Here is a 57671-nt window from a genome sequence, read left to right as displayed (position 1 = left end):
ATACACAGGGAAAAATCACAGATTATCAAGCAGCAGCGTGGCTGATGGCGGTATATCTCAACGGAATGACAGCCGAAGAAACGACAGAACTTACGAAGGCGATGTCTCATTCCGGGGATGTCGTGGATTTGTCCTCTGTTTCCGGAATCAAAGTAGATAAACATAGTACCGGAGGCATTGCGGATACGACAACCCTTATTGTGGCACCTTTGGTTGCGGCAGCAGGTGTACCCGTAGCTAAAATGAGCGGGCGCGGCTTGGGCTTTACGGGAGGTACGATCGATAAACTGGAATCGATTCCCGGATTTCGCACGGAACTGACACAAACAGAGTTTCTGGAGCAAGTTCGACGGATCGGTATTTCCGTTATCGGCCAATCTGCAAAAATAGCACCGGCTGATAAACTTTTGTATGCATTGCGTGACGCAACAGGAACTGTTGCAAGTATTCCCCTTATTGCCAGTTCCATAATGAGCAAAAAAATAGCATCCGGAGCAGATGCTATCGTTCTGGATGTCAAATATGGTGATGGCGCATTCATGAAGACCTGTGAAGAAGCACGGAAACTGGCTCATACGATGGTACAGATAGGAAAACTGGCACACCGGCCTACGACCGCGGTTATTACCTCGATGGAAGCTCCTCTGGGAACTGCTATCGGCAACAGTCTTGAAGTAGATGAAGCAGTAGAAGCCTTGTCAGGACATGGCGGCAAGCGGCTCATGACAGTCGTGGAAGCGATTGGGACGCAGATGCTCGTCATGGGACAAAAAGCAAAAACAGAAGCAGAAGGACGTAAACGTATACAGCAGTTGGTAGCCTCCGGCGCCGGGCTTGCAAAATTTAAGCAGTTTGTAGGAGCACAGCACGGAAGCGTATCCTGGATCGGGAAGCGTCCACTGACAAAAGCGCCGAAGGTATTTACGGCAGTCTCCACGGAAAGCGGATATATTACGGCGATTCATGGCCGGGCACTGGGTGCTGTCGCGATGACCATGGGAGCCGGCCGTGCCCGCAAGGAGGACACCGTGGATCCCGTAGTAGGTATCCGGTTGTTCAAAGAAGTATATGATGAAATACACGCCGGAGAAGTCTTGTTTACCTTGTACGGCAATGCACGCGCCGATATGCAGACGCTGGCACAGCAATGTGCGGACCAGATTATTGTAGAAGCAACACCTTGCAGGGATCAGAAACCCGTTGTAAGTGAAATAATTACAGAGTAATGAGGATATATGTATGAAAATGAATCGTCAAGTTCCCGTAGAAAAAGGGAAAACCTATACAATAGAAATAAAAAGCCTTGGCTCTAATGGCGAAGGCATTGGAAGATATGAAGATTTTACAGTTTTTGTTCCGTTTGCTCTGCCGAAGGAAACGGTGGAAGCACGAATCGAATTTGTAAAAAAGCAATATGCCACAGGAACGCTGCTCAAAATTCTTGAACCAGCTAAGGACCGCGTTAAACCGTTATGTCCTGTCTATAATCGCTGCGGGGGCTGTCAGCTCCAGCATCTGAGCTATTCGGCAGAACTGATGGAAAAACAGCAGCAGGTCAAGGATGCATTGGAACGGATCGGGCACCTGAAGAATTTAACGGTGCTGCCGACGTTGGGGGGCGGCAGATCCATGGGCCTATCGCAATAAAATGCAATTTCCAGTATCCTCCAAAGCAAAAGGAAAGTTAGATATAGGCTGTTTTGCTGCTTCGACACATCGTGTTATCAATGTGGAAAATTGTGCCATACAAAAAGAACAAAACAATCAAATTGTCGCAGTAGTGCGGGAATGGATGAAACAATATAAAATTCCTGCCTATAATGAAGATAAAGAAACGGGTATTGTCCGTCATATTATGGGCCGCGTTGGCGTACATACGGGAGAAGTCATGGTATGCCTCGTGACAGCAGGCGATATGGTACCGCATATGAAGGAATTGGTACGCATGCTGAAAACGGCCATCCCAGGACTTGCCAGTGTCGTACAAAATATTAATAAACGTCATACGAATGTTATATTGGGCGAAAAAACAAAGAAAATTTATGGCAGTGAAACGATTCATGATTCCATTGGAACCCTGAAATTCAACATTTCTGCGCAGTCTTTCTTCCAGGTGAACAGTGAACAAGCACAAAAGCTATATGAAACAGCCTTGGAATTTGCCAACCTCTCAGGAAATGAAACCGTAGCTGATGTCTACTGTGGTACTGGTACGATCACCCTGTTTTTAGCCCAACGGGCAAAACAAGTATATGGGATAGAAATCGTAGCCCCGGCGATTCACGACGCCATAAAAAATGCCAGGGAAAATAAAATACACAATGCCGAATTCATTCTGGGGGATGCCGCCTATAAACTGCCGGAACTCATTGGAAGCGGCATCCATCCCGATGTCATTATTCTTGACCCGCCGAGAGCAGGCTGTGAAGAAAAAGTATTAGCAGCCATTGCAAGAGTAAAACCTAAACGAGTCGTCTATGTATCCTGTAATCCGGCAACCCTCGCACGAGATCTGGAATACCTGACGCAACACGGCTACACCGCAGTAAAAGCTCAACCCGTAGACCTGTTTAGTAGAACGCACCACGTCGAGTGTGTAGCGTTGATACAACGCCATACTATGTAGAAATCCTTAATTTCCGGTACTTTTACCGCCATTGCATCTTTGTAAAAAAAGATGGTTTTGAGCGCAAAAAAGTAGTTAAGGACTACATCAATGTCTCGGTAGTTATCAACCTAGTATGAGTAGACACAAGAAATTGCTTATTTCGTCAGTCAAGAGAATTTGATTCTACAATAAAATAATGAGTTTATTATTAGACGTTCAATATTCGTATTGGGCGTCTTTTTTATTTGCAAAAGGGAGGAAAAGAAATGTTGAGACAAGGCATGATTGAACGATTTAAAAAGGCTGCTCCAATCATCAGAGCGTTGGTTGATGATTTAGCATGGATTCAGAACGAATTCAATCCAGAAAAGGCAACAGAAGAAGAGAGAACCTATGTAAAGCATTTATTGGGGCTAGGTAGTAATGCATTCGATGAAAGTGACTGGCGTTTAAAGCGCATGTATGCGGCCATAAGCAGAACAGGGCGCTTAGTCCGAAATTCAGCCGGTAGGTTCGAAATGGAAGGCACAGACATTGAATTCACGTGTGGTAGTAGTTGTGAAGTTTATGCACCGTATTTCTCAGATGAAGAAGAATGGATGACCTGGCTTCCAACGTCTATCGAATATAGTGGCGACTATTATTTTACGGCACGTCCCGATATGAAGCTGGGTGGGACTTTGGTAAGGATCAAAGGAAGATGAAGTTGGGGTATGAAAAAAGCACTATCAGCGGCTAACTGATAGTGCTCCAGTGAAAATTTGCTGTAAACAAATTTCGTTTCTTAAGATTCATTATAGCAGATTTTCGCTTGATTTGTATAGAAAAGTTAAGCGAAAGGACTTGAAAATTTATGAAAACATTTTCGTTCATCAACAAAAAAGGCGGCGTTGGCAAAACAACGATTACCGTTAATATGGCGTATGCCATAGCAGAAAGCTGCGATTTAAGAGTATTGGTCATAGATAATGACGATCAGGGGAATGATTCACAGTTCTTTGATGCAGATCCAGAAAAATCATTAGCAGATATCTTGCTAGGTAAGGCAGAGATTCAGGATGTTATCCAGCCTACGCGCTATTCGAACATTGACATTGTTGCCAGCGGTGCTGCTTTACTAGATGCCAATGTGGCCGTCATAAAAGATGAGGAGATTGTGCAACAGACTATTTTAAAAGAATCATTGGAAAAGGTTGCTGCAAATTATGATGTATGTCTTATCGATAATCCTCCGACAATTAATGCCTCCGTTATCAATGCTTTGGTAGCCAGTGATGAAGTCATTATTGTGACAACACCGGATATTTATGGCATTCGCGGCGTTGCGCAGATGGCCGACTATATAGAAGCAATTAAAGAATATAATCCTGCCCTGCGGTTTCGTGGTTGCCTTCTCAATAAATTTTCTTCTACCCCGCATGGGTTCCGTTGCATTGAGCTATTAGGAAGTCAGTTTCCCTTATTTCGCACCAGAATTCGTTACACAAAAGATAAGCTGGAAGCATCGGCAGAAGAAAAAAAATCTATTTTTGAGTATTCGCCTAATTGTGGCTTTGCGCGGGATCTTGTACAGTTTTTCAAAGAACTTTTAGCGGGGGAATAAAATCATGAAAAAACAGTCAGCAAGCTTAATTGCCAAGCTTTTAAATAAAAATTCTCAGCCAGGACAGAGCAGCGGTAAGGAACTTAACACTACGGAAGAAATCATCATGCGAGACGTTCATGAATTGGTGCCGAATCCTAAAAATGAAAAGTATAGTTTGGATAATATTGAAGAACTGGCGATGATGATCCAGCTTACTCATAATATAGAGCCCATTATTTTAAAGACGATGGAGGATGGCCGATTTATGATTACCAGCGGCCATCGCCGCCGCTTGGCACAGCTGTATCGCTTGGAACAGGGACTGATAGATGATCCGATGGTTCCGACCATTACACGGGAAATCATCAATGATTTTGAGGATGCCATAACAGATGATGAAATGGAAACGTTGAATATCGTGTTTCCGAATAAAGGGCAGCGCAGAAATCTGACACCTTCGCAGGAAGCGGATGAAATTGCATTGATTAAACCCATTATCAAGAAACTTTATGATTATCAGAAAGCGGCTGGAAATATTGATGGTAAGTTTAGGCCTTATTTTGCCAATATCCTTGGCATTTCGGAGACTTCCTTGCAGCGTAAAGAAGCGATTCGGAAGGTTTCAGAGGAAGTTAAGGTGGAGATTGATTCAGGAAATATTACAGCCACGGCTGCAGCAGAACTCGCAAGCATGGATAAAGAAGAACAAAATTTAGTAATTGAGGCAATTAAGGATCGGGGCGAAGAAGTTACGGTACAGGCGGTAAAAGAGGAAAAGAAAAAAATCGTTGTGCCTAAAAATGACACTATTCCTGTTGTAAAAGAGAGCCCGACAGAATGTGAATTAGAGGATGAGGGGCAGACAAAACTGTTCGATCAAACGCGAAAAAATAATACAGATAAAAATATAAGCAATGACGGTGTTAATTCTACTGATGAGGTTGTACCACCTGTGCAAAAGCAAGAAGCGACAGATAAAGATACTGCTGCGAAAATGTGGTTTCAGAAAGAAATCGTTGAAAAATTAAAAGACGCCGAGCAACGGTTTTCCGTAGAAACTGCTGATAAAACAGAAGAAGAGTGTCAGGAGTGGCAGGCACGTATCAAGGTTATAAAAGATGTTTTGGCTTATTTAGATGAATCTCATTGCCCGGAACGATGCAAAGAATGTTGTGATGATTGTGATCGGCCCTGTGAGCATTCGAAAAACTTTCAAGTCGCAAATACCATGAAAAATTAATGATCTGCAGTTGGGAGAGCGAAGAAAATGAGTAAATTATTGATCAATGAGGTTCCTTTGATGTGCCTGCCCAGCCTTGCAGTAAAAATCGGCTTGAATGAAGCGCTTTTTATACAGCAACTGCATTATTGGGTGGACCGCAGTAAAAATATTATCGATGGTCGGCAATGGGTGTATAACACCATGGCGGACTGGTCAAAGCAATTTCCGTTTTGGTCACAGAAGACTTTATCGCGGACGATTTCCAACTTAGAGAAGCAAAAATTGGTTATTTCTGGCAACTACAATCAAAAAGGCTATGATCGCACAAAGTGGTACACGATTGATTATCTTGCGTTGGAAGGGCTAGAAAAGGAGGAGCCGGAAACGAAAAATCATGAAGAATCAGAGCCAGATGTATCAGGAGAAAATGATGCTGCCGTTAGTGACCAGTCCATAGGGACAAAATGTCCACATGAAGAAAATCAAGGGTTCGCAGGTACTATGGGCGATGCTGCTGTTAGTGACCAGTCCATAGGGACAAAATGTCCACATGAGGAAAATCAAGGGCTCGCGGATACTGTGGGAGATGCTTCCGTTGGTGACCAATCCATAGAGACAAATTGTCCTTATGAGGAAATTCAAGGCTTGTCGGGTCCTTTGGCGGAGAATGCCCAAAATGACCGTTTCATAGGGACAAGTTGTCCAAATCCATCCGGTCATTTTGTCCCTATGGAATCGAACAATCTGTCCTCACCAATACCAGAGAATAACAACAGAGAATTCTCAGAAAAAACAACAACAAACAGGAATGAGGAAACTGTTGTTGGAGATATGGTTAACATAAAAAATTCACTGGATCGCTTACTTTTTGTAATGCCAAGTTATGGTATTACGCTTGCTACTGCAAAGAAATTTATTGCTGAATACGGTCTTGAGGCAGTTGAACAGCAATGGGAACTTTTGAAAAAGGCATTGCAAAAGGGGAAGATAAATAATCCTGCAGGTTGGCTGCATATGGCGTTGCGGGAAGGATATGTTGATGCTCCAGCTGCGTTTAAACAGCTTCAGGAGGAAAAGAAAGCTGCTATGCGAGAAAAAATGGCGGAGATAGAACGGCAACAAATAGCTGCTCTGGAACGAGAAGCAGAAGAGGAAGCCAATCAATTTGAAATTCCTGAAAATAGTCCATTTCACGCTTTTCTTGCAAAATATAAAAAAGAGCAGGATGAAAAGAGTCCGGTGTGAATGTCTGGAATTTAAGGTGTCCATTATGGACACCTTGACTGACTGTAGGCAAATTTAATCTTGGGGTAGGTGGGGCCAGCATTGTCGTATAAAAACGACCGATTTTGCCCCTGCTTCTTAGGATACGTCGATTCGTTTGGGGGTCCATAATGGACACCCGATTCGGCTTGTAATAATTTTTTATGGGGAAAATCAATGTGCTGGTCAAGGATGTGGATTGAATGAGGGTGGAGTTTATTGAAAATGGGAGAAGAATTATATCGACCAATCGAGGCGTATTCAAGGATAACGAACTTATTTGGTATGATAATGCCTATGTTTTGAGTTTGAAATTTGATGAGGAAAAGGTCGAAATTGTAATAAAAAAGATACCAAAAGCAGGAGGTGAAGTGCGATGAAGGCGGAAAAATCGATGGAAGATTACGGAATGGAGCTAAATGAACAAGTGTTGACCGAGGAAGAGCAAGCAGAATTGGCGCAAGAATCCGATGAGGAAAACGCAAAACGTTAGGGGATGAGGATATGGCGTTACCAGAGCATGTGCAAGAGCAGCGGAATGCTCTTGTGGAAAAAGTAATAAAAGATATTGAGGCAGGAAAGCCATTCTTTTGGGATTCTGAACACTTTGGCAAACCAGCGCATAATATGGCCCTTGGTTCATCCTATCGAGGGCTCAATCGCATGCGCCTGATGATCGCAGCAGAGGACAAAGGTTATACAGATAGTCGCTGGTGCACGTATAAACAGGCGCAGGATAAAGGCTGGCAGGTCAAAAAAGGCGAAAAAGGGACACATATTGAATTTTGGTCGAAATCGGTCACGGTCAAAGAAGTAAATCAAGAAACCGGTGAAGAAGAGAAGAAATTGAAAGATTTAGATTGTCCCATAGTTAAATACTATACGGTATTTAATGCACAGCAAATGGAAGGGGTTCCTCCGGAATATTCTGTGACCATTGATGAGAATGAGAAGAATAAATACATGGAAAATATGCTAAAAAACAGTGAGGCAAAAATTTTATTTGACCAGAACAATCGGAATTTTTATAGTCCTACGACAGATGAAATCCATGTATTGCCGCGAGAAAAATTTAAGACACTGGATGGCTTTCATGCGACTTGTGCGCATGAAATCGCTCATAGTACAGGACATTCTACCCGGATGAACCGTGACATGTTCAATTTTGAAAAAAGTGAATATGCCAAAGAGGAATTACGGGCAGAGCTTGCTTCTACGTTTTTGCAGCAGCAATATGGGATTAAATTTGATGAAAAGCATTATGAGAATCATGCCGCATATCTACAGTCTTGGGCAAAGGTTTTAAAAGATGATCCCAATGAATTATATAGGGCAGCTTCTAAGGCACAAGAAATGGCCGATTACATTGAGAAGAACATGCTTTTGAAAGGCATTGAACAAGTAGCATCAAAAGCGGTGGAAAATGGCAAGGAAGTACTGCTTAGTAAAGAGGTCAAGAAATCGACAAAGGTATCGCCGTTTCAGGAGATTGCGGATCGGGCAATGGAGAAGAAAAAACGGCAGCAACGGAAACAAAAATTGCAAGTTTCGATAAAGGATAAATCAAAACAGGCAGAATTGGCACGATGATTAGGGGGTCCATAATGGACACCTTTTGGACTTGAAGGGAGAAAATTGTTATGGAAAAGGATTTGTGGCAGATGATTGATGAAGCTGATGCGCAGAATTATGGTAATCTTGCTACTCACCTAAAACAGGATATGGAAAAAAGCGTACAGGCTACGGTGGATAAATCCCCGGAACCCGTGCGCCGTGATATTGGTAAGGCCTCTGATACTTTGTATGAAAAGATGGATCAGTTTTCGCAGGCAGAACAGGAATATGCACCATCGCCGGAAACTTGGCTAGAATATGAGCCGAAACATGAGGTTATTAAGGAAAATCTCCAGAATTTACAGATCGTACAGGAGAAAACAAGCTCTGAGCAGGATATTATGACTGCCTCGGATAAAACAGTAGATTCCTTTCAGCAAGCCAGTATTTTTCTGCAAACGGAATATGAAAAACTCGTGGAGCGTGAGCGGCAAGTGCAGCGGGAAATGGAGCAAATCAAGCATATTATTGAGCGGATGCAGGAACAGACAAAAGGTAGTTCGCCAGAGAATCTGCGAGATTTAATGGCAAAAGGCAAAACGTTTATTTCTGATACAGAAAACCTTCGTGAAAGTATTCATTGGCAAAAGCCGGTTATCGCGGCTGCTCTGTGGAAAGAGGCACGTGAACAGGTAAAGCAGGTTTATACTGGTATTCAGGAAATGCCAGACAAAATAAAAACGGCAGTTCGGGATAAAGCCTATAGCATGATGGATCAGGCGATTCAAAAGACTTCATCCATTTTTGACAAGGGAATCCAATATCTTCAGTCGAAGAAAGAAGAAGTTTTAAATCTTTCACCATTAGAAAAGAGACGGCAGGCTGTAGAAAAGGAGCAGCAGGAAAAATTGCAGACCGCAGAACAACAGCAGTCGGCTGTTCAACGCATAAATGAGCCAGAGAAAGGAAGAACCGTGGCATCCGTCCAAGATAAGGTTTCTGATAATGAAAGTAATATTAAAAAGCCAAGGAAAGTACTTCTCCGTATTGAATCAAAGGGGAATGTGCGTAGTCAGGAACATGAACGGGAACGATCTTTGTGATGGATAGATATTTCAAATAAATGCAGAAAGAAGATCTGCCGCATATGACAGATCTTTTTATTTGCTTCAAAACTTTGGATTAAAACCTGAATCTGAGTTTTAAAAAGGTTAACCCATAACAAGCTGGCACTGCAGGTGTGGTTTAGTAATATTTTCTAAAAAATATTACTCGGCTGTTTTACCTTTGAAGGGGAAACTGTATATTTTGGTGATAGGGTATAATTTTCACCTATAAGTCTATTTTCATCGCAATGGTGAAAATAGACTTATAGGTGAAATTGTCTTGCAAAAAACAATTTCACTTGATATAATTATTTCACCGGAATGGTGAAAGGCGTGATTTGGATGAAAAATGAAATAAATAGATTAGATGGTATGCAAATTGAATTCTTAATTCAGGAAGAATTGCTCAGAGTGCTAGAGTGTGTACCTATTTTAAACGATGTACAAGTATTTACTAGCCAACATCAAGCTTATGATATTCAGGCTATTGCTAATGTTAATGACGTTAGAAGCTTAAGGATAATATGCGAAGTAAAAAGCAATGGAGAGCCTAAATATATTAGGAAGGCCGCAGCGCAATTACTTTCATTAAAGGAGCAAATGCAAGTAAATAATGAAGATGAAAAGCCTTATTATTTACTTGCAGCTCCCTATATTTCTCCAGCATCTAGTAAGATATGCGAGGAGTTTGGGATGGGCTTCATTGATCTATCTGGAAATTGTCTGATAATATATGATGGGATATATATTCGTGTAGAAGGAAAACCCAATAAATATAGAGAGAGTAAAGGGAAAAATACGTCAATTTTTGAAAGGCGAGCTGTAAAGTCGAGTGTAATTTTAAGACAGTTACTCCAGACGCCTAATAGAAGGTGGAAAATGAAGGAATTGTCAGATTATTCCAAGTCAAGTATTGGACAGGTTGCTAATATTAAAAGATATTTGGAAGAAAAAGAATATATAGCAAGCGATGAAGATGGTTTTTTTGTTGCTAAACCTAAAGAGATAATTACTGAGTGGGCACAAATTTATAATTCGAAACCTAATATGACTTATGAATACTATACTAAATACTCTGTTCAAGAATTTGAACAAAAGCTCATTCAGTTGAAAGAAAAGACGGGGATAGAGTATGCAGTTACAGGATTTTCTGGAGCGGTGAGATATTCTCCTACGGTCAGATATAATAAAGTTCATGTGTATATACCTTATCAGGATTTACAAGAAGCAGTTTTGTCATTGGATTGCAAGCAGGTCACTAGCGGTTCAAATGTTTCAATAATTGTGCCTTATGACCCATGTACAATGTTGAATGTGCGTAATATAAATCAACTTATAGTGGCATCACCAATTCAAGTTTGTTTGGATTTATTGGCCTTAAAAGGACGTGGGGAAGAAGCTGCAAATGCAATTATGGAGAGGGAGTTCTAAATTTGATTAAAGACGAAGATTTGCATTCACAAACTGATTATTCTGGTGGGCAAAGAGAGGCTGCACATAGGGTTCTTATTGAAATAATGAATATATTAAATGCCTATAAGGACGATATATTAGTTGTCGGTGGTTGGGTACCTGATTTATATTTTCCAGGGGAAGATCATATCGGAAGTATTGATGTAGATATACTTTTAAATCATTTAAATCTTGAAGAGGCTGCGTATTTTACAATCGAAAAGATTCTGATAGATAATGGCTATCGGAAAGATAAAGAAAAGTATTTTACTTTTGTTAAAAGTGTTGTAGTGGATGAGATTAAATATGACGTTGATTTAGATATTTTGGCGGGAAAGTACGGAGGTACTTCAGAACGAAAGCAGAGTCAACATATTCAAGGCCTTAAAGCACTAAAAGCTACTGGGGGTAATTTTGCGTTTGAAATACCTGCAGTAGAAATAACAATTGAAGCAAGGAGACCTGATGGGGCATTTGATACTGGACGAATAAAAGTTGTATCTATAGTTCCTTTTTTAGCTATGAAAGCTGCAGCGCTGGGACGGGGGAAAGCTAAGGATGCGTATGATATTTATTTTTGCATCAAACATTTTCCAGGCGGTGTCGAGGAATTGGTGAAAGACTTTTTACCATATAAAGATCATGGTTTAGTTAAAGAGATGATTAGGAAGCTCAAAGAAAAGTTCGCAACACCTAATCATGCAGGGCCTAAAGATGTTGCTGATTTTCAAGAGTTGGTTGATATGGAAGAAATAGAGATTGTTAAACGAGATGCATTTGAACAAATTGGCGAATTATTAGATCGATTGTTGTAAGATGTAATTGGTAAAAACTAAAAAGTCTATGATTTTTTGAAAGTTATAGGTTATAAACTCCATCCCTGATACATTTTTTCTTCAGCAATTTTTGTTTTGTCTTTAACTTCAGATTCATTATTCCAATGGGCGTCCAAATGGATGTCCTTTTCTTTTGAAATAAGCTTTTCAGCGAGTGAAGCAACATGAGATGAAATTGCCTGCTTCTGATCATTGCGGGCAGTCTGTAAAATAGGATGAGAATGCCTTACTAAATTATTTTGTAAAGTTGCATTTTGCTGCCGTGATTCATGAAGAGTATAGAGTCGGATAATTTCAGGTGTAGCATCATTTTTGATCGGAATAGAAGCACTATGGATTTTCCACTTATTGTTGTTGTTCGTCATCACCTGAATTTCATATTTTGGAACGGTGCCACGGCTTATATTATCACCAAGCTTTACGGCTGTCACTGTACAGCGATTATCTATGCTCTTATCTATATTTTCTTGAGCCCGAAGTTGTGCTAAAAGGGCATAAGAATCACCATTATAAACCAAGATTTTGAGCTTAGAAATAGGCTGGATACCGTCAATTTTACACTTGCGGTTTAGTGTTGCCGGGAGCCTATCGGTGAAAAGTACCATGTCCATGTTCTCCGTGCTTAGTTTTTTCGCAGCATCAGCATATCTATCGGTCTGTTTTTTCAAAGAAAGATATTCGGCATAAAGCCGGTTGTTCTGAAGCTGTTTTTCAGCATTTTCATGCTGTAACGTTTTAAAAATATCATTAATTTTTTCTTTGGCGTCGCCATCAATAGCGCGGCGATAAGCATTGAGTTGTTTACCAAGAACATTGCGTTCCTCGGTAAGCAGCTTTATTTTTTTGCTGCATTCGGCCAGTTCATGCGTTTTATCAGGAATGCCATAAAGGGAAGTAGCCAGCTCTTTTGTACGTTGCAATTCCTTAGCCGTTTTTGCATAGGCTTTGCGTGTTTTATCGTACTGATGATTCAAGGCCTTATCCTGTGTAGCAAGTCGCAATTGTTGATCGTTAAGAATATGTGGTTTCAAGGCTTTATAGGCAGCTAATTTATCATCAGCTAGTGTTTGGTAATTAGAGGCTTTTTCTTTGAGATAAGAATATACATCGCCAATGGTTATAATGAGCGGTTCTTCCATGATTTCTGCTGCTTCAATCTTTGCTATTTCTATATCCTGAGCCTTTTGCAGACGTAGGCGTTCTTGCTGTATTTGTCGGGCAACTTGGCGGAGCAAAGCATCATTGGCAAAAATTAAGACGTTTTGCTCTTTGGAAGAAAGAGCAGATATGTCTGTTTCTTCACTAGTTTCAGGGAAATCTGATTCGTGATCGATTTGCTCAATTTGATTCATAATTTTTTGCATCACAACTGGATTTCGGTAAGCACTGCCAAGGTGTGGGGCAGGAGTTCGGTTGAGAAGTTCTGCCTCCTCATTTCTTCCAGATAAAACCAGTTCTTCACGTTGGGTCTGTAAGGTCTTTTCACTGATAGAAGTGGAAAGGCCTTTTTCTTGAAACTTTTCATTAACCATTTCAGCCCAGCGTTTACGTAAATGAAGCGTCATTTCTTTGGTAATGAATTCTCTAGATGAGCGATAACCCTGCGTTGGTTCACCAGAGCGATTGACCGCATAATGATTGAAGAATTTGTCAGGTGGAAGTGGCCGGTCGCGTTCAATAATTTTTTCATTGAACATCAGATGGCAGTGAATGTTTCGATGCTCCTTGTCAAAGGTGGCAGTTTTATCATGGATGGCATAGGAATAGGCATGGCGATCCTTGATGCCGGTTTCTTTTAAAAGTTGCTCAATAATTTCCATGTTTTCAGCAAGGGTAAATTCTTCTTGCAGGGCAAATCGAAATTCCCGATAAGCGCGGCCATCAGGCTTGTCACGGTGGGCTTCTGCTTCTTCCCAAAACATCCCCGGATGATCGGCCCAGCTCGGCATATTCCCATAAGAAGTAAAAGCTAAATCTTCCTCGCGATTATCCATATGAGCATATTCGCTTTCGCGGAAGATATAGTCGTAATGGGTTTTGGTATTTAGTTTGGTGCCGTTTTTTCGCGTGCCATGAGGTGTATTTTCAAAATAGTAATGGGCCATAGTTCTTTCCTTTGGCAGCTCCGAATCTTTCAGGGCTGCTTTTTCTTTTTAAAATTTGTAAAAATTTTTCGGTTCGTTTTTCCGCAGGAAAACAAAGCACGGCAAAGCCGTCTGCCGGAGGCAGCAATCCGGTCCAGCTGGAGGGTGGCGCTACAAAGCTCGTTAGAGTTTTGTGTAAATGCGCATTATGGGTTTTAGCTCTCGCCGTTGATTCATTTTTCTACTTATATTATATGGTTTTTATTTGTGAATGTAAAATATATTTTATTTGAATTTAGGTTAAATTGTTACTACAAATGCTTTATTTACGACTATTTTGCACAAATATTATTATTTACTTTTTATTAAAATAATGATAATATTTCACCGTAAAGGAGGTGGAATATATGGAACCGCAAACTAAATTTTTCCCAAAAGGAGAACCAACAGAGGTATTTGACCGAAAAGCTGCAGGAACATTTCAGAGTGACTTATATAATTTGGCCTTAGATAAAGATGTGGCGAAAAAAAGGAACTTGCTGTATCTCGTGCTTTTGATCATCTGTGTGCTTTCCATTATTTTCATTGCGACAACAGCAAATTATAAGACGTATGTCGTTCGCGTGGACAATGCCACGGGGCAGGTAGAAACTGGCGGTCAATTAAAGGCAACCAACTATAAACCACAGGAGGCCGAAATCAAAACCTTTTTGGCGCAATTCATTGCTGACACAAGAACGATTCCGCTCGATCCGGTCCAATATAAAAACAATTGGAATCGCTCCCGGCATTTTATGACGCAGGAAGCGGCACAGAAAATAAATGCAATCGTATCAAAAGATAATCCGGTGGGGCTCCTTGGTCGCATGACGGTGCAGCCGCAGATCCGTTCGATTCAATTGCAGCCGGGATCAAATTCAACATATCAAGTTCGCTGGGTAGAAGAAGAATACGCCATTAGCGGCAATATAACGGGAAAAAAAGTCAGCTATGTCGCACTCTTTTCTGTTGCTATTGAACCGCAGAGCAAAGAAGAAGAATTACTCATTAATCCGTTGGGCCTGAAAATTAAGGATTTAGCCATAAGTAAAGAAAATGAAAGCAAGGAGTGATCGCTTTGAACCATCGTAAAATTTTTATCGCGGTAGCTGTAGCGGTTTCGATGTATTCATCCAGCCTGATTGCCCTTGCTGAGCAAAAAGCCTTTTACACAACAGAAGATGCCTATGTTTCTGCATCTAAACTGATGTATGACTATAACGAGGGCAGTGTGTATCAAGTATATGTACAGCTTGGACACGTGACGGATATTTCTTTGCATCCGAATGAAAAGTTAGTGGGGGTCTTAGCCGGAGATACAGAGCGCTGGAACATTGAGACGGCTAGTGTAGATAGTACCGTTCATGTTTATGTAAAACCAAAGTTTGCGGATATTGGCACAAATTTTATCATCAATACGGATAAGCGTTCTTATCGTTTAGCGGTATCATCAGCGGATACATATAATCCCGTCATTTCATGGGACTATCCAGAAGAAATGTATCGAAAACTGGCAAATGCGGAAGTTTATCAAAATCGCGAAGAAAAAGAATTTCTAGATATTTTCACAGAAAAAGTTGATGGGCGTTATGTAGCTAAAACAATGAACTATTCCTATGAAACCAAGGGCAGCAAAAAAGCGGATGCAGCTTTATTTCCACGCAAGGTTTTTGATGATGGAACACGGACCTATATTCGGATGCCAAAGTCCAATAAGTATGATCTGCCGGTCCTTTACAATATCGAAAGCACCGACAAAGAGAAACTGACCCTCGTAAATTACCGGATTCATGGGGCCTATTTCATTGCAGATCGTGTGTTTACGCATGCCAGACTGTATTATTCGGCCAATGTTTATGTAGATATTTATCCGAAAAAAGAAGAATCTAGTCTGCCAAAAATTTCAGCGGGTGGTGATGCACAGTGATTTTTGACAAGGTGAAAGGCCTGTTTCATAAAAAGCGGGATGAAGATTTTGAAGAAGAGGAAACTGAAACACTTGATGAAAAGGCAGAAAAAGAGATAGGGGAGAGTGGTGAAATAGATTTTTCGGATGACGATGATCCGGAAAGTCGGGCGAAAACCTTAAAGAAAAAAGCCATTATGGTCACGGGTGGAGCCGTCCTTCTTTGTGCGATCACGGCAGCTGCCAGCAATACGTTTTTCGGGACAAAAGAGAAAGCGGATAAACCGCTTTCTAGTCAAAGTGTTGCAACTGCCGCAACACCGGCAGAGCAGCTTCCAGATAAGTATTCAGAGATCGGTAAGTATCAGAAAAATAAAGGGAATGACCTGAATAGCAATGGGGGACAAGGTGGGCAGGTGACAAATTCACCAAATAGAGCGCAGAATTCATATCAACCAGCCAGTACAGCAACCAGTCGACCAGCCGCAGTAACATATGTTCCAACAACGCCTGTAGCAGCATCCTCGAATAGTAGTTACCGGGACAATGCAGCAGCGGAAGAGGAAAAAGCAGCAAAAGTACAACCGGCTATTAATAGCAGTGCATTGGCTTTCAAAATTGCAGCAGCTGTTTCGCAAGGGCAAACGCCAGAAGTTACACCAATTTCTACAGCAGTGGCAGGTACATCAAAAATACAAGCGATACCAACTGCGTACTCCTTTTCCGATGATGAACCGCAAGACACAGGAAGTTATGTTTTAAATGCCGGGGCAGTGATTCAGGCAACGCTTCTCACGGGTGTAACAAGTGATGTCCCAAATGGTGATGTTGTAGCGCAGGTTCGGCAAAATATTTACGACAGCCTTACTGGAACGCATTTATTGATTCCTCAGGGCAGTCGGATTATTGGGACAACGGGTGTTGCTGGCGGTCTTGGTAATCAGAGAATTAGTGTGGTTTTTAAACGTATTATTTTACCTAATGGTGCATCACTTACGCTTCCCAATCAACAGGCAATTGACGGTACCGGTTATCCGGGTTTGATGGATAAATACAATGAGCATCGAGGTAAGTTGTATCAAACTGCCTTTTTCAGTACACTCCTTAGCGCAGCAGCGCAAAGTTTAACAGGAAATACCTCCGGCAGTGATAGTCGAAGTCCTGGGCAAGAAGCTGTTTCCGGAGCGGTTGCATCTATCCTTCAAACAGGGCAAAAGCTGATGGATAAGGATGCCAATGTGAATCCGACAATTGAGATTGAACCGGGTTTTCAGTTTAGTGTTTTCGTCAATCAGGATTTAGCGATAGGAGCATACCGTGATTAGGGTATTTTTCTTTTTCATGCCAGCCTTTGCTGGTTTGTGGACAGCGACACAAAAACTGGCTGCACTGGTGCAGTATGATCCTCTACTCGGAACGCCATTTCAAATGAATGGGCAGTTTTACTATTATCCATGGAAATATTTCAGCTGGTTTCAACATTTCCATTCCTATATACCAGATTTATTCAAACAAACCTATGTATATATTTATGGGGGATTTCTTGTCGGGCTTCTATTCTTATTTGTTTTGCAGCCACCGCGACGCTTAGATTCTCATGGCAGTGCGTATTGGGGGGAGTACAAGGATATTTTAGGCATGGATCTGATTTCAGCTAGTGGCGTAGTCGTAGGGCTCTATGATAATGCACTTACGCGAAAGTTTACGGACCTTCTTCGTTCGGTAGAAAAAATTAAGCAGGAGAAAGTTTCTTTTGCTGAGATGGATTTTGATAAGCGATTAGATAAAAAGATGGATCGCATAAGCAATCAATTGGTTATCGTGCAGAGTGAATTGGAAGAAATACCGGGAGATGCAACTGTATCGAGGCAGCAGCTAGAAAAACGGCTGCGGGGCTTGCAACATAAGATCGAGCATCCACCGAAATATGAGCCACAAAAATATGACTTTTATACGGTATATCCTTGGGTATGCCTATACAAAAAACTGCTGCAGTTCTATATTTCCTGTCCGCATTTTTACCTGCGGGATAATTCCAATAAACACTTGGCGGTCATCGCGCCAACACGTTCTGGTAAGGGCGTAGGGCTGATTATTCCGACACTCCTTGGCGGTTGGAGGTCAAGTGTCATCGTCAATGACATTAAAAGTGAAAACTGGGGTGTTACAGCAGGGTATCGAAAGCGAATGGGGCATACGGTTATCAAGTTTGAACCAACAGCCCTGGACGGAAGCTCTGCCCGGTGGAATCCATTAGAGGAAATTCCGATTGGAACGGCAGCTGAAGTTCCGGCAGCACAGAACTTGGCGTATATCTTGGCAAATTACGAAGGAAAAGCAAGTCTTGATCATTGGGGAGCCAATGCTGCAACAGTGATCACAGTTGTTATTTTGCACTTGATGTATGCGCATTATGGTGATCCAGAGCATTATCCGCATGTGCCGAACCTTTATACGGTGGCCGCTTTTATGAAAGCGAATATCGTTCCAGAATTTGATCAAGACGGCAATCCGGTCATGGAAAATTTGGACGGGCAGTTGGTACAAAAAGTAAATGCAAAGGGATTTTTAGATACACTGAAAGCGCTGCAGACCTTTGATCATGTTCCGGATGAAGGCATTGAGCTGGTGGAGTGGGATAAAGGTAGTGAATCGTATGTGAAACGGCATTTTACGCCAGAAGATATGAAGGATCTTTATCCAGATGCAATGTCATTGGACTACATGCCAAACGTCCATCCAATCATTTACCAGAACTTTGTGGAGATCCTGTCAAAACCAGATAATGAGTGCGGCAGCATTGTTTCCACAGCAAATACAGCACTGAAGGAATATCTTGATCCGACACTTGCAAAGAACACATCGGTCAGCGATTTCTGTATCGATGACCTTATGAATTACAAAAATCCAGTATCCCTTTACTTGGTAACGCCACCTTCTGATCTTTTGAGGCTGGCCCCAATTTTCCGCTTGTTTTTTGAAATGATGGTAAAGCATCATGCCAAGAAAATCGGTACCTATGAAAACGGACAAGCCAAAACCTTGTATAAGCATAAATGCCTCTTTTTGATGGATGAATTCTCATCCTTGGGAAATTTGCAGTCCTTTGCCGCAACGCTTTCCTATATTGCCGGTTATGGTATGAAGGTATTTTTGATCAATCAGGGATTGCCACAGATTAACGGGATTTACGGGAAAGACAATCAGATTTTGATGAACTGTCATTTGCAGATTTTTTATGCACCAAATGATAACGATACCGGAAAATATACGGAGTCACTTCTTGGCAATAAAACTATTACCGTGGAAAGTGTTTCAAGTAGCGGCTGGTTTTCGAATAAGAATTATTCAAAGTCAGAAACGGCCAGAGCGCTTATGACGGCAGATGAAATTAAGCGTCTTGGGGATCGGGAAATCATTGTGGCAAGTGGTAGTCCGCCGGTGCTGACGGATAAGGTCAAGTATTATGAAAATGGTTTTTTCTTAAAAAAACTAGTAGCTGCTCCCGTAGCTAGTGATCTCATTAGGGATAATCCATATCCAGAGCGAGATCGTTTATTGGCAGCTACAGCCGAAGAAAAACGCCAAAAGGAAAAAGCCAAGGACTTTTCTTATGAATATCAAGAGCCATGAGCAGGAAGGAAGTGAAACATGGCAGGAACAAAAACCCTTCATCGTTTAGAGAAAAAGTTCAGTTTTCTGCAGCAAAAGCAAGAGCAGACGATGGCAAAAATTCGGCAGGAGATGAAGCGGACAAAAAAGGAGATTGAGGCACAGCGGCTGGATTTTATTGCACAGACCATCAAAAAAACAGGTTTTCCAGTAGATAAGACTGTTCTTTTGATTGGCGCTGTTTTAGATGCCAAAGACAAAATTGAAGGAACGGAAAGTACCTCTGCCATTAATCGCTATATTGAACTCTATAATGATTTTGCGACAAAGCATGGGATTCAAGAGTTTGAGGAAACCGAAGAAGAAAACACAGAGGTTATAGATGAACAGAATACGGAAGTGAATAGTTATGGTGGAGAATAAAAATCTAGATGTCATGCTAGGCGCTGCTGTGGTAGATCTGATGAAGCGGCCTGACATTACGGAAATTTATAACAATGACGATGGTTTTATTCGCTATCAGTCAAATGAGGAGGGAAAAGTAAAATCCAATATATTTTTGGAACCGGAAAAGATTCAGGCCATTATTGAACTAGTTGCCGGTCAGGTCGGCAAAATTGTCAATGAAGACATTCCCTCGATTTCTGCAGAAATTGCAGGTTATGGAGCAAGATTTCAAGGCGAAATTCCGCCAATTGTGCGCAACCCGCAGATGAATATCCGGAAAAAGGCCCTGAAAATCTTTTATCTGGAGGACTATGTTGTAAATAACGTGCTGTGCCAGAGTTATAAAAATTATATTGAAAAAGCCATCACCGGAAGAAAGAATATCTTAATTGTCGGTGGTACAGGAACCGGAAAGACAACCTTTCTTAATGCCATCTTAGCAGCCATTGCTCAAATATCCCCGTATCATCGGATTATTAGTCTGGAAGATTTACCAGAACTGCAATGCCCTGCAGACGATTATAGTCCGATGTTTACTAAACAAGATACCGGACAAGGCGGGATCAAATATAACATGACGCGCCTTTTAGCCGATTGCATGCGCCGCTCCCCAGACCGGATTGTTGTCGGAGAGGTTCGCGATGGTGCGGCCTATACCATGCTCAAAGCTTGGAATACGGGCCATGAAGGCGGTGTTTGTACTGTACATGCCAATGGTGCCGAAGAAGGGCTGACGCGCATTAAGTCATTAGCGCAGGAAGATTCGGATGCGGCAGGAGACATAAAAGAGCTCATTGGGGAAGCCATTGATGTAGTAATCTTCATTTCGCATGTGGAACTTGGTGACGGCAAGAAAAGCCGGGTAGTCCATGACATCATTGAAGTTAAGGCGTATGACAGTTTGAAAGATCAATATATTTTGCATCATGTAGAGAAGAATTGAGGAGGCGATTTCCTATGAATCTAAAGAAAAATCGTTTGTTTGAAAAAATCAGGAACAAAACATTGGAAAAGTCTATAGCTGCTACGTTATTTTTGAGCAGCCTATCCACCAAGGCCTTTGCCAGTACGGTCAGTGGTGATCGTGTCGAAGGTATTACTTGGCCTTGGATGAAATTTTTTAATTCGCTAGCGGATCAATTGACAGGACCTTTGCCGATGACTTTGGGAGCCATGGGAATTGCCGGAGCTGCTATAGCGCTTTTTTCTGGTCATGCCGGAGGCGGAACCCAGAAGTTTATTGTGCTTATTTTAGCAGTTTCTATTTGCCTGTTTGCACCAAACTTTATGACCTATCTGCAGACTTCGGCAGGTGGGCTTACTATTGCAGGAGTTACGCCATGAGTCAAAAAGAAGAATTGCCGGAAGGGTATGAAATTCCGATTCATCGCTCCTTGGTAAAGCCATTGTACTGGATGGGGGTACCCCGGAACTTGTTTATCGCAGAAATCTTGTTTGCTGTATTAGGCGGGATCTTCATGAAAACATGGACCGTACTTTTTGTGGCAGTAGCAGCCCATTATTTATTCCGCCATTTGGGGCAGCAGGACCCGCAGTTCCATCAGGTGTTTTGGCAGGGAAAAGGTCATAAATCTTATTATTATCGCTAAAGGAGGTGAAGCGTGTTGTTGTCATTTTTAAAGAAAAAAATCACAGCAAAATTTTCACAACAAGTCGGTGTTTTTCATGAAAAAGCACGGCTTCCCTATCTTTTGCCGTGGGCTTTTGTGGATGAGAAAACAGGAATCGTTCATGGAAAAGATCATTCCATGATGGCCGTTTATGAGTTTCGCGGACCAGATATGGACAGCTCTACACCGCTAGAGCTCATGCAGTATAACGCTGCTGTTAATAACGTTATCAAAACTCTGCCAACAGGCTATGTCCTATATTTTGAGGCCCAGCGTCATCTTGCCAGTAAGTATAATGCGGCAAAGATCGATATTCCCATTGTGCAAAAAATGGAGGATGAAAGAGCCGGTTATTATGCCGGTCAGAAGCACTTTGAAACCAGTTATTACTTCATCGTTTACTGTGAACCACCGCAACTTTTAAAGTCACGTATTACAGATGCGTTTATTGCCGATGCCAAAAACAAAGGACAGAATAAGGCCGATATGCGGGTGTATTGCGAAACCGTTGAAAAGTTTATCAGCAACGTAAATCTCATTGGAAATATGCTGCAGAATTGGTTCCCGGATATTAAGCCGCTCGATGCATCAGGAGCACTCAGCTATTTGCACTCTAATATTTCAGATAAACGGTTCCCGGTGAAAGTAAATCATGATAAATACATCACAGATTACATTTGTGATACGGATGTGCTTGGTGGCAGAGAAATGAAGCTTGGGGAAAAACACATTAAGCTTGTTAGCATCTTAGATTTTCCACCAATGTCTACACCGGGTGTTTTTGATGTATTCAACAACATGGACATTGAATATCGCTGGGTATCTCGCTATATTTGCTTATCCAAAATGGATGCTATGGAAGAACTGAAGAACTTCTTAATGCGCTGGAATCAGCAGATTAAGAGCTTTTGGACGCAGGTTCGGGAGGCGGTTTTAAAGGAAAAGCTCAATGATGCCATTGATGAAACAGCAGTTATGAATAAAGACGATGTCAGTGTTGCCATGCAGGAACTGGGGCAAGATGCTGTAAGTTACGGCTATTACACCATGACAATGATGGTTTCTGATACTAACAAAGATCGTTGTACAGATAAAGCAAACAGAATACTAGAAGCTGTAAATTCTCTAGGCTATTGCGGATATATCGAAACGGATAATAGCATGGAAGCATGGTGGGGCTCGATTCCGGGCTGCTACCGGGCGAATATCCGCCGTCCCATCGTCAACAGCTTAAATTTTTGTCACCTTGCCCCGGTCACATCGATATGGCCTGGAGACAGAAGGAATGAATACTTAAAGGGGCCTGTGCTGCTCTATACGGATACGAATGGATTTACACCGTTTCGGTTATCTCTTCACGTAGGCGATGTAGGGCACACGCTAATTTGTGGACCTTCCGGCAGCGGAAAGTCTGTACTGCTGAATACCTTGGAAGCGCATTTTTTGAAATATCCAGAGAGCAATGTCTTCATCTTTGATAAAGCAGCCTCCAGCCGAGCGCTGACCTTGGCCGTTGGTGGTAATTTCTATAACATTGCTGCTGAAAGCGAAGGAGAGTTATCTTTTCAGCCATTGGCACGAATCGATGATGAACAGGAAATCAAATGGGCGAAAGAGTGGATCTTGACGTATTTAAAGCAAAAAAATATAGAGATTACTCCGGCCAAAGACAATTTTGTGTGGAAAGCACTCCGCTCATTAAAAGAATTTCCAGAAGAACAGCGTTCCATCTCTACCTTTTGCGAAATGGTACAAGATCAGGAAATTCGGCAGGCATTACTTCCTCTTACTATGAAAGGAAGCTACGGTAAGCTTTTTGATAATACCAAGGATGTTTCTGGCAAAGGGCGTTGGCAGGTGTATGAAATGGAAACGCTCATGAGCACACCTGCCATAGTGCCAGCAACGCTGGATTATTTGTTTCACCGAATTGAAGCCCAGCTAAAAGAGGCAGTCGGGCCATCCATGATTCTGTTGGATGAAAGTTGGTTGTTTTTTGACAATGAAGCTTTTAAACAAAAGCTTCGGGAGTATTTCAAGGATATGCGGAAAAAGAATACCTCAATCATTTTTGCAACACAAAATCTTTCGGATTTAGCCAATAAGCCAGAGCTTTTAAATACAGTTATGGATAACTGCCCGAATAGGATTTATCTGGCAAATAAGAATGCCAGAACTGCGCAAAACAGGGAACTCTATAAGGTTTTTGACTGCAACGACAAGCAGATCGATATCATTGCCAGCATGACACCAAAGCAAGATTATTACTATTCCTCAGAAAAAGGAAATCGTATTTTTCGACTGGCGTTGCAGCCTGCAGAAATTCCGTTTGTTACAGCCACCGCCAAGCAGGATCAGCAGGCCATGAATCGGATCTTAGCAGAGCATGGCCGGGAGAACTTTATCCAAAGATGGTTCGAATATAAAGGCTATGCAGAAGAATGGCGGGATTATCGGGATTGCTATTTGCAAAAGGCGTAAAAGGTGTCCATTATGGACACCATGCTGCAGAAAAAATACAGGGGGTCCATAATGGACACCTTGTTACAGAAAACATAGGGGGTCCATTATGGACCCCCGCGGAGGAGAGGGGGATTTCAGATGGTGGATGTTCGTAAAAACTTTACGATGGGACTTGTTGGGATCTTTTTGTTGGTATTGCCCATGACAGCACATGCGTCTATTCCGGTCATTGATACGGAAAATATTCTGCAGCAGATAAAAACCTATACCGAAACACTTCAGGTGGTGACAAATACAACTCAGCAAATTACCCTGCAATTAAAAGAGCTGGAGGCACTTCCGGAAACGGTTTTAGATCGTTACAAAGATGCTTTGAATAGCAGCGTGGCCTCTATCAATACAGCCATGAAAAAGTCTGGCTTTTTTACGGAAACTGCTGCATGGAATCAATATTGGCAAAATACATTTCCTAAGATCGCAGTAGATGCCTATGCGCAAACTTCTTTGGCTGAGCAAAATGTGAAAACGACTTTGCAAGAAGTTTTATCCATGCGAAATCGGGATGACGTAACGGCATACCATCAGCTCATGACGGAGCTGGATGTATCTAAAAAGCGCCTGTCGGATCTTTTGGAGCAAAATAAAGCGCCAACAGGCAGCAAACAGGTGCAGCAGCTTGCCAACGAAATTGCGGCAGAAAAAGCACATATAGATAGTATTCATACAACACTTCAAGCATTAACGGCACAAAATCAGGTAATGAAAAATCAGGCGGAGGTGCTAGAAAAGCAGAATCATCAAGCCGTTGTAAATGCTGCGATACAAGCAGAAGATGCAGCACTTACAAAAATGAAACAGGAAGTAACGAAAACTGTACCTGCACTTGATGATCCATGGCAAACGTATGGCAATGTAAGGTGGTGAATGCATGGATTTTTCAAGCAGTGACTTTTTGACGGAATTACTGAAGTTTTTTGAGCTGCACAGCATTACGGGTTTCTTAGCTTTGCAGCCCTATGCGTGGCAGCTCGTTTCTGTTTTAGCCGTAATTGATATTTGTACGACATGGGCGCTTTATAGCGCAGAACTTCGGATGTCTGCTGTGATTAGCCGGGTGATGAAGGTAGGCTTTTTTCTTTTCCTCATTTTGCAATGGGATAAAATCAATTCAGCTATCTTAGTTTCCTTTCAGTATGCCGGATTAACGGCTGCCGGAGTGGCACCATCAGGGGATTGGATGGCACCGAGTAAAGTGTTAGAACAAGGCTTTGAGGTTGTTGGCGGTCTATTAAAAGCGTTTAATGAGACAAGCATTATGAGTAATGGTGGGCTTGGAAAATGCTTTATGTACTTACTGTCTACGGTCATTACATTAGGCGCTTTCTTTTTTATTACACTGCAGATTCTGCTAACAAAGATTGAATTTAATGTGTTTGCTTCTATTGGCGTGATTTTATTGCCTTTTGGAGCCATTCGCTATACGTCCTTTTTGTTTCAACGAGTCGTATCTGCCGTTTTCAGCTTTGGCATAAAACTGATGGTGATGTATTTTCTGCTGGGATTATTTAATTCGCTGGCTGGAGATGTAAAAGCAATTCCGGCAACGGAATCTTTTGCAACGATGCTTCGCATGTCCTTATCTTATGCCGCTATGGCTTTTCTTACTTGGCAGCTTCCCAATCTGGCAGCCAGTATGATGAATGGGCAGCCTTCTATGGATGCTGGAACTGCGATTGGTGGGGCAAGATCTGTCGGCACTGCTGCCGTTGCTGCAGTGAGTGGCGGCGTAGGCGGTGCGGTAACAAAAGCGGCGTCTACGTATGGTAACGCAAGAGCGACCATGAATGCAGCTCGAACCAGTCAGGCAGATCATGGTGGATCTCTTTCTGGCAACTTTGCCAAAACCATGATGCGGCAAAAATTCGCCAACAGCACAATTGGCAGATCTTTGATGCACGGTGCAAATAACGCTATTAACCATCATGAAGACTATAAAAACATTCGGTCCGGCAAAGCTTTTGAAGAACCACAGCGAAATCGCAATGACTATGGCAAGAAGTAAGGTGTTCTTATGAGGATAAAACGACTTTGTATGCTAATTAGTATATTGTTGTGCATCAATATAGCTTCAGTCTTTGCGGCAGCGCCGTTTAGTGGCGGCGAAGTAACGGCTCCTTTTGGTGAAGAAAATCATATGGGGCATACACATAAAGGAATCGATATCGGAACTTCGTCTGGAACACCTATCTTGGCACCGTTTAATGGCACTGTCGAACATGGCGCAGGCAATGGTTTTATTTATTGGGTACTGATTACCGGAGAAAATGGAGAATCCCTTCTTTTTGGCGATTGCAATCCAGATACCTTGATTTGTCTGGATGGAAGCACATCCGAAGGTACTGTCATTGGTTATACCGGCGGCGATGCTTATGATGGAGATCTTGGCACATCGACCGGGGCGCATTGCCATATAGAATATTGGCCGTCTGGTTATTATACGGGGCCCGTAATTGATCCATATTCCAGACTTTTAGCGCTGGGCGTCAATCTTAGCGGTGATGGAAGTGTAAATCCGGGGACCGGACAACGAGGAAGCGACAATCTTTCGCTGCCTTGGGGCGTAGAAGCCATGTATCAGCTGGGCGATTCTTTAAATCAACTGATGGAACAAATGGTGAAGGCTTTATCCAAAGGGTATAGCGGTCTGCAGACGGCAGGACTGGCTCTGTTATTTGTTTTGGCGGTCATTGATTTGACGCTACCAATCCTTGTTGCTGGGCTTGAAACTTCACTAAATCAAGTGATTACGAAAGCCTTTAAATATGGATTTTTGTTCTTGATTTTTACCAACTGGCAAAATATTATCAACAATTTTTTTCTGAGCTTTGTCAGTTCGGTATCGGGAACCTTTATCCAAGATCCAACGGTAATTGCCAATAATGTGTCACAGCCACAGCTTTTGATGCAAAAATGCGTGTATATGATTACGCCAGGACTTAATAAAATTGCATCGTTTGGTTCGATGGATTTTGTCCGGAATTTTGGAACGATCCTGCCGATTTATCTTATTACCTTTTTGACGATGGGCGTATTTTTCTTTTTGTCCTGCTATATCATGCTTGTATATATCGAATTTTATCTTTCTGCTTCCGTGGCGCTTTGCACGGGGCCCTTTGCAGCTTTAGGTTTTACGAAATTCGTGGCGGAAGGTAGTCTGGGACATCTGGTATCTACAACCATAAAGCTCATGATTTTGTCCGTGATGGTTGGGCTTTGCGTTTTTTGCATCAAGGATGCCAAGCCGCAGGATCTTTTTACCATGAAAACACCGGCAGTCACACAGACTGGATCAGGCAGCGTTTCCGGACCGGCAGACTTAGTGAGCATAGCTACAGAAAAAGCACAAAAATATAACATTCCCGTTACGCTTTTCTTGGCACAGATTCAGGCAGAAAGTAGCTGGAATCCGCAGGCTGTTAGTGAAGTTGGTGCCGAAGGGCTAGGACAGCTCATGCCTTCTACCGCAGCCGGGCTTGGTTGTTATGATCCCTTTAATCCGGAACAGAATTTAGAAGCTTCGGCAAAATATATGCAGGGACTCTATGAGCAATTTGGTGATTGGAACTATGCCTTGGCAGCCTATAACGGCGGCCCGAATAGTCTTTCAAAGAATGAACCACTTCCCGGATGGGCGCAGGATTATGTGAATCAAGTCAATCGGAACTTATCAGGAACCTATACTGTAAATAACGGAATTACGGCAGAAGCTATGTCAAAATATGTGCTGCTTTGTTTATCTTTAATTGGTTTAGCGATATTAACTTTCCGAGTGCCGAAGTCCATTATGAATGCCTTGGGAGGTCGTTATGAACTTTCTTAAAGGTAGGCAGAAAAAACTTAAAATTTTCGTGGTATGTACGTTTTTGGCAATTGGTTTTATAGCTTTGGCAAATATGCTTGTCGGAAAACTATTTTATATCAATGATACGGATTCTGCGCCAAAGGGAATTTACATGGTGTCTTTTAGCCAGAAGCTGCACTATGGAGATTATGTCATTGTATCGCTCCCGGTAGATGTGCCAAAGCTTCATGTAGAAAAAGGCTTTTTGCTGTTAAAGCAAGTTCGGGGATTTCCGGACGATGAATATACGATTTTTAATGATTCTTTAGAGATTAGAGGGGAAGAGTATAAGATTTTTCATCAGGATGGCTTGCCAGAATTAGCAGTTGGAGAACGGAAAGTGCCAGAAGATGAAATGCTATTGTTAAACGATGTGGAGCTGTCCTTTGATTCCCGGTATTTGGGCCCGATTCCCAAAACTTTGATTGTAAAGAAAGTAAATCTGGTGCTGCCCTATGAACCATTTACTTGTTTTATAAAGCAGGTGATACCAAATGAAAATTCGTAAAACCGCTGTTGTTGTTTTCACTTTGGCAGTACTTAGTGGATCTTCTATGATTGCACAGGCATGGTGGGGAGATCTTTTATATCCGGGATCGTATGTCTTTGATGCCAAGCGCTTTGCCGACAGTGTAAAGGAAACAGAACAGGCTATTGTTGCGGTGCAGAACACGTTGGAAAATCTCAATAACAGAATCTTGATGATTACGGGTCTGAATTCTGACTTGCAAAGTGCTTTCAAGGCTGTGCAGGGAGTTGGCGATATGCCAACAGGAAAAAGTGCAGCAGAGCTGGGTGCAGCTTTTCGGGAGATCAAAGAAAAAGCGGACAATAATGAAGCGTATGAAATTCTTCTCTATACCAGCTTGGAAAATGCGAATCAGGATGCGGCCAATGCTGCACAAAAAGCTTTTCAAAATCAGCAGCTTAGAAAAAATGCGCAAGAAGAGGTTTTACAAACAAAAACAGACGGTATTTTAGGAGAACAGCAAAAAAAGAATGCGACAGAAGTTTTGGGAGCTTTAGAGAGTATTGATCAGGCAGAGGTCAAGGGTTCGGAATTTATGAAGCAAGTGACTATGCAAGAAGCTGAATTTACGGCCAATCGCATAGAGAGAGAAAAAGCTAGAGCTGGGGAGTTTTATGGTTATGATCCCTATCATCCAAACGAATATGATATGCAAAAACGGGTAGCGCAGACGAAAAGCCTTGGTTTTATGCAGTATGGAGAATGAAAAAGAGCAGGGCGTTTGCCCTGCTCTAAAGGTATACATTCTATTTTTCTTTGGTAAATGATGAGACAAAGAGCTCTAAACATTGACGGCAAAGTTTGAGCTTATCATGGGAAAGGGCATTTAAGAGCTTGTTGATGCGTGTCCGTTCCCAATCTGTTGCAGTATCTTCCAAGACTTGTTTTGGCGAAGTTGGCTGATTGTTTTCTCCATAGAGTAACCATTCAAGGGAAAACCCCATTTTACCAAGCTTTTGTATGACTTCTGCAGAAGGGATTGTGCCGTGTTCAATCGAGGAAAGGGCTGATTGACTGATAGATAAATCTTTAGCGAATTCTTCTTGTGACTTGTCGTAATACACACGAATAACTTTGATGCGCTGCGCTAAGGTATCTGCTTCTGTATCTACAGTAGCATCCTTGGCAGGGGTTTTTCCAGAAAGATAATCCGTTGTCACATCAAAAATTTCCGCGACTTTTTCAAGAAGCTCTGGTGTTGGCTCATCTTTTCCAGTCTCATACAAAGAAATTTGTACTTGGGAGGTATTTAAAAGATCCGCCAGTTCGCCTTGCGTCATTTTACCTTTTCGTATTTCTTTCAGTCGTTTTGCAAATTCACTCAACCCAATCACCTACTTATATATTTACCATAAAACAAATAATATATATTATATTTTATCACAATAAAAATAAAAAGGAAGTGTTTCTTTTGAGTAAAGTTACGTATATAGCAGAAAAGCCGGATATAGGAAAGGCCTTGGCGACCTATTTATGGCCGGATGGAAATTGTCATAAGGAAAAAGGCTTTATCCAGCAGGGAGATACGACCGTGACATGGGCGTTTGGACATATTCTAGGGCTTGCTTCACCGGAAGAGTATGGCGAAGAATATAAGGCTTGGGCCAATTATCCGATACTTCCGAAAGTATGGAAACTGAAACCGGCAGCTGCTGCCGTTGCACAACTAGCCGTGATAAAAAAGCTTTTAATGGAAGCTGATATTGTTGTTCATGCGGGTGACCCTGATCGTGAGGGCCAATTGCTCATTGATGAAATCCTTCATTATTTACAGTTTAAGGGGAAAGTGCAGCGTATTCTTATTAATGCAAAAGACGATGAAAGCTTGAAACGGGCTTTTGCGCAGATTACGGATAATAAAAGATATGAAAATTTGTATTATGCCGGATTGGGGAGAGAACAAGCAGATTGGCTGATTGGGATGAATCTTACTCGCGCCTATACCGTAAATGCAAGAAAATATGGCTATGAAAATACCTTTCGCATTGGCCGGGTGAAAGTGCCAACATTAGCATTGGTTGTAAATCGGGAAAAAGAAATCAAGGGATTTAAATCAGCGAAATACTATGAACTAAAAGGAATCTTTGAAAAAGATGGTATTCCGTTTAAGGCAACTTTGAAACCAGCAGAAAATTTGCTGCTGGATGAAGAAAACCGTGTCAAAGACAAAAATATTCTGCAGGCCATTAAGTTGAAGCTTGAAAAAGCAGAGGTTATCATCCGGGATGTGCAGGGAAAAGATATGGTGCAACATCCGCCATTGCCGCATTCATTGGATACATTACAGGTAGAAGCAAATAAGAAATATGGCTTTTCGCCAAAAGAAGTATTGGTTGCGGTACAGGATCTTTATGAAAAGAAATATGTTTCCTATCCGCGTAGTGATTGTAACTACATTCCGGTATCTCAAAAAGCGGATGCTGTAAGAATTTTGCCTGTACTTTCAGCACTTGGAATCGCTGGTGCCAATACCGCTGATATTGAGATTACAAGTAAGGCATTCAACGATCAAAAGATAACTGCCCATCATGCCATTATTCCTACTGGTATTCAGCTGGAAAAGTTGAGTGAAATAGAGCAGAAAATCTATGAACTTATAGCGAAACGATATGTGCTCCAGTTCTTTCCTGCTCATGAATATAAAAAAATCACGTTCACTTTGGTTGTTGCCGATGAGATTTTTACGGGCAGCGGAAAAGTTATCTTGAAGCAAGGATATAAGGCGTATGAATTAGAAGGGCAGGAGCTGGAATCAGCCGAAGATAACGTGAAACTTCCGACGCTTAAGATAGGTGATATAGTAGAAAAAGCCAACTATTCTATTGCCGATAAAGTGACAGTGCCACCAAAACGCTTTACGGAAGGTACTTTATTGGCAGCCATGGCAAATATCTGGCGCTTTGTAGACGCGAAAAATCCTAATAGGGAAAAGCTAAAAGAAGTTAAGGGTATCGGCACTCCGGCAACACGGGATACGATTATCGCAGAATTACAGGCAGATACGATGAATGGAAAACCTGTAGACCCGTGTATGACGAAAATAAAAAAAGAACTGGTACCTACAGAATTCGGTACCAGCTTGATAGAAAATGTGGATCAATCTCTTACGCTACCAGATGCAACAGCAGAAATGGAATATGTCTTATCTGAAATTGCAGCAGGACAAAAAAGTTTATCGGAATATATGGATGATATGACTGCTATGGTGCATCGGAATATCCAGTTTGCTGAAAATAGGACGTTTCCGCTGCCAAAAGGCAAAGCGCTTCACGAGTGTCCAGTCTGCAGCAAAGGGGAACTTATCCGACGTTATTCGACAAAAGCAAAAAAACATTTTCATATTTGCAGTAATACGGATTGTGTTTCCCCAGTAACGGGTAGAAAGCTTTTTTATGAGGATGACAATGGAAAACCTGTTGTTGTAAAATGTCCAGACTGTGGAACAATTCTTGTTCGTATTTTGAAGAATGGAACGTTTTGGCTTTGCAGTAAATGCAATAAAACCTTTAATGATAAAGCTGGTAAGCCGGATTTTTCATTAAAGAAGAAATAACAGGAGGTCATTATGAGTAGGACAATAGATGAATTAATAGAAGATGAATATGCGGCGCAACAGGAAGGCGTATCGCATATTCAAACTATAGAAATAAATGGGGAAAATGAGAAAAAAACAGATATAGAAGTATCTGCTTTATTAATAGATATTAGTGAAATTCTGCGGCTTTTAAGTGAGCAGATGATACGCCTAAATGAAGTGACAAAGAGTTTACCGGAAACAGTAGCTGCCTTAAGAACAACAACAGAAGCAGTACAGTGTATTTCTAACGAATTGCCTACTATAGTTCGTGAGCAGTGTTTAGAGGAATATAAAAAAATCCTTGGTAATGCGGTGAAAAATTATAATCAGATGCAAAAAGCATCTGATAGGTGGCAAAAATCTTTAGATAAAAAGCAAGAGAAGCGATTTGAAATAATTACTATTTCAGCAATAGTGACGCCTGTATTACTGATTTTGTTAATAAGCCTTAAATAGAAATATACTTGTAACTTTTTAAATTGCTTATCATAAAATGTAGTGAAACCTACTAAGAATGATACTGTATTACATATTCTCTAAAATTAGCGGAGGCTTTAGATAAAGAACATTTTTGTTTTCGGATGTTTGTAGCTTTGATGGCTAATCCATCCATAGCTTTGGCTCATTCTGGTGCACTGCTTGATATAGCAGTAAATACTATTGCCGAGGCCTATTACTTTCGTTCTTCTGCAATTTTCAGATATTCCAATAGAAAATCATACGACTTTTTTGGGACGATCTAAGCACGTGGAGTGTTGCGTTTGTAATTTGGCTGAAAAATAGAGAACTTATAGAAAAACCGTTCCTTTGCTGTAATAATGTGTTGCATATTATTACAGCAAAGGAACGGTTTTTTGTTTATTCGACTTCCGGTATATTTTGCAAATATTTGTCCCGGTTTTGCTTAGTATTTCTGCATAAGGCAAGCGGTTACTTCACTCCATTACTGATTGCTACTGAAATTTCTGTAATATAGCTAGTCTCATCCTCTGTGGCGAGGTTGTTGATAATATAATTTTCATAGAGATCTCCTAACATCATTAACTGGTTTGATTTTATATATGTTAGTAGTTTATCGTAGGTATCGTCAAGCGTGTCATAAGGCCCATTATGATAAGTACACAGGTAGTTGCCGGCCGGTTTCAACCTAACATATTGATCCACTATAGCGTTGTCTAATGCAACAAACATTGACTCCTTAACATCTTCTAAAGGTTCAAGTGTTGTGATACATCCTACATTCCAATAAAACGGAATAGAATAGCTGGTCATACGCTCTGTGATTTTCAATAGGGTCAAGTAATAATCAGGAAATCCATTGACATACTGTACAGGCATTGCCAAAAGGTGCTGTTCGGCTACAGCCTTTACCCTAAACTCATAGTCTTTCATTTCTTCAATCTGCTTGATTTGAATGAGATTTTTATATAACCTGCTTTTGGCTGTTTGGAGATTCTCAATTTTGTTTTGAATTTCAGAAATTTGATTTTTCAGTATAGTACTGGTTTCATTTACCGTCCTCTGCGCCAGAAGGCTTTTAATTTTACTTAAGGGTATCCCCGTTTCCCGAAGCGAGAGAATTAAATACAACAGGTCAAATTGAGCTAACGTATAGTAACGGTATCCGTTGTTAGGGTCTTTATATTTGGGCTTCAGAATGCCGGTCTTATCGTAAAAAAGCAGCGTCTGTTTGGTAATGCCGAATATTTTGCATACCTGTCCTGAAGTAAATTGTAAATCCATAATTGTTTCTCCTAAAGTTATACTAGTGTGCTTGACTATATTCTAAGAATATAGTTTATGCTGGATTTTGTCAATATAATGTGAAGGTCGTAATCCAATTGCCTTACTCAAATCAAGAATTTACTTTTTTATTTTAGTTTTCTGCTTAATTATAGGCCAAAATCAGTAAGAATTAATTGAAATCTTAAAAAAGGAGAGAATCATGAACCTAAAAAAAACTTTACTTTTATGTGGCATAGCTCTAATGGTTTGCAGCATGCTCGGTCCAGTGTACGCATCCCAGCCTGCTCAACTGACGATAGCCGACAGTATTCGGCTGGCAATTACGCATAGCCCGGCGTTAAAAGCTGCCAAAGCGGAAACAGAAAAAGCATCCTGGTTAGTGAAGGAAAATCATTCAGCTTATCTGCCCACTCTCAGTGCAAATCATTTACAAGCATATAATAATCCGGACACAATCAATTATCCATCTAATTATCGCTCTTCTTCTCTAGAAGCAAAAACAATATTATACAGCGGCGGACTAACTGAAGGCCTTGTGGGCCAAGCTAAGAAACTTTACACTGGTGCACAGCATAACGTTGCGTATACCAAACAGCAAGTTATCACCAATACTTATTTGGCCTATTACAACGTCCTGCAAGCAGAAAAAAATGTGGCCCTTGCTGACGAAGCTGTTCAACGTCTGACACAGCACTTGTCCATCGTACAGGCGCAATATTCTGAGGGGACAGTGATTAAAAGCGATGTGCTGCGAACCGAAGTCGAACTGGCTCAGGCCAAGCAAAACCATAGCAAAGCAAAAAACACTTGCAGATTGGCCAGCAGCCAGTTCGCAACCTTGCTCGGACTTCCCGCTGATCAGAATATTGCTTTAGCCGACATCAGAGAAACGGTAGCCTATGATGGCTCGATCGATCAGGCCATTCAAACAGCATTAACCCAGCGGTCAGATTTCAAACAAATCTGTCAGGAAGAAAAAGCCGCCCAGTACGGTACGCAGATCGCGAAAAGCGGCTATTTACCAACTGTGAGCCTATCGATCAAGAAAGAATGGCAGAACCAGGATAGTGTCCCTAATCCATGGTCTACTCAATTGACAGTCGGTTTCAATCTATTTGACGGCAGCAGAACCAAATCCAAAATCAAACAAGCCGAGTGGGAAATTACGAAAACTCATGAACTGCTGGAGCAAAAGAGGGAGCAAATTACATTAGAAACCAAAGAAGCTTATTTCAATTTACAAAATGCTCGTACGGCTTTGGACATCGCCTCTCAGGTGGTTGCCAAAGCGGAAGAAGATTATGCAATTGCCCAGGTACGCTACCAGTCTGGTCTCGGCACCAACCTGGATGTCATTGATTCCCAAGGGGCACTTACTTCCGCCAAGCTCAACTACACCAATGCCCGCTATGACTATAACAAATACAGCGTGCAATTAGCACAGGCAATGGGAACTATTACGGAGGAGGATACCCATGATAAAGAATAAACCCCGCACTAGAACTGTAATGATTATACTGATTCTGGCGTTGCTTGCTGGTACTGCCACTTGGAGGATCTATAATGCTCAGCAGCAGGCCGCTCTAAGTATTCAGCCTCTGGCCGTTACTACCGCAGAAGCAAGAACAACGCAAAAGCCAAACACACTTAAATTAACCGGTACGGTCGAAGGAATGACATCGGCTATTATCAGTAGTCGTTTTGCCGGTAAAATTGATCAAATACTTGTTGAAGACGGGCAAGCTGTCCAAAAAGGAGCAACACTACTGACACTGGATACCATAGAGATGGCAAATGCTGTTCGCATTGCTCAAAACAATGTTCGTCAGACTGAGGCCAATTTGAATACCGCCCAGGCCGATTATCAGCGCTATAATACTCTGTATGCCAAAAACGCTGTGACCAAACAACAACTCGAGAGTGCAGAAGCCCGTTTAATTACCAGCCGTACCGAGGTTGATAACGCTTATGCCAATTTGAACAATTCTCAAAAACAAATTGAAGACGGCAGCATTTTAAGTCCAGTAACCGGCGTAATCGCCAATAAAGCGGCCACCATTGGACAGGTCGTTTCACCCGGTGCTGCGCTCCTTAGTGTAGAACAAATTGATCAGGTGTACGTTGTGGTAAATGTTGAGCAAAAGGATATTGCCCTAGCCAAGATGGGAGCCGCTGTAACCGTTAACGTGGATGCCTATCCTGATCAAACTTTTACCGGAACAATAGCGGTCATAAATCCAGTGGCAGGCAATGAAAGCCGTATGTTCCGAGTAAAAATCAAAGTGGATAATGCTAATCAATTGTTAAAACCAGGCATGTTTGCGCAAACAACCTTAACAGCGGGCGAACCTGTGACTACTTTGGCGATACCGCGGTCAGCGATACTGACCCAAAAGGGTTTGCACTATGTCTACGTCGCAACTAACCATCAAGCGAAAAAAACTTTGGTGGAAACCGGTGATTTAATTGATAACCTGATGGAAGTCAAAGCCGGGCTTCGGCCAGGTATGTCCGTGGTCATCGATAATCTTGATAAAATCAAAGACGGTGATGCTTTACTGATTGAAGGAGGCATAAGCCAATGAGTTTGCCGGAAATCAGCATCAAACGCCCGGTTTTTGCCACCGTTACCCTGCTTGCCCTCATATTACTGGGGATTGTCAGTTACTTGCGCATGAATGTGGACGAAATGCCGGATGTATCCTATCCATATGTAACAGTCAGCATTACCTACGAAGGCGCGCTGCCGGAACAAATTGACACGCAAGTCACAAAAAAAGTAGAAGAAGCGGTCGGCGAGGCCAAAGGAGTTAAACATATTCAGTCTACATCCCGCGAAGGTGAAGCGGAAATCGGCGTTCAGTTTAATCTGGATATCGATCCGTCCGTGGCTGCACAGGATGTCCGGGATAAAATCAGCGCTATCCGCAGTGAACTGCCGGATAACATCAAAGAGCCCGTCATCGCCCGCTACGACATGAAAGCAGCACCCGTTGTCGCTGTTGCCCTTACCAGTGAAACAGCGAATCTCCGCGAACTAAGCATTCTGGTGGAAGATGTGATTAAACCTCGCCTGCAGAAAATTGGCGGCGTTGGTCAGTTAAAAATATCCGGTTTGCAGAAACGGGAAATCCAACTGCTGCTGGACCGGGACAAAATGGCTGCCTTCGGTTTTTCTATACCGGAAATCACCCAGCGCCTGCAGCAGGAAAACATGGATATTCCCGCCGGTAAACTGACAGAGGCCAGTCAGGAATTATCGGTACGTACAGCAGGTAATTTTAAAAACCCGCAGGATTTTCTCTCTATCATCATAGGTACCAAAAATGGCGCACCGGTCTATTACCGGCAGATCGGCAGCGTGAAGGACACAATCAAAGATGTTGAGACACTTGCCCGTTACGACAATCAGCAGGCCATCGGCATCGAAGTCGGTAAACAGTCTGGCGCCAATGCTGTAAACGTAGCCAAACAAGTGAAAGCCGAACTGAAAAATATCCAACAGGGTCTGCCATCGGGCGTCACTTTGTATATGGTTCGCGATGATGCTCAGCGAATTGAAGACTCGATGCATGAAGTTTGGTTCGACCTCATAATCGGCGGTTTGTTTGCTGTAATTGTCGTGCTATGGTTTCTTGGTGACTGGCGTAGCACTCTCATCAGCGCAATAGCCATTCCCGCCTCTATTATAGCCACTTTTTTCTTTATGAAATTAGCCAATTTTTCCATAAACACCATGTCGCTCTTGGGTCTTTCGTTGTCGGTCGGCCTCCTCATCGATGATGCCATCGTAGTCATTGAAAATATTATCCGCCACCGGCAAATGGGGAAACCAGCCATGGAAGCCGCTGCGGATGGAACCAAAGAAATTGCCCTAGCGGTTATGGCCACTACCTTTACCGTAGTCGCCGTATTTATTCCTGTCGGCTTTATGTCTGGTGTAGTCGGACAATATTTTAAAGAATTTGGACTGACCATCGCTTTTGCCGTCTTGGTCTCTCTTTTCATTGCCTTTACCTTGACGCCGATGATGGCGGCCTTGTATCTGCCGGTTGGGCAGCACTATGACGCAGCAGGCCGCATGGGGCAGTGGTGGTCCAAGTGGAATCGCTGGTTTGACAAGATGGCTGATGCCTACGCTGTTATATTGAGAAAATTGCTTGGACAGCATCGCAAAAAGGTATTGGGGGCCTCAATCACCTTATTTGTTTTCAGCATGATGCTGTTTCCGTACCTGGGATCATCCTTTATTCCCACTACTGATCAGGCACAATTCACCGTAAAAGTTACAACACAGGCTGGCCAGACTGTAGAAGCATTGGACAATACTACCCAAAAAATGATCCAAGAACTCAGGTCGATTCCTGCAATTAAATATGTCTACAGCACCTCGTCTGCTAAAGAACAAACCCTATTTGTAACATTGGTGCCCAAAAAAGAACGACAGCGCAGTCAAAATGAAGTAATCATTGAAGTACGCAATAAACTCAACCGTATTCCTGGCGTCCGAATTGATATTGAACAAGGTGACGGCAAACCTGTTGCCGTTTCAATAACAGGTGATTCTGTAGAAAAATTGGGAGAAATCACTGAACAATTGCGGCAAAAAATTGAGAGCATTGCCGGTGTGCAAGATATTGTTTCCAGTTATCGTCCAGGCGCACCGAACCTGGATATTAAAATCAAAACAGAGCGTGCCAACGATTTGGCCGTTTCCACCGCCACCATTGGCAACACCCTTCAAACTCTACTAAATGGAACAGTCATCGGCAAATACAACGACAGTGACGAACGTGTCGATATCCGTACGCGCCTGACAGTTACAGACCGCAACCGCCCTGAAAGTCTGAATGCTATCTATGTACCCAGTGAAAAGACAAGATCTGATGGACAAAAAATGCTGCTCCCGCTGTCTCAGGTGACCGAGTGGCAATATACAACAAGCCCGGCGGAAATTAGCCGCTATGATCGGCAAAAAGAAATTCGTCTGACTGCCAATTTGGAAAAAACTACTCTAGGGGATTTTAATGATCAATTTTACCCCAGCCTTAAAGCTATACAAATGCCGGTAGGCTATCAGGTAAGCGCTGTCGGTCAATCAGAAGATATGGAGGAGTCTTTCTCTAGTATGGCAGTTGCCTTGAGCTTGGCAGTTGCCTTCATCTTCATGATACTGGCAGCACAGTTTGAAAGCTATACCGAACCGTTTGCCATAATGCTCTCTTTGCCATTAGCCATTATCGGTGCACTGTTTGGGCTGTTTTTAGCTGGCAGCGATCTCAGTGTGATTTCACTCATCGGCATCATGATGCTCATGGGACTTGTCACCAAAAACGCGATTCTCTTGATTGACTTTGCAAAACAGCGCATGCAGCAAGCTGTCCCTTGCAATGACGCCCTAGTGGATGCAGCTCGTACCAGGTTGCGCCCTATTTTAATGACCAGTATAGCCATGATTTTCGGTATGCTCCCCATCGCATTATCCATCGGTCCTGGTGCTGAAACACGCGCACCCATGGCGCATGCAATCATCGGCGGCCTGCTTACTTCGACATTGCTTACACTAGTAGTCGTACCTGTCGTCTATTCACTCATTCATGACTGGAAAGCGCGTAAATCTAATTTTCTCAATCGGAGTAGGTAAATATAAAAATTTAGCGTTATCTGTCCATTTGTGGTAATGGGCAGATACGCTAATGGGGGATAGTAATGTTCTTTATAAAAATTAGCAGGAAAATATATGATGATAATAACTTTAGCGCTTATCGCCGTTCCTTGGTATTTGTAGTTCGCGCCATACTTAATTATAAAAAGATGCAGAAATTGAAAGAATTCCTTGACGAAAATTCTCTGCGGCGCGATGTCACTGTAGCAGAGCCAGCGATTTTCGAACAGGTAACGCGGTGTATTTTTTATCGCGGATCTACATTTGGCAAGAGATTACAATTAATTACAGATCATCTATCTTTTTTGGAAAATAGCTTAACACAAGAGGCATTACGGCAGATATATCTTGGCAATGGTATCACTCTGTGGAATAGCAATTTTCACAATGAAACCATATCTTTGGAATTAGGCATGCATGATAATTATCATAGAGAAGGCTTGATGGGGCTTATTTTAAAAATCGAGGGAAAACCAGTTAACGCGATAATATTTTGGATTGAGCTAAATAATATAAATGAACCGATTTTAAAAATTGGTGCGCTTCAAGGCAAACGGAACGGATTAGATATTAACCGAGCTCTAACAAAATATTTCTTCGGATTTCGCCCTAAGGACTTTATTCTTTTTGGGTTACGTACATGTTCCGCTCAACTAACAATTAAACAGATTTATGCAGTGTCTAATTATGGTCATTATGCCAATAATCACATACGCATTAACAGAAAGTTAAAAACATCTTTAGACGAATTTTGGAATGAAACAGGAGGGATGGTTTGTAATGATCCACGTTTTTTTGATATTCCAATAACCTCACCGCGAAAAAACATAGAAGATGTGGTATCTCATAAACGCAATCTTTATCGAAAGCGATACACTTTACTTGATGAAATTAGGAAAACAATTGTACAGTCCCTTGAATTGTATTGTAAAAGCTAAAGCTGTCTCAATGTAGCGTACCGATCATCTACTCAATCATTTCAAATATCATTTATCTAGCAAAGCTACTGCTCAAATCTTCCTAATTGTATGGTCATGTTAATTTTAAAATCATTTGAATGCCGTATTTATTATATATGCTGGAGGTATTTCAGTTTCAATGATTAAGGAAAATATTCATAAAGCAGTTACTTTATATTCTTTTATTGGTCTTGCTGCGATCATTTTTATTGGTGTTACTTATGTCTGCTGGGTAGGTTTTATTGATCATGGGGAAGTAAATATGAGTGCCGTTTCGTGGCTGTTGGCTGAAGGAAAACCGGTATATACTGATTTAAATGCCAACGAGCGTTATAGTTTGCAGCATGGACCGATTATTTATTTAGTAACCGCGGGGATTATGAGATTTATGGAGCCGAGTCTATTAACAGCGAAAGTTCCTGGGTATGTTGCACTGGTGCTGTCCATAATAATCTCCGCAATTTGTTTTTATCGGCTTGTTGGTGTAAAAAAGGCAATTTTCTTGATTGGCCTGGAAACATGGATTTTATTAAAATGGTCATTTATTTTTATGAACCGTGATGATTCATTTATGTTATTGTGTATGGCAATGGGTCTTTTATCCGTAATGACCCGTAGTAATAAAAATTTTATTGGTATCGGTATTTCGCTGGGGATACTAGTGAATCTAAAAATTCATGGATTTATCTACTTCTTGCCGATATTAGTATTAGCCTATAAATACGATGGCTGGAAAAAGGTTGTTTGGGGAATCTTGTTGGCTTTTGCAATTGCACTTATTCCGTTTTTATTGCCGGAAATATCATTGGTAAATTATCTGCAGTGGTTGTTGCAATCTACTGCACACGGAATATCTATCAAAATTTTCGTTGGGAATTTAAGCTATACACTACTGCTTGTATTTTTAATAGTAGCGATGGGATTATTGTATGGGGTAAATTGGAATAGCTTTTATCAGGAGCACCGTACGCTTATTATTACAAGTGCTATTTCAACACTTATGATTAATATAATAGGTGCGAAATTAGGAAGCGGTAATTATCATTTGATCCCGCTTGTACCAATACTGTTATATTTTGTTGCGTTAATAATAAAAGTGAATTTGGTAAATACATCCAAAAAGAAAATGCATGCCGGCGTAGTGCTAGCTGTAATCGTTTTACTAGTTGTATCTGGAAATGCAATCAATAGCCAGAAACGGTTGCTAGAGAAAATACATAAATATTCTTATGCGGCTAATGTGATTGAAGAAATAAGAGCGGTAGAGTCTAATTATAATGGGAACACCATTGAAATTGGATATGGTGAGGACAAAAACTACAGTTTTTACCGGCAGTTTAATCCCTTGCTTGTTTTTGACGGCAATCCATATCTTGTTGATGGTGCGGCACTAATGGATATGCAATTGGCAGGTTTACCAATACCCCAAACTACTATTTCTGATCTTACTAACGGAAAAATCAAGATATGGTTAATTCCTAAAGGTGATGAACCATTTTTATTACACAGTTATTATGACTCTTCACACGCCTTATTTGAGAAATCTTTTTGTGATACTTTTAAAGAGCATTATTCCTTAGTTGAAGAGTTAATTTATTTTGACGTATGGGTCTATCGAGGGTGAATGTATTGTTTTCCCTCAGGGGGACAGTTAACGCAGATTACACATTATATAATAAATATCCGTTATATAGGTAGAGGCTCAATTTCAAAATAAAACATACAAAAAGAGGAATGGTTTAACAATGAAGAAAATACTTGTTGGTTTCTTATGTGCTATAACTATGATGTTTTCAGTAGCGCTTGCATTTGCCGCTGAGACATCCAATGCGCTCATTTCTCCGAATACCACGGTTGCTATGACGCTGAAATCTCCCGCAGTGCAGTATACTCTTAAAATCAATTGCCAGAATGTTGACCTTGGAACACTAAGAATTGTGGAAATGAAAGAACAAATCATGGTTCCGCTCAGAATCACAGCGGAGGCACTTGGATTCACCGTGACGTGGGATGGAGAGAGGCGAGCCGTCAACATGGATAATGGTACCATGAAAACCGACTTAACCCTGGGTGAAGACAACTATTTCGCATACAGCAGTAAAGCTATAGGAATGACAGCACCACAAAGACTAGGAGTGGCTCCCACTATCATAAAAGGATCTATCTATGTGCCGCTTGATTTCTTTAAAATATTAGTAACTGATCCGAATTGTGTCAGTATAAAAGATAGCGTTATAAGCATATCAACTGGTTCGACAAAACGGGATGAAATACCTAACCCTTTGATAAATTACAGTACCTTGGATGAAGCGAGAAAAGCAATAGGATTTACATTTGCAGTACCTACAATCCTGCCAGATGGTTATCAAATGAAAGATATTATTGTGATAAATAACAACCTGGTTGAAATATTCTACTTGAAAGGTGATAGCCAGATTATATATCGTACTGCCAAAGGAAATGCTGATATCAGTGGCGATTATAATGGTTATGATAAAGTCAAGACTGTTACTGTTGGAAATGCCAAAATTACCGTAAAAGGTAAAAGCGACAGTATCAAGCTTGCTACATGGAGAAAGGACGGAGCAAGCTTCTCCTTATCCTTTGACGAAGCCGTTAATGAGAAAGCATTGTCAACAATCATTAAAAGTATCAAAGAATAAGTTTGGCTTTAATGTACGTTAAGGGGAATGGCTTTATTGTTATTCACCAGGGGCTCTATACGCAATCCCGTCCAAAAAGAAAGAGCATTTTCTACAGTGATTCGTCATTGGGGAAAATGCTCTTTCTTTTGTAGCTCTATAGTAGATTCAAAATAAGTTGTCAAGATCAAATTGAGTAACTCCGTAATTGCCACTACTTCATTAGCAATGTATTGACTATATTCTAACAATATAGTTTACACTAAATGTTGTCACTATAAAGTCAATGGAGTGTTATGCAGCATGATTTATAAAATAGCGCCTTGGAAGTGGAGGCGAGACGCCATGCGTCTTACGCAAGTGAACGGCTACGGGTTAAAACGAAGGAAAGAACCCAATATGAATATAGAAATTAAAGAAGTAACTAAAGAAACTGCCAACAGTATTTTGCAATTGCAGGTAAGCACAAAGCAAAAAGCTTATATTGAATCAACCCGGCAATGTCTGACAGATGCGTTGGAGTGCAGCCACTATAAACCTGCCGGACTCTATAAGGATGGTATTTTAATTGGTTTTGCCATGTATGGATATTTCCCCAGAGAGGGAATCGGCGGTCGAGTATGGTTAGACCGGTTCTTTATTGATGAAAAATATCAGGGACACAGCTTAGGAAGCGTATTGTTAGAGGCTTTAATCCGGCATCTTACCGCTTTATATCATTGCAACAAGATATTTTTGAGTGTCTACGAAGAGAATCAACACGCCTTGTATCTGTTTCAAAAATTCGGCTTTGTTTTTAATGGGGAATTGGATATTAACAATGAAAAAGTAATGGTAAGAGAATCACATCTACATTAAATAAGAATCCCGCCGAACCGCGAGCATGAGAAACGTAGAAAGAAGTAGTGATATGCTGCATACATTATTACGCAATAAAGTGTTTATTATTGTTACTACCGCGGACTTGATTCAGCAAATGGGTATTTGGATACGCAACATGGCCCTGCTATTTTATATCATGGAGCTCACTGCGAATGATCCTGTTGCCGTTTCGTTATTGACCGTATTAGAATATCTGCCGATACTCTTATTTTCTTTGGTTGGCGGCGCTTTGGCTGACCGATGGGAACCAAAACGGACAATGATCATGGGCGATCTGTTAAGCGCCGTCTCAATTGCCTGCATTATTTTATCAATGCAGGCTGGTTATGGAAAAACGATATTTGTTGCCGTATTTATCTCCGCTGTGATTACCCAATTTTCTTGGCCTTCTTCCAGCGTTATGTTTAAGCGGCACATCCCTGAACAGCAAGTCACTACCGCGATCAGCATATCAGCAGCGTTAGCCTCCTTGTTTGTGATTATCGGTCCGATTATCGGCACGCTTATTTTTACATGGTTGGGCATTTATGCTTCACTGACTGTATTAGTCATCCTATTTCTTTGCTCGGCCGCCATGCAAACAGCTTTACCTAAGGTCAACCAACGAACCTCCTACGATGCAGTTACTCTGATCCACCAGTTCAAAAAAGGCTACTCCTATCTACTAAGCAATAAAAACCTTCGGGTTTTGGTGGTGGGGTTAACCTTGTTAGAGCTTGGTCTGGGAATAATCCAGCCATTAGAAGTCTATATTGTCATGGACCGACTGGGTTTAGAAAAAGAAGCCATCCAGTGGCTTTATGGACTGTATGGAACCGGTATGTTTGCCGGCGGCGTGCTTGCCGCCAGAATGATTCATAAATTTCAAGCAACGAACTTGACAAGTGTAGGCTTTTGTGTACTGGCGCTGCTCATTTTTAGCGAAGCATTATCAATTTGGTTTCTATTCACAGGCAGCATACGTTTTATGGCTGGAATTGTCGCCGCTTTCTTACAAGTCATGATCGAAGCATTTTTGATGCGATTTACCGCTGAACGTTACATTGGTATTATCAATGGTACCATTTCAACACTTGTAGTTACGGGAACCTTGATGGGCTCTTCGATGGCCGGAGTATTGATGAAGCATACTTCTCTGCTATTTGTATACTGCTTGGCATCTGGCATTGTATTCGCTGCCGGAATGTATTGCAGGAAATTGGAACTAAACAATAAATAGGTGGAAAATCGTATGAAAACACTTGTCGTAACGGTCTATCCGCGAACTGATTCTTTGACAGGGAGCATAACCAAAAAGGTTGTCGTGGGCTAGAGTACAGGACTACACTATCACTTACGCTTGGATTCATCATCATAATGGTCTGATGCGATTGCTATATCGCAAAATATGATGTAATGAGTTAGATGATTTATTTTCAAGGATAGGTGATGGAGAAAGTTTTAATTTGACTCATTTTCTAATGGCGCAATAAGTGTGAGTAATTCTGTTAGATAGTTTATTTTAGGCGATGGCGATTTAAGTAGAATGCTGTTAGGAAAAATTTAACGATTATTAAAAGTATGCTTTAGTATTATTTGCCCACATTGAATTCGTTGGATTGAGTGACGAATTTAGTGTGGTGTTTTTTTTTGAAAAATTTTATCAAGTTTGCCAAAAAAGAAATTCGAATTGTTTTAGTTATATGAAAGGGATTTATAAGGAGTCTTTGCAAGGGAAAATTTAATATGGGCAGCGTGAGCAGAGTCTCTTTTAAAAAAAAGGGGGCTACTGTATTGGGCTGCCAAGAGCAATTTGATAGTTTTTGCAAAAAGATCTTAAAGAATCACGTTCGTAATTATGAGAAAAAATTGCGCAGAAATCAGAGTAGGGAATGTTTTTATGAAGATGTTTATAAAGATTACAGATTACGTCAGTATTTTTCTGTTACGCCGCATCAAGAAGCTTATATTTTTAAAGTAATGAATATGGAGGTCATGGTAAATGATTTTTTTTTAGGAGCAGCTTTGGAAAAATTAGATGATGATCAACGAGACATTGTCTTATTGTCTTATTTTTTTGAAATGACAGATAAGGAAATTGCTGAGTACCTCAATTTGATTCGTCGTACAGTATCTTATCGCAGAACTTCGATATTAAAGCAGCTAAAAAAAACTTTGGAGGCACGCGCAGATGAATAAGAAAGAATATGGTGAAAAAACAACTTATAAAAAGAGATATGTACCATTGTCGAAGCAGGTAATTTTTGCTGCGGTGCGAGGCGAAGAAAAAGCTCTTCAAGAGGTAATTCGTCATTATGAGCGCTATATTGATCAATTATCTTCGCGTGAATTATATGATCGTTATGGAAATATTTATATTTTTCACGACCCCGTTTTAAAGACTGAATTACAAAATAAACTTATTGCAGGAATTTTGAAATTTCGCATTAGTAGATAATGATTTAAAATATAATTTAACATAAGTGATTTGTGAACATTTTAGTGGTTAAAAATGTAATTTAAAAATTTATCCTCTGGAGAAAAGTTCTTGAATTTGTACTTCTATGGGCGCATCAATTAATAATCGATGTGCTCATTTTTTATTTAAAATTTTTTCGATTTGCCAAAATGTTAATTTTGATTGTTTTAGTTATATGAGGGCAACAAATATATGGAGTATAAAAAGAGAATCGTAGCAGATGTGATTGGGGTAGAAAGGGGCTGGAATATATGGAATCAAGAAAGAGCGAGTATTTACAAGAATTTTATATTGGTCAGAAAACAGCAGAAATTCTAGCTATTGATTATGATGAAAATCAGCTTTTAGTAGCAGAGCTTTCTAGTAAGAAATGCCATCAAAGAAAGGAGACTATGCCAGATGTCAAATGAAAAAGTTTTTGAAAGTCGAGATATCGTCAACAAGACTATTGTTGACAATTTGCGAGAGTATGGTGATATTGAGCCACCCGCTTTATATGGAAGACATTATAATGCGGGGACACGAACGAAATATCAATTTAGTGCAGCAAATTATCTGCGTATTGCTGCAGCTCAACGTGAATATAGCTATCCGGATATTCGCTGGTTAAGTGAACAGGCAATTGCAGATAAAAAATTCACTGTAAAAGCTAATGCAAAACCTGTAAAAATCGAATATTGGGAAGGCATTGATAATGGGCAAAGTTATGAAGGTAATCTTCGAAAGTTTTATAATGCAGCAGATATTGCGGAGTTGGATGGAACGAAAAAGAATGTTTATGGAAATGAAGAAACTGATGTGGAATATGCCTTGGATATTCTGCACGCAAATGGAATAGATATGGATGAAAACTTCAATTCGAATAACGAAATTTTTTCAACTGTCAAAGAGTACGCGTCAAAAAATGGTGCAGATGAATTTGCTGCGCCGTTAACATCACAATTGTTTTTTAAGACAAGCCATCTTAGCTATGATTATGGACAGTATCCACTTTATACAGAAGAGCAAATTAATAAGCTTGCGGAAAATCCGAAGATTCTATTTCATGCCATGAAAAAAGCGCAAGAAATAGTCAAATCTATGCAGATGAGTCAAGAACGAGAACTGAAAAATATGGCAGATAAAATTCAGAATGAGTGGGATCAGCCGTTTAAAGATTTATCTATTGACTTCTTTTGGAGTGAACGTTGTTTGAAAGATCTACAAGGGAAAGAGTACCAAGATGGACAGCATCTTCAAGGAGAAACTGCTTATCAGTTTTTAGTCCAGCTTAATGCAGCGGATAAAGAGCAGTTCAATAGTAAATTACAGGGATTTGGCAATTATGATAAAACAAAACTTTCTATTAGATATGGGAATTATGATCATGGGGAAATGCGCATTGATCTTGGCGACTTAGAACTATCGAATAAGACTTTAATATCAGATGCTCTGGTAGTGCGATTTAATGAGTATCGACATTATTTGATGACGAATGATCAGGCCATGGATTCGCATATCAGTTTTCAAAAGTCCCAAGGTGAGGAAGTTACCAGAGAGCAAGTTATTGCTGAATGTGAAAAGGAAAATGCGCAGTGTGAAAAGGCCATGCAACAGTTTGCCAAAGAAGAAAAGCAGTATTTGGAAAAATATCCGGAAATAAAACGGCTTAATGAACAAAAAGCGGATGTTTTTTTGTATTACTGCAAAGAGCAAGATTTTAGCAACGTGCCGAATAATATGGTGCTAACGCGGCATAAGGCTGAAGAATATGATGGGATTGTTTTCGAACAGCAAGATCCTGGCAGAGCCTTAGTTTCTACAGAGAGCAAATTTGCTAAGCCAGAGCCTAACGATATTGTTTTTGAATCAGCAATATCGAATGATGAAATCAAAGGGAATATTCCTGTTAAAGCAGCATTTTCTATAGAAAGTCAAGTGGCTATGGAAAATTTAGAAAAATTCTCTATAAAAATAGAGAACTACGGTACTGTTATGGAACCTTTCGAATTTCCTACAACTCAAGTGTATAAAGGAAAGCAAGCTGTGCAGCGGTTTATCTATGAAAAAAATTATGAAGTTGATGCTGTACGTAGCATGAATTATGAACAAAAAATAATACGCCACCCACAACAACAGATGACATTTTTGTACGATGGCAAAGAATTTTATAAGTTGAAGTATGAAATTGGTAGTGGGACTCTTAATCAAGCAATTCCATCAGGACTACCTATATACAATGAAGAAAAAAATGCAATAAATAAAGAATTGCAGCAGGCCGTTTATACGCATATGAAATATCAAGGGATTTATAGGGAGAATGGTATCCATGATCTGAATCAAAGAAATGAAATCAGACTTCCAGATATTAATATTGTAAGAAGTAAGGTGATGGAAAATAAGCCAGATTTAAGGACGATTAACAGTAAGCAATTTGCATATTATGCTGAATTGGCTACTTTGGATTTTAAGACGGATACACCCGTTAAGGTTATGAAAGCCATGATACAGGAAATGAAACAGGATGGCCTGAGTAATCAAAAAATTGCAAATATCATTAAAACGAATAGACATTTTGATGTGACTATGCTAACAAATCAAGACAGTCTTTCTAAAGTTAAAAAGCGCAAGCTACAGGTCGATGAAAGGAAAGGAAACAGCAAAAATTGTGAAATGAGTATGTGAGTTGAGATTTGGGAGGATTTATTATGACTAAGGACTTAGTTAGGTATAGTATGCAGCTTGCTATGCTGAAGCAGATCCTGGCTCGTAAGTTGATTACGGAGTCTGAATATAATGCAATAAAAAAAAGGTTGATGAAAGATTATCAAATACTTTCTCATTTTGCGCCTTGAATTGTGTTCCTTGTGTGTATATAATATAAGATATAAAGTGGATAAAGTTAGAGGTGCACAAATATGGCCGATGTTGAAATTATTAAGGCTAAAGAGACCGCAATTGTTCACATAAGAGGAAATCGAGTCGAACAGTTGCGGGTAGCAGCCTACTGTAGGGTTAGTACAGATGGAGATGAGCAAATTGAAAGCTATAATTCTCAAGTTCAATATTATACAGACTTAATCAAATCAAAAAGAGAATGGGCTTTGGTAGATATTTATGCAGATGAAGCCATTACTGGAACAATGGTGGATAGACGTGACAATTTTATTCGTATGATTAACGATTGCATGAGTGGAAGCATAGATATGATTATCACGAAATCTATTTCAAGGTTTGCCCGAAATACATTAGATGTTTTAAAGTATGTTAGGATGTTGAAAGATAAAAACATTGCTATTCAATTTGAAGAAGAAAATATCAATACTTTGACTATGGATGGTGAATTACTCTTATCAATTCTCAGTGCAGTATATCAGCAAGAGGTGGAAAATACTTCGGCTAATGTAAAAAAAGGCTTAAAGATGAAAATGCAGCGTGGAGAACTGGTAGGATTTCAAGGGTGTATGGGATATGATTATCATGCAGATACAAAAACGATTACTGTAAATGAAGAAGAATCAAAAGTGGTTCAGTATATCTTTAAACGGTATCTTGAAGGTGCTGGTGGCAGCATGATAGGGCAAGAATTAGAAAATATGGGGGTTAAAACGAAGCGCGGTCATTCAAAATGGACAAGCAGTGCTATTTTAGGTATCATCAAAAATGAAAAATATAAAGGTGATATTTTAATGGGAAAAACCTTTACCGTTAGTCCCATTACGAAGAAAAGATTATATAATTTTGGCGAAGAAGATAAGTTTTATATTCGGGAACACCATGAGCCTATTATTAGTGCAGAAGTTTTCGCAAAAGCACAAGAAATACGACATGAAAGAAATGTTGGAAGAAATAAGGGGCCGTTTCCTGAAGGTGTTCGTCTGAGAGTTAGTCATCGATTTACTTTTAGCTGTATGATTGAATGTGGTTTTTGTGGTGGAACATTAACTCGCAGAAGTTGGCACAGTGGATCGGATTATCATAAAACTATATGGCAGTGTGTTGTATCTACCAAAAAGGGAAAAAAATATTGTCCGGACAGTAAAGGCATTACTGAAGAAGCAATAGAAAGAGCTTTTGTCGAAAGCTATCGCTTAACTTGTGGTGATAATAAGGATATATTAGATGAATTTATTGAACGAGCAAGAGATAGCTTAAATGATGATACTTTTGACAAAGAGCATGAAAAAGCACAAAAAGATGTTAAAGCTATTGAAGGGAAAATTAATAAACTAGTTGATTTGCGGCTTGAAGGGGGGATTGATAAGGCGATATATGATGAGAAATATGAAAAGCTTTCAAACCAGCTGGAAACAAAAAAAGATTACCGGGATAAGATGGCTGTTGCTGTAAGTAAAAAGAAAGATACAGAGAAACGGTTGATGAAATTTAAACAGGTCTTAGAGAAAAATAGTATTTTAGATGAGTTTGATCCAAGTGTTTTTGAAAGCATAATTGAAAAGGTTATTGTCGGTGGGATTGATGAAGAGGGCAATAAAGATCCAGCGCAGCTTACCTTTGTTTATAAAACTGGAATTTCAAATCAGTTAAATGGTAGGAATTTTAAGCCTGAAAGAAAAAATGTAAAAGATAAGAAAACAGATACGAATCGTAAGGAGCAAGGAGTTAAAGCCTTGAGCTCTGAATCGGAATCGTCTAGTATTATTTGTGTAGATGATAAATCTCTTGTTAAATTGGGAGAAGGAGAATTGTGTTCCTTTAGCCATAATGACGATAAGCAAATGTGTTCACAGAGCCGCGACATCACACGTGGAAACGGTAGTATTGATGTCTAGGACTGGGAAGTAAAAACGCTGGGAAGTGTAGTAAATAAGCTATCCTCACGATTTTGAGATTAAAAATGAGAAACTTAAAATCGAATTTTCATCACCCCATGGGAACATATCAACGCAATCCATTTTTTGATAGTTTAGACGGTGGGTTGGATAAGGGGTTCATGAGTGTATAAGTTGGATGTTTTGCGGGAAAATGGCTTGATGAGTGAGTAGATTGGATGTAGTAGCATAAAAATTATTTTTAGTTACCAAACGCATAAAGTCAAATGTAAATATGCAAATATGCATATTTACATTTGACTTTATGCGTTTGGCGGTTTATAATGTGAATATAAATTTTAGAAGGAGGGTAGTCACTATGTTTAGCTTAAAAAATTTTCGTGAAAATAATTTAAAAATGACTCAAGATGATTTTGCAAAAATGGTTGGTACTAGACAGGATGTGGTATCAAGGTGGGAAAAAAATCCGGAACAAATTTCTCTTGATAACTTAAGAATTATAGCGGAGAAATGCGGTATCACGATTGACCAATTAGTAAAGTTCAAAAAAAATGTTCCAACACCTTTAAATGTAAAAAATACTTGGAGAATTCCTGCTTTTACTAAAAACGCCATTATTGATTACATTGATCATTATCTGCTTAAGACGAATAATTCTCTTGAAGATAATTCTATTATATCCGATTTACAAAAGAGAGTTAAAAATATTTCTAAGCCTAAAATAGCAATTATAGGTAGATCGGATGTTGGGAAAAGTGCTCTAATTAATGCACTTATTGGTACTGAGAAAATGCCAACCTCTTGGACTCCAACTACATCAATTGTTGTTTATATTACTAACATTTCAGATCGACCTAAATATATCGAAGAAGATGTTTGGATATTTAAGGATTCCGTAGGAAAAGAAAAAGGTTGGGACTATCAAAGACTTGAAGATGAAGAATATTGTCGTACGTGGAAATTGGCTAGTGGAAGTGCGGATATTTTATATAGCTATGGAACACGTCAGGGAGAATGTTTTGATAAAAATGAAGCCGGTTCAGCGGTCGTTTTTGTCGAATCATCATTATTGGATGTCTGTGAAATAATCGATTTGCCTGGTTTTGGAACAGGTGATCGAATAGATGATGACTTAATGACATTGAAGGTAAAGCGTATGGCGGATATTCTTGTTTATATGTCAATTTCTAACGGGTTTATGCGGAGCGAGGATATTGAATATATAAAAGAAAGCATTCAAAATTTAACCATACTTGAGAATGATCATGATAATATAAAACCACTATCTAATTTATTTATTGTTGCTTCTCAAGCACATATAGTGAATGCTGGAAATAAACAGACACTGAATAAAATCATGGATGAAGGATGTGAAAGACTTGTTCGAACAATGCCAAATGATTTTTGGAAAAGGCGCAGTTTAATTACTAAACATGAATATACAAAATCGGATATACGTAAGAGATTTTTTACGTATACTACGGATATTGACGATTTACGTCAAAATTTTAATCAAGATTTATGTAGTATAGTGGAATCCTTGCCTTTAATAATCAATGAGCAAATGAAAACAGATATTTCTTCATTTGCAGAATCGGCTAGTGATAATTTAAAGAATAAAATAAAAGGATTTGTTCAGTTAACTAATGAAAGAGAAAAGTATATTCAGTTATTAGCCAAAATTAAAGAAAATGAACCTAAACGTACGTATGATAACCAAAACCGGCGCAAAGACTTGCAGGATAATATATCTATTTTGAAAAGGGAATCCATTACAAAATTTCAAGATAAATATAAAGAAATAATTAATATAGAGCACATTGTTTCTGTAATTGAACAATGTGATTTTAAAAATAAGAAAGACGATAGACAGGCATTGGGCAGTTATTTGAATTCCCAGCTTCAAACAGTTTTACAAGATACAATAGAAAGTAATACAAAAATTTTTAATAATAAAATTAATGAATATATTGCTGCATACAAAAAAAGTGTTGCATACTCCGAAATTCCAGGGATATCAGTTAATATGCCACCATTTGATGTTACACGTGCATTTGCTTCTGGCCTTGCTGGGTTGGCTACGTTTGGTGCGTTGACTTTTTGGGCATCAACCTTTGGTAATTTAGGGGCATATATTCTAGTTACAAAAGGGGTGAGTGTTCTTTCGGCACTAGGCATTTCCATAGGTGGTGGTACGGCAACTGCCACAGCAGCGATTGCTTCTATAGGCGGTCCCATTGTGTTGGGAATTTCTTTAGCAGTTATAGTTGGAATTTCTGTATTTGCATTTTTCTCTGGAGGATGGAAAAAATCAATTGCAAAAAAGATTGTAGCAGAATATGTTAAAAATAATGTGTTGGACAAATATTGCACAGTTATTTCGAATTATTGGCAGGATACTGAAATTGCATTCAATGCTTCTGCAGATAAACTTGAAGTTGATTGGGGTAAATATATTGACAACCTTTCAGAGTTAATAAATAATTATGACATTGAAGATATAAAACATAAACTTGAAGTTGCAAGGAGTTTAAAAAGTTTTTTCGACCATATCCCGTTGTGAAACTTTGGCTCAAGTGTTTTTACAATAGGGAGCTATAATTCAAAAATATTTTATAAAGTGAGGGAATAAAAATTATGTATGATCAGGACATGGATGTTTTAGATAAAATGAGTAATGAGGAATTAAATGTTTTGGTTCAATTGTTAATAGACAAAGGAACAATTTCTGAAATGCTGTCTATAGATGAAAGGTATAAAAGATATGCTCCGGATCACAAGCAATATTTAGATAAAATTAAGGAAGAAATTAATTTGATGGGAGGGAATACATTTGCCAATCTATTAAGGGGTGGTGAAGGCATACCTTATCATGAAATACTCAGAGATGTATGTGATAAACTAAAGGTTCCATTCAATAAAAACGCAGATTTATCGAGAATTGAGCAGTGTCTGTTGGAAAAAGTATTAGAAAAAACATGGGAAGAGATGTCTGATGTTGAAAAAGAAGAATTGATGAAAAGTTTAGGTGGAAATTTTAATGCTCAAGGTGCATTGGCTTCAGGAGTGTTAATTAGCATTTTTAGGGCAGGTGGTTTTGCTTCTTATCAGTTAGCACTTATTATTACTAACGGAATTGCAAAACTTATTGTAAATCGTGGATTATCTTTAGCGGCCAATGCTACATTAGCCAGGGCTTTGTCTATTTTTAGTGGACCGATCGGAATTGCTTTAAGTGCTATTTGGATGATTAGTGATATAGCAGGGCCTGCTTATCGCGTGACTATTCCAGCGACAATTTATATCGCGGCTTTAAGATATTCAAAGAATCAAGAAGCGCTTCAAAATTTTAGGTTATGACTTACAAACTCATAGAAAAGAAAGGAGATGATTGTCATGGAAAATGCAAAGGATACTAATGTAGCAGTTCAAGCACGTGAAGCTTATGAAGGGAAGGTCGCTATTGAAGCATTGGAGCGTGCAGGTCGATGCCCTCAGTTAAAAGGGCATGTGCATGAGATCCTTTTTAAAGATGGATTTAATCTAAGTCATATTATTAATGGTGAGCATGCTGCATTGACTAAATCTAATATTGCTACGATGAAGGATATAGTGATTACCAAAGGTGGAAAAGTTGTTGGACATATGCAGCTAAAGGATACAGTTAGCAATAGTGGTGTTAGAAAAACTGTTCAACAAATTGCTGAGGGTAAATATGGTAAGACGGCAGTGTATGGTACAACGGAGACTACTGCTAAGGTTGGTGGAAAAGTAGCTCAAAAGGTTCATGACTCAGGAATTTCTTCTAATACAACTTCTCGTATTGCTAGCAAGGCATTGGGAAAGATGCCAACTACAAGTATGCTGGGAGTTGCTGCGAAAAGTGGCGGCGCTTGGGGGGCTGCCATTGGAGCTGGTTGTGAAGCCGTTAGTTCAGTTGTGGACGTAGTGAATGGAAAAAAGGAGGTAAGCGATGCTGTGGTAGATGTTGCAGCTGCAGGTGTAAAAGGTGGTGCGATAGGCGCAGCTAGTGCAGTTGCAGGTAGTGCTGCTGCGGGTGTTGCAGGTACTGCTACTAGTGTCTTGGTTGCAACTAGTATCGGTGGTGCAGTAGCAGCTACAGGCGCCGGAGCCTTAGCGGTGGCCTTTGCTCCGGTTGCAATAGGTTTTGGAGCTGCGTGTCTCATTGGTAGTGCTATCTCTAGTATTTTTGACGATTGATGAAATATAATTAAGAGTATATTATATATTACTTATTTACATCCACTGTCACACCTGATTTGAATTCTACGGTACAGCTATCCTCAAACACAGTTATGGTTTCAATTAACTGCCGGACGAGGTGCTCATCGAACTGGGTGATGGCAGTGGATGTTGTTTTTAGGAATGCAGCCATATCCTCTATGCGGCAGCGGATCTCATCCTGATTGGCACTTTTCGCCAGTGCTTGTTGCTTTTGTTCGCGCAGGTGGTAGATTTCTTCGGCAACATCGTCATAACCAGCCTTGGAACTTGCCAGCTTTACAAGCTGTGTTTGCAGTTCTTCCAGTCGGGTATCGATAGCTGCCAGCGTTTCATCATTGTTATGGTTGAGAACGGTTTCAATATTATGCTGCAGCATGGTAAGAAAATCTTTCTTCTCGCATAGTACCTGGTTGATGGCCGTTAGGCAGACCTGCGCAAGTGCTGGCTCAGATATGGTACGGGCATCGCATTTGCACGTATGGTCTACTCGATTGACACAGCGCCAGACGATGGATTTCTTTCCTCGATTGTTCCAGTGTATCCGGCGGAATATCTCGCCACATTTACCACAGCGTATCCGTTGGGAAAAACAATGGTTGCTGCTGTAGGTCAACTTCCTCCCGTTTTTCAAGTGAATAGAACTTCGCCGTACCATTTCTTCCTGCACCTGCAGAAATATGTCGCGGGGGATAATGGCTTCATGGTTATCTTTTACATAATACTGTGGCATGATGCCAGTATTCTTGACGCGCTTTTTGGTAAGGAAATCCACCGTATAGGTTTTTTGCAAGAGGGCATCACCCATATATTTTTCATTTTGCAAAATCTGTCTGATATTACTGTCTCGCCATTTGGTGTGACCAGCACCGTTTTTTAACCCGTCCGCTGTTAAATTGCGGGCGATTTTTAGCATACTGGCACCTTCAAGGTATTCCCGGTAAATGCGTTTTACGATTTCTGCTTCCTCCGGAACTATGACCATGTGTTTATTTTCATCCTTGGCATAACCGAGAAAATGATTGCAGTTGATTTGTACTTCACCCCGTTGGTAGCGGTACTGCAGGCCCAGCTTCACATTCTGGCTTAGGGATTGGCTTTCTTGCTGGGCTAGGGATGCCATAATAGTAAGCAGCACCTCGCCTTTAGAGTCCATCGTATTAATATTTTCCTTCTCAAAAAAGACGGGAATGTGCTTGTCCTTTAACTGCCGGATGTATTTTAGGCAGTCCAGCGTGTTGCGGGCAAATCGACTGATGGATTTGGTAATAATCATATCAATCGTACCTGCCATGCAATCTTCGATCATGCGATTAAATTCATCCCGCTTTTTGGTATTGGTACCGGATATCCCATCATCAGCGTAGATCCCGGCTAATTTCCAGTCTGGATGATTGTGGATGTAGGTGGTGTAGTGCTCAATTTGTGTTTCATAACTGGTGGCCTGCTCGTCGCTGTCGGTAGAAACCCGGCAATAAGCAGCCACACGGCATTTTGGCTTTTCTTCAGTATGGTTTCGGTGTAGATAAGTTCGTGCCGGAATGATCGTGACATTCCGCGTCTGTAATTCCATATATGGATTCCTCACTTTCTATTAAACTGTAGGCATATTCAGCTTGCTGAAATGGATCAGTATAGGTTTGCGTTTTTTCTGCAAGGGAGAAGGTGGTGGGGTATAGAACCGGTGACGCTTTTTTAGGTTCCCGGATGCGCCCCAGTTTTTTGGCCCGGCTGGTGATTTCCTTTTGTGCCGCAGTAAACGTATCGGCATCAATAATAGCCGGATAATAATCATCACCGATATAATGCGTCGTTTGCAGGATATGGCGGATACCACTGTGGAAGGCGTGGATCGCTGCCTCTTTCGCAGCCGTAGTCAGTGCAGCCCCGGCAAGATAAGATTGGAACAGCACTCGTATTTTTTCGGCTTCCTCCATATCAACTATTGCTTTGCCATTTTTAATCCGATAACCAAAAGGTGTATGGCTCATAACTCATACCAACCTTTCCCATAGCGTAATGCCGCATTTTAGCTTAAAACCAATTTCTGCTCGAGAGTAGACCAAAATTTGTTCTACAAATTGCTGGAATATTGCCCCGTCAAAGACCGTTAGCATTTTCGCCTTACAAGTATACTGCAGTAATTTTGTACTGCCCCCCATAAGTTAGACCTAGAAATCTAGCTTATGGGGGTCAGCTTTTTATGGCAAAATATAGTTATGAATTTAAGATGAAAGTTGTTAACGAGTATTTGCAAGGGAAGTTAGGGTATAGGCTATTATCAAAGAAGTATCATATTCCTAGCGACAACGTTCTCAAAGAATGGGTTGCCGTGTATCGTGAGAACGGTTCACAAGCTCTTCAACGGTCACGCCAGAAGAAAACATACTCTTTTCAATTTAAGCAATATGCGGTAGAGTTATATCTAAGTACAGAGTCATCTTACAACGAGTTAGCTCTTTCGCTAGGTATACATACACCAAGTATTCT

At 40.5% G+C, this 57671-nt stretch carries 49 protein-coding genes and 1 pseudogene (1 of these 50 running past the window's edge); 45 read left to right on the top strand and 5 right to left on the bottom strand.

Features of this window, described 5'->3' with window-relative positions; translation table 11 throughout:
• The 11 genes and pseudogenes from BLR11_RS05610 to BLR11_RS05565 all read left to right on the top strand — a co-directional run.
• Positions 1 to 1226 carry the 3' portion of a thymidine phosphorylase gene (locus BLR11_RS05610; protein WP_091649197.1) on the top strand. The gene continues 82 nt to the left of window position 1, outside the view, so the window shows 1226 of its 1308 coding nt (coding positions 83–1308); its start codon lies beyond the left edge, outside the window; its stop codon occupies positions 1224 to 1226.
• Between the two features lie 13 nt (positions 1227 to 1239).
• A pseudogene (gene rlmD / locus BLR11_RS05605) lies at positions 1240 to 2626 on the top strand (23S rRNA (uracil(1939)-C(5))-methyltransferase RlmD).
• 248 nt (positions 2627 to 2874) lie between these two features.
• Positions 2875 to 3312 carry a DUF5348 domain-containing protein gene (locus tag BLR11_RS05600; protein WP_091649196.1) on the top strand — a complete coding sequence of 146 codons (438 nt, stop codon included), beginning with the start codon at positions 2875 to 2877 and terminating at the stop codon, positions 3310 to 3312.
• A 149-nt stretch (positions 3313 to 3461) separates the two neighbouring features.
• Positions 3462 to 4211 carry a ParA family protein gene (locus tag BLR11_RS05595; RefSeq protein WP_091649193.1) on the top strand — a complete coding sequence of 250 codons (750 nt, stop codon included), beginning with the start codon at positions 3462 to 3464 and terminating at the stop codon, positions 4209 to 4211.
• A gap of 4 nt (positions 4212 to 4215) precedes the next feature.
• Positions 4216 to 5433, top strand: coding sequence for a ParB/RepB/Spo0J family partition protein (locus BLR11_RS05590; RefSeq protein WP_091649191.1), 1218 nt, complete (start codon positions 4216 to 4218; stop codon positions 5431 to 5433).
• A 27-nt stretch (positions 5434 to 5460) separates the two neighbouring features.
• A complete protein-coding gene (locus tag BLR11_RS05585; protein ID WP_091649188.1) occupies positions 5461 to 6660 on the top strand; it encodes a hypothetical protein in 1200 nt (399 codons plus the stop codon).
• A gap of 221 nt (positions 6661 to 6881) precedes the next feature.
• Entirely contained in the window at positions 6882 to 7058 is a 177-nt protein-coding gene (locus BLR11_RS14105) for a hypothetical protein (protein ID WP_165874499.1), read from the top strand.
• Between the two features lie 124 nt (positions 7059 to 7182).
• The gene (locus BLR11_RS05580) at positions 7183 to 8268 is read left to right on the top strand and encodes an ArdC family protein (protein ID WP_091649186.1); all 1086 of its coding nucleotides are present in this window, start codon (positions 7183 to 7185) and stop codon (positions 8266 to 8268) included.
• A gap of 50 nt (positions 8269 to 8318) precedes the next feature.
• Positions 8319 to 9335, top strand: a complete 1017-nt coding sequence (locus BLR11_RS05575; RefSeq protein WP_091649184.1) for a hypothetical protein — start codon at positions 8319 to 8321, stop codon at positions 9333 to 9335.
• A 345-nt stretch (positions 9336 to 9680) separates the two neighbouring features.
• Complete coding sequence (locus BLR11_RS05570) at positions 9681 to 10769, top strand: type IV toxin-antitoxin system AbiEi family antitoxin (protein WP_176762888.1); 1089 nt, start codon at positions 9681 to 9683, stop codon at positions 10767 to 10769.
• Between the two features lie 2 nt (positions 10770 to 10771).
• Complete coding sequence (locus BLR11_RS05565; RefSeq protein ID WP_091649179.1) at positions 10772 to 11605, top strand: nucleotidyl transferase AbiEii/AbiGii toxin family protein; 834 nt, start codon at positions 10772 to 10774, stop codon at positions 11603 to 11605.
• 50 nt (positions 11606 to 11655) lie between these two features.
• Here the strand turns inward: BLR11_RS05565 and BLR11_RS05560 are convergent, their stop codons facing one another.
• Positions 11656 to 13731 carry a MobA/MobL family protein gene (locus BLR11_RS05560; RefSeq protein ID WP_091649177.1) on the bottom strand — a complete coding sequence of 692 codons (2076 nt, stop codon included), beginning with the start codon at positions 13729 to 13731 and terminating at the stop codon, positions 11656 to 11658.
• A 386-nt stretch (positions 13732 to 14117) separates the two neighbouring features.
• Between BLR11_RS05560 and BLR11_RS05550 the strand changes: the two genes are divergently transcribed.
• From BLR11_RS05550 to BLR11_RS05485, 14 genes are all read left to right on the top strand, one after another.
• A complete protein-coding gene (locus BLR11_RS05550) occupies positions 14118 to 14822 on the top strand; it encodes a VirB8 family type IV secretion system protein (protein ID WP_091649169.1) in 705 nt (234 codons plus the stop codon).
• Between the two features lie 5 nt (positions 14823 to 14827).
• The gene (locus BLR11_RS05545; RefSeq protein ID WP_091649166.1) at positions 14828 to 15676 is read left to right on the top strand and encodes a TrbG/VirB9 family P-type conjugative transfer protein; all 849 of its coding nucleotides are present in this window, start codon (positions 14828 to 14830) and stop codon (positions 15674 to 15676) included.
• Positions 15673 to 16980 (top strand): TraB/TrbI/VirB10 family type IV secretion system protein, encoded by a 1308-nt coding sequence (locus tag BLR11_RS05540; RefSeq protein WP_091649161.1) that lies wholly within the window; start codon positions 15673 to 15675, stop codon positions 16978 to 16980. The genes BLR11_RS05545 and BLR11_RS05540 overlap by 4 nt, the downstream gene beginning before the upstream one ends.
• Entirely contained in the window at positions 16973 to 19288 is a 2316-nt protein-coding gene (locus BLR11_RS05535) for a type IV secretory system conjugative DNA transfer family protein (RefSeq protein ID WP_245675095.1), read from the top strand. Before BLR11_RS05540 ends, BLR11_RS05535 begins: the two co-directional genes overlap by 8 nt.
• Positions 19289 to 19306: 18 nt before the next feature.
• A complete protein-coding gene (locus BLR11_RS05530) occupies positions 19307 to 19690 on the top strand; it encodes a hypothetical protein (protein WP_091649155.1) in 384 nt (127 codons plus the stop codon).
• Positions 19677 to 20657, top strand: a complete 981-nt coding sequence (locus BLR11_RS05525; RefSeq protein WP_091649152.1) for an ATPase, T2SS/T4P/T4SS family — start codon at positions 19677 to 19679, stop codon at positions 20655 to 20657. The genes BLR11_RS05530 and BLR11_RS05525 overlap by 14 nt, the downstream gene beginning before the upstream one ends.
• A 14-nt stretch (positions 20658 to 20671) precedes the next feature.
• Positions 20672 to 21058 (top strand): TrbC/VirB2 family protein, encoded by a 387-nt coding sequence (locus BLR11_RS05520; RefSeq protein WP_091649150.1) that lies wholly within the window; start codon positions 20672 to 20674, stop codon positions 21056 to 21058.
• Complete coding sequence (locus BLR11_RS05515; protein ID WP_091649147.1) at positions 21055 to 21324, top strand: VirB3 family type IV secretion system protein; 270 nt, start codon at positions 21055 to 21057, stop codon at positions 21322 to 21324. Before BLR11_RS05520 ends, BLR11_RS05515 begins: the two co-directional genes overlap by 4 nt.
• Positions 21325 to 21339: 15 nt before the next feature.
• A complete protein-coding gene (locus BLR11_RS05510; RefSeq protein WP_218118735.1) occupies positions 21340 to 23826 on the top strand; it encodes a VirB4 family type IV secretion/conjugal transfer ATPase in 2487 nt (828 codons plus the stop codon).
• A 120-nt stretch (positions 23827 to 23946) separates the two neighbouring features.
• On the top strand, positions 23947 to 24732 hold the full coding sequence (locus BLR11_RS05505; RefSeq protein ID WP_091649144.1) for a type IV secretion system protein: 786 nt from the start codon (positions 23947 to 23949) through the stop codon (positions 24730 to 24732).
• A 4-nt stretch (positions 24733 to 24736) separates the two neighbouring features.
• Positions 24737 to 25870, top strand: coding sequence for a P-type conjugative transfer protein TrbL (gene trbL / locus BLR11_RS05500; RefSeq protein ID WP_091649141.1), 1134 nt, complete (start codon positions 24737 to 24739; stop codon positions 25868 to 25870).
• 30 nt (positions 25871 to 25900) lie between these two features.
• Positions 25901 to 27688, top strand: a complete 1788-nt coding sequence (locus tag BLR11_RS05495) for a transglycosylase SLT domain-containing protein (RefSeq protein WP_218118734.1) — start codon at positions 25901 to 25903, stop codon at positions 27686 to 27688.
• On the top strand, positions 27675 to 28217 hold the full coding sequence (locus BLR11_RS05490; protein ID WP_091649133.1) for a S26 family signal peptidase: 543 nt from the start codon (positions 27675 to 27677) through the stop codon (positions 28215 to 28217). Before BLR11_RS05495 ends, BLR11_RS05490 begins: the two co-directional genes overlap by 14 nt.
• Complete coding sequence (locus BLR11_RS05485; protein WP_091649129.1) at positions 28204 to 28944, top strand: hypothetical protein; 741 nt, start codon at positions 28204 to 28206, stop codon at positions 28942 to 28944. Before BLR11_RS05490 ends, BLR11_RS05485 begins: the two co-directional genes overlap by 14 nt.
• 40 nt (positions 28945 to 28984) lie before the next feature.
• Here the strand turns inward: BLR11_RS05485 and BLR11_RS05480 are convergent, their stop codons facing one another.
• Positions 28985 to 29563: a helix-turn-helix domain-containing protein gene (locus BLR11_RS05480; protein ID WP_091649126.1), complete on the bottom strand. Its 579-nt coding sequence runs from the start codon at positions 29561 to 29563 to the stop codon at positions 28985 to 28987.
• An 86-nt stretch (positions 29564 to 29649) separates the two neighbouring features.
• On the opposite strand from BLR11_RS05480, the gene BLR11_RS05475 reads away from it, so the two are divergent.
• Together BLR11_RS05475 and BLR11_RS05470 are read left to right on the top strand one after the other, a co-directional pair.
• Positions 29650 to 31791, top strand: a complete 2142-nt coding sequence (locus BLR11_RS05475; RefSeq protein WP_091649123.1) for a DNA topoisomerase 3 — start codon at positions 29650 to 29652, stop codon at positions 31789 to 31791.
• Between the two features lie 12 nt (positions 31792 to 31803).
• Positions 31804 to 32271, top strand: coding sequence for a hypothetical protein (locus BLR11_RS05470; RefSeq protein WP_091649122.1), 468 nt, complete (start codon positions 31804 to 31806; stop codon positions 32269 to 32271).
• A gap of 474 nt (positions 32272 to 32745) precedes the next feature.
• On the opposite strand, the gene BLR11_RS05465 is transcribed toward BLR11_RS05470, so the two are convergent.
• A complete protein-coding gene (locus BLR11_RS05465; protein WP_091649119.1) occupies positions 32746 to 33558 on the bottom strand; it encodes a MerR family transcriptional regulator in 813 nt (270 codons plus the stop codon).
• Between the two features lie 202 nt (positions 33559 to 33760).
• On the opposite strand from BLR11_RS05465, the gene BLR11_RS05460 reads away from it, so the two are divergent.
• The 17 genes from BLR11_RS05460 (at position 33761) to BLR11_RS05385 (ending at position 55160) form a co-directional block, all read left to right on the top strand.
• Positions 33761 to 35050, top strand: a complete 1290-nt coding sequence (locus BLR11_RS05460; RefSeq protein ID WP_091649114.1) for a TolC family protein — start codon at positions 33761 to 33763, stop codon at positions 35048 to 35050.
• Complete coding sequence (locus tag BLR11_RS05455) at positions 35037 to 36146, top strand: efflux RND transporter periplasmic adaptor subunit (protein ID WP_091649111.1); 1110 nt, start codon at positions 35037 to 35039, stop codon at positions 36144 to 36146. The genes BLR11_RS05460 and BLR11_RS05455 overlap by 14 nt, the downstream gene beginning before the upstream one ends.
• Positions 36143 to 39205: an efflux RND transporter permease subunit gene (locus BLR11_RS05450; protein WP_091649108.1), complete on the top strand. Its 3063-nt coding sequence runs from the start codon at positions 36143 to 36145 to the stop codon at positions 39203 to 39205. The genes BLR11_RS05455 and BLR11_RS05450 overlap by 4 nt, the downstream gene beginning before the upstream one ends.
• A gap of 65 nt (positions 39206 to 39270) precedes the next feature.
• The gene (locus BLR11_RS05445; RefSeq protein ID WP_091649106.1) at positions 39271 to 40164 is read left to right on the top strand and encodes a VirK/YbjX family protein; all 894 of its coding nucleotides are present in this window, start codon (positions 39271 to 39273) and stop codon (positions 40162 to 40164) included.
• Between the two features lie 160 nt (positions 40165 to 40324).
• Positions 40325 to 41809 (top strand): hypothetical protein, encoded by a 1485-nt coding sequence (locus BLR11_RS05440; RefSeq protein ID WP_091649103.1) that lies wholly within the window; start codon positions 40325 to 40327, stop codon positions 41807 to 41809.
• 121 nt (positions 41810 to 41930) lie between these two features.
• Positions 41931 to 42848 carry a stalk domain-containing protein gene (locus tag BLR11_RS05435; RefSeq protein ID WP_091649101.1) on the top strand — a complete coding sequence of 306 codons (918 nt, stop codon included), beginning with the start codon at positions 41931 to 41933 and terminating at the stop codon, positions 42846 to 42848.
• A 282-nt stretch (positions 42849 to 43130) separates the two neighbouring features.
• Positions 43131 to 43685, top strand: coding sequence for a GNAT family N-acetyltransferase (locus BLR11_RS05430; protein ID WP_281240843.1), 555 nt, complete (start codon positions 43131 to 43133; stop codon positions 43683 to 43685).
• Positions 43686 to 43737: 52 nt separating this feature from the next.
• Positions 43738 to 44928, top strand: coding sequence for an MFS transporter (locus BLR11_RS05425; RefSeq protein WP_176762887.1), 1191 nt, complete (start codon positions 43738 to 43740; stop codon positions 44926 to 44928).
• A 506-nt stretch (positions 44929 to 45434) separates the two neighbouring features.
• Entirely contained in the window at positions 45435 to 45887 is a 453-nt protein-coding gene (locus BLR11_RS05420) for an RNA polymerase sigma factor (protein WP_091649094.1), read from the top strand.
• The gene (locus BLR11_RS05415) at positions 45880 to 46146 is read left to right on the top strand and encodes a helix-turn-helix domain-containing protein (RefSeq protein ID WP_091649091.1); all 267 of its coding nucleotides are present in this window, start codon (positions 45880 to 45882) and stop codon (positions 46144 to 46146) included. The genes BLR11_RS05420 and BLR11_RS05415 overlap by 8 nt, the downstream gene beginning before the upstream one ends.
• A 272-nt stretch (positions 46147 to 46418) precedes the next feature.
• Positions 46419 to 46577 (top strand): hypothetical protein, encoded by a 159-nt coding sequence (locus BLR11_RS14100; RefSeq protein WP_176762886.1) that lies wholly within the window; start codon positions 46419 to 46421, stop codon positions 46575 to 46577.
• Entirely contained in the window at positions 46567 to 48831 is a 2265-nt protein-coding gene (locus BLR11_RS05410; RefSeq protein ID WP_091649090.1) for a hypothetical protein, read from the top strand. Before BLR11_RS14100 ends, BLR11_RS05410 begins: the two co-directional genes overlap by 11 nt.
• A gap of 23 nt (positions 48832 to 48854) precedes the next feature.
• Positions 48855 to 49001 (top strand): SHOCT domain-containing protein, encoded by a 147-nt coding sequence (locus BLR11_RS05405; RefSeq protein ID WP_091649087.1) that lies wholly within the window; start codon positions 48855 to 48857, stop codon positions 48999 to 49001.
• Positions 49002 to 49064: 63 nt separating this feature from the next.
• The gene (locus tag BLR11_RS05400) at positions 49065 to 50939 is read left to right on the top strand and encodes a recombinase family protein (protein ID WP_091649085.1); all 1875 of its coding nucleotides are present in this window, start codon (positions 49065 to 49067) and stop codon (positions 50937 to 50939) included.
• Between the two features lie 358 nt (positions 50940 to 51297).
• Positions 51298 to 53502: a dynamin family protein gene (locus BLR11_RS05395; protein WP_176762885.1), complete on the top strand. Its 2205-nt coding sequence runs from the start codon at positions 51298 to 51300 to the stop codon at positions 53500 to 53502.
• Between the two features lie 74 nt (positions 53503 to 53576).
• On the top strand, positions 53577 to 54299 hold the full coding sequence (locus tag BLR11_RS05390) for a YaaW family protein (protein WP_091649079.1): 723 nt from the start codon (positions 53577 to 53579) through the stop codon (positions 54297 to 54299).
• A gap of 36 nt (positions 54300 to 54335) precedes the next feature.
• A complete protein-coding gene (locus BLR11_RS05385; protein WP_091649076.1) occupies positions 54336 to 55160 on the top strand; it encodes a hypothetical protein in 825 nt (274 codons plus the stop codon).
• Positions 55161 to 55188: 28 nt separating this feature from the next.
• On the opposite strand, the gene BLR11_RS05380 is transcribed toward BLR11_RS05385, so the two are convergent.
• Together BLR11_RS05380 and BLR11_RS05375 are read right to left on the bottom strand one after the other, a co-directional pair.
• Positions 55189 to 56754, bottom strand: a complete 1566-nt coding sequence (locus BLR11_RS05380; RefSeq protein WP_091649075.1) for a recombinase family protein — start codon at positions 56752 to 56754, stop codon at positions 55189 to 55191.
• Positions 56687 to 57172, bottom strand: coding sequence for a recombinase family protein (locus BLR11_RS05375; protein ID WP_245675094.1), 486 nt, complete (start codon positions 57170 to 57172; stop codon positions 56687 to 56689). The genes BLR11_RS05380 and BLR11_RS05375 overlap by 68 nt, the downstream gene beginning before the upstream one ends.
• 212 nt (positions 57173 to 57384) lie before the next feature.
• On the opposite strand from BLR11_RS05375, the gene BLR11_RS14320 reads away from it, so the two are divergent.
• Positions 57385 to 57671 (top strand): transposase (locus tag BLR11_RS14320; RefSeq protein WP_218118733.1); only part of this gene is annotated, 287 nt, incomplete at its 3' end.

Source organism: Megasphaera paucivorans, from assembly GCF_900103535.1.
GTDB lineage: Bacteria > Bacillota > Negativicutes > Veillonellales > Megasphaeraceae > Megasphaera_A > Megasphaera_A paucivorans.
This window is presented reverse-complemented; position numbering and strand designations above follow the sequence as displayed.

Coding starts and splice junctions, on each gene's coding strand:
- BLR11_RS05600 (WP_091649196.1), top strand. CDS start 2,875: ATGTTGAGACAAGGCATGATTGAACGATTTAAAAAGGCTGCTCCAATC.
- BLR11_RS05595 (WP_091649193.1), top strand. CDS start 3,462: ATGAAAACATTTTCGTTCATCAACAAAAAAGGCGGCGTTGGCAAAACA.
- BLR11_RS05590 (WP_091649191.1), top strand. CDS start 4,216: ATGAAAAAACAGTCAGCAAGCTTAATTGCCAAGCTTTTAAATAAAAAT.
- BLR11_RS05585 (WP_091649188.1), top strand. CDS start 5,461: ATGAGTAAATTATTGATCAATGAGGTTCCTTTGATGTGCCTGCCCAGC.
- BLR11_RS14105 (WP_165874499.1), top strand. CDS start 6,882: ATGAGGGTGGAGTTTATTGAAAATGGGAGAAGAATTATATCGACCAAT.
- BLR11_RS05580 (WP_091649186.1), top strand. CDS start 7,183: ATGGCGTTACCAGAGCATGTGCAAGAGCAGCGGAATGCTCTTGTGGAA.
- BLR11_RS05575 (WP_091649184.1), top strand. CDS start 8,319: ATGGAAAAGGATTTGTGGCAGATGATTGATGAAGCTGATGCGCAGAAT.
- BLR11_RS05570 (WP_176762888.1), top strand. CDS start 9,681: ATGAAAAATGAAATAAATAGATTAGATGGTATGCAAATTGAATTCTTA.
- BLR11_RS05560 (WP_091649177.1), bottom strand. CDS start 13,731: ATGGCCCATTACTATTTTGAAAATACACCTCATGGCACGCGAAAAAAC.
- BLR11_RS05550 (WP_091649169.1), top strand. CDS start 14,118: ATGGAACCGCAAACTAAATTTTTCCCAAAAGGAGAACCAACAGAGGTA.
- BLR11_RS05530 (WP_091649155.1), top strand. CDS start 19,307: ATGGCAGGAACAAAAACCCTTCATCGTTTAGAGAAAAAGTTCAGTTTT.
- BLR11_RS05525 (WP_091649152.1), top strand. CDS start 19,677: ATGGTGGAGAATAAAAATCTAGATGTCATGCTAGGCGCTGCTGTGGTA.
- BLR11_RS05520 (WP_091649150.1), top strand. CDS start 20,672: ATGAATCTAAAGAAAAATCGTTTGTTTGAAAAAATCAGGAACAAAACA.
- BLR11_RS05515 (WP_091649147.1), top strand. CDS start 21,055: ATGAGTCAAAAAGAAGAATTGCCGGAAGGGTATGAAATTCCGATTCAT.
- BLR11_RS05505 (WP_091649144.1), top strand. CDS start 23,947: ATGGTGGATGTTCGTAAAAACTTTACGATGGGACTTGTTGGGATCTTT.
- trbL (WP_091649141.1), top strand. CDS start 24,737: ATGGATTTTTCAAGCAGTGACTTTTTGACGGAATTACTGAAGTTTTTT.
- BLR11_RS05495 (WP_218118734.1), top strand. CDS start 25,901: ATGCTAATTAGTATATTGTTGTGCATCAATATAGCTTCAGTCTTTGCG.
- BLR11_RS05490 (WP_091649133.1), top strand. CDS start 27,675: ATGAACTTTCTTAAAGGTAGGCAGAAAAAACTTAAAATTTTCGTGGTA.
- BLR11_RS05485 (WP_091649129.1), top strand. CDS start 28,204: ATGAAAATTCGTAAAACCGCTGTTGTTGTTTTCACTTTGGCAGTACTT.
- BLR11_RS05470 (WP_091649122.1), top strand. CDS start 31,804: ATGAGTAGGACAATAGATGAATTAATAGAAGATGAATATGCGGCGCAA.
- BLR11_RS05465 (WP_091649119.1), bottom strand. CDS start 33,558: ATGGATTTACAATTTACTTCAGGACAGGTATGCAAAATATTCGGCATT.
- BLR11_RS05460 (WP_091649114.1), top strand. CDS start 33,761: ATGAACCTAAAAAAAACTTTACTTTTATGTGGCATAGCTCTAATGGTT.
- BLR11_RS05455 (WP_091649111.1), top strand. CDS start 35,037: ATGATAAAGAATAAACCCCGCACTAGAACTGTAATGATTATACTGATT.
- BLR11_RS05450 (WP_091649108.1), top strand. CDS start 36,143: ATGAGTTTGCCGGAAATCAGCATCAAACGCCCGGTTTTTGCCACCGTT.
- BLR11_RS05445 (WP_091649106.1), top strand. CDS start 39,271: ATGTTCTTTATAAAAATTAGCAGGAAAATATATGATGATAATAACTTT.
- BLR11_RS05440 (WP_091649103.1), top strand. CDS start 40,325: ATGATTAAGGAAAATATTCATAAAGCAGTTACTTTATATTCTTTTATT.
- BLR11_RS05435 (WP_091649101.1), top strand. CDS start 41,931: ATGAAGAAAATACTTGTTGGTTTCTTATGTGCTATAACTATGATGTTT.
- BLR11_RS05430 (WP_281240843.1), top strand. CDS start 43,131: ATGATTTATAAAATAGCGCCTTGGAAGTGGAGGCGAGACGCCATGCGT.
- BLR11_RS05425 (WP_176762887.1), top strand. CDS start 43,738: ATGCTGCATACATTATTACGCAATAAAGTGTTTATTATTGTTACTACC.
- BLR11_RS05420 (WP_091649094.1), top strand. CDS start 45,435: ATGGGCAGCGTGAGCAGAGTCTCTTTTAAAAAAAAGGGGGCTACTGTA.
- BLR11_RS05415 (WP_091649091.1), top strand. CDS start 45,880: ATGAATAAGAAAGAATATGGTGAAAAAACAACTTATAAAAAGAGATAT.
- BLR11_RS14100 (WP_176762886.1), top strand. CDS start 46,419: ATGGAATCAAGAAAGAGCGAGTATTTACAAGAATTTTATATTGGTCAG.
- BLR11_RS05410 (WP_091649090.1), top strand. CDS start 46,567: ATGTCAAATGAAAAAGTTTTTGAAAGTCGAGATATCGTCAACAAGACT.
- BLR11_RS05405 (WP_091649087.1), top strand. CDS start 48,855: ATGACTAAGGACTTAGTTAGGTATAGTATGCAGCTTGCTATGCTGAAG.
- BLR11_RS05400 (WP_091649085.1), top strand. CDS start 49,065: ATGGCCGATGTTGAAATTATTAAGGCTAAAGAGACCGCAATTGTTCAC.
- BLR11_RS05395 (WP_176762885.1), top strand. CDS start 51,298: ATGTTTAGCTTAAAAAATTTTCGTGAAAATAATTTAAAAATGACTCAA.
- BLR11_RS05390 (WP_091649079.1), top strand. CDS start 53,577: ATGTATGATCAGGACATGGATGTTTTAGATAAAATGAGTAATGAGGAA.
- BLR11_RS05385 (WP_091649076.1), top strand. CDS start 54,336: ATGGAAAATGCAAAGGATACTAATGTAGCAGTTCAAGCACGTGAAGCT.
- BLR11_RS05380 (WP_091649075.1), bottom strand. CDS start 56,754: ATGGAATTACAGACGCGGAATGTCACGATCATTCCGGCACGAACTTAT.
- BLR11_RS05375 (WP_245675094.1), bottom strand. CDS start 57,172: ATGAGCCATACACCTTTTGGTTATCGGATTAAAAATGGCAAAGCAATA.